The following is a 57,671-nucleotide window of genomic DNA, read 5'->3' as shown; positions in this document are numbered from 1 at the left end:
TGCCTGTTTCACCCGGTTGCAGTTCAATCACAACGTGACCGTACTGACCCTTACCACCACTTTGGCGGATAAATTTGCCTTCAGCTTTAACTGCCTTGCGTATAGTTTCACGGTAAGCGACTTGGGGAGCACCTACATTGGCTTCCACTTTAAATTCCCGTAGCATGCGATCTACAAGAATTTCTAAATGCAGCTCACCCATGCCTGCAATCACGGTTTGATTGGTTTCAGGGTCAATACTAACCCGGAAAGTTGGATCTTCTTCCGAAAGCGCTTTAAGGGCCTTGGAAAGCTTCTCCATGTCTTGCTTGGTTTTTGGCTCTACCGCAACCGAGATCACCGGCTCTGGGATGTAAAGAGATTCCAGGATTACAGGAGCATTTTCATCGCAAAGCGTGTCCCCAGTCAAGGTATCCGACAAGCCAGGAATAGCCCCTAAGTCACCAGCACGCAGTTCATCCACATCAATCCGGTCATCGGCTTTCAAGATGATGAGGCGGGAGACGCGCTCTTTCTTGTTTTTGGAGGCGTTTAGGATGTAGCTACCCTTCTTCAAGACACCTGAGTAGACTCTAACGAAGGTTAGCCGCCCGACGAACTTATCGGACATCACCTTAAAGGCTAGAGCTGAGAACGGCTCACTATCGCTTGGACCCCGCTCGACCGTTGAGCCATTGGGCAGTGTTCCCTGAACAGGAGGGATATCCACTGGAGCAGGCAGGTAATCAATTACTGCGTCCAGCATTTGCTGCACACCTTTGTTTTTAAAGGCAGAGCCACAGAGCATCGGAACAATCATTCCAGCAATCGTTCCTTTACGGAGCGCAGCTCGAATTTCCTCTTCCGTTAGCTCTTCACCATTTAGATACTTCTCGGTGAGGGTATCATCGGTTTCCGCAACAGACTCGATCAGCTTCAGACGGAACTCCTCAGCCTGCTCCCGAACTTCCGCAGGAATTTCAGTTTCCTCAATGTCAGTTCCTAAGTCATTTCTGTAAATATGAGCACGCATGCGTACCAAATCTACGAGACCCTTGAAGTTTTCTTCAGTACCAATGGGGATTTGTACTGGAACCGCATTGGCACGCAAACGATCGCGGATCTGACCGTAAACCTTGAAGAAATTAGCTCCAGTCCGGTCCATTTTGTTAACAAAGACCATTCGAGGGACTTTGTAACGATCGGCTTGACGCCATACAGTTTCAGATTGAGGCTGAACTCCGCCTACTGAACAAAAGACAGCAATAACACCGTCTAACACCCGCATGGAACGTTCCACTTCAATCGTGAAATCTACGTGTCCCGGAGTGTCAATGATGTTGATCTTATATTCAGGCTCGCCCGCCAAGGCTTTAGTCGGGTTTTTAGGGTCGCGACGGGCCCAAGCAGTACTGATTGCGGCAGCAGTGATGGTAATGCCCCGCTCCCGCTCTTGCTCCATCCAGTCAGTGATAGCAGTTCCGTCATGGACTTCGCCAATCTTGTGAACTACACCGGAGTAGAACAAAATTCGCTCTGTTGTTGTAGTTTTGCCCGCATCAATGTGGGCAGCAATACCAATGTTGCGTACTCGTTCAAGCGGGGTGGTGCGTGACACGGCTACCTCCTTTATCTTTGCCGCAAAAAATTTGCGCTTCTGTTTGAATTCTATACTTTTGTTGCGGAAACCAGGGTTCGGAGATCAGTACCGATAGTGGGCGAAAGCCTTATTCGCTTCAGCCATGCGGTGAGTTTCTTCACGCTTACGAATCGCGCTACCAGTCTCGTTAGCTGCATCCATCAATTCATTCGCTAGCTTGCCAGCCATAGTTCGGCCAGCGCGTTGACGAGCAAACTGACTTAACCAACGTAAAGCTAAAGCAGTTCCTCTATCAGAGCGAACTTCCATAGGGACTTGATATGTTGCTCCGCCTACTCGGCGAGCTTTGACTTCAACTAAAGGAGTTGCGTTTCGTACTGCTCTTTCAAATAGCTCTAAGGGATCTGAGCCTGTCCGTTCCTCAATAGTTTTGAAGGCATCATAAACAATGTGAGAAGCAACAGACTTCTTGCCACTCTTCATAATCCGCCGCATCATCATGCTGACTAGGCGACTGTTGTATACAGAATCAGGAGGAACAGGACGTTTTTGAATAACAGTACGACGAGACATATTGAGCCTTTAGAGAAAAGATTGCGGAACTACTATTTTGAATGCAATTCGAGATTTATTCAGTCAAAAACAAGCTGGGTAAAGCAAGAAGCAATACGACCATTGTATGGAATTGGCCAAGCTAAAAGACCGAGATACTTTCCAAGCTTCTCTAAGGCCGTATGCAATAGCCCAGTCTTTCAAGCAAGGCTTGCAACTTATACTTGCTTCTTCAGCGTTAACCGATAGAAATGACAAGCTTGGGCTTTACTTTTTAGCAGTAGCGCGCTTGGTACCGTACTTGGAGCGACCTTGACGGCGGTCTTTAACTCCAGCAGTATCCAAGGTGCCACGAATGATGTGGTATCTCACGCCGGGCAGATCTTTGACCCGACCGCCTCGAATCATTACTACAGAGTGCTCTTGCAGGTTATGACCGATACCTGGAATGTAGGCTGTAACCTCAAAACCAGAAGTGAGACGAACCCTGGCAACCTTACGCAGAGCGGAGTTGGGTTTCTTAGGAGTGGTCGTGTAAACTCTTGTGCAAACGCCACGACGCTGAGGGCAACTCTTCAGAGCCGGGGATTTGGTTTTCTTCTGAACTTTCTGACGTTCGCTACGAATGAGTTGCTGGATAGTGGGCATGAGTTATGGCGTGCGCGGCCTTTCGCTGCTTCAACAAACAACAAATTCTAATCTTACCGAGTTAATGGAGTCAATGTCAATTTTTTGGTGAACAATTTCAAATTCTTGGGGCTCAAGCGACGGTCGTGTGTTGCTGAGTTGCCTGCTACATGAGTACTTGAGTAGGTTTAAGAAAACAGTTCGACGATCAAGTCAAATTGTAACGCTTAGCTGACAGAGAAGGAGTTGCCACAGCCACAGCTTTGAGTAGCATTGGGATTGTGGAAGCGGAAGCCGCCGCCCATCAGGTCTTCGGAGTAATCTAAGTTTAAGCCGCTTAGAACGGTTAGGCTTGAGCGAGCGATCGCAACTTGAATGCCGTTGCAGTCATACAACGCGTCATTAGGCCCGACTTCTTCGTCAAATTCTAGAGTGTAGGACATACCCGAACAACCACTTGGCTGTACTCCCAAACGGAATACGGCATCTGGCTTGCGGCACTTCTGCTTGAGACGCAAGATTTCCTTGATTGCGGCTTGGCTGAGCTGGAGCATCATTCACCGAGTTTTTTAGTGACTTTTTGAGTGAGTTTTGAGTAAGTGCTTTAAAAAGAATTTACAGCGCTAATAGTATCCTACTAACGCTGCCAGCTTGCTTAAGTTAATTCAATTTAGAACTTAAAACGCTACTTGATTTACGAAGCTGTACGGGCGTAATCGTCTTGAAAACGCACGATGTCATCTTCGCCTAGATACTCACCGTTTTGCACCTCAATCAAAACCAAAGGAATTACCCCAGGGTTCTCCAGCCGATGACTAGTACATTGCGGTACATAGGTGGATTGATTGCTGCATAAAACTAGCTCTTGATCGCCACAATTAACCCTAGCAGTGCCAGAAACTACAATCCAATGCTCACTGCGATGATGATGCATTTGCAGACTGAGACGATGCCCTGGCTTTACCTCGATTCGCTTAATTTTGTAGCCTCGGCCCTCTTCTAAGATCGTGAAAGAACCCCAGGGACGCAATTCTGTTGCAGCAACTCCCTTGGAAGTAACAGGGGGGGCTGTAGGGAAGGTAGACGCTTGAGGAACTTCTTGAAGCTGGGCCACGATTTCTCTCCTTAAGAACTGCTGGAAAGGGATGTTTTAGTCAAGATTGAGAGGATAAATCTCCAAATCCTAGAAGCCACAAGGTTGGCCTGAAGGCAAACATAGCAAATGTGGCCTGGTTGATGTCACCCATGAGTTAGGTAAATCGGCAAATTTACATCAAGTCTTTACTCACTGCCAGGGAACTTCAAAGCAGCTTTAACTTTTTGCGAAAAAGTGTAGTTAGAAGTACTTATGGTCTGGGTTGGATAAATACTCCAATGCCGTTGTGAACCCGGGCGGCGGTTTGAGGAGGACGATTGAGAATTTGACCACCCAGATACAGGGTTGTAGAACTGCCACCATCTAGGTTGAGGGCGTCGATCGCTCCCATTTGTTGGGTCAGTTGAGCCACTTCAGCCAAAGTTGGACCCACCCCTCCGACTCGATTGTGAACCGCCGCTATCATTAGGGTGCCCTCCCCATTCGTGCCGATTACACTGCGCACTGCTCTTTCCTTAACAAAGGCATCGCTGAACTTTTCTGCTTTAGCATCGAGCACAATCTGCCGATTTTGTACTAGCAATGGACCTGCACCCATAATTTGGGTATAGCGATCGAAGGCAGCGGGTGTAGTTTCACCCTCTAGTCGTACGGCTGTATTAACGGGTAGAGCACTGGCAGCAGCGCGATTGGCTCGTAAGGTCAGCAAATAACCATCACTAGGGATTGGGAAGGCACCTTTATTTGCCCCTTCACCAGGTTGCTGAGCGGTTACTTGGTTGTTGCGAACCGTGACAATGATTTCGTTGTCAGTCAGGGGTGTGTAAGCGGCTCCCCAAAGCGAGGTATAGCGAGCAATGCCTGCCTGAACATAGCCACTGTTGACTGACAAAACGGGTAGGCGTTGCTGAGTGGAAGTGCTGAGCGTTTCTTGGAGGGTTAGGCGATCGATTTTTACATCTCCTGCCTCATTCCAAGCGATCGCCCCTCGGTTCAAAATTGGGCTGGATACCCAACGGCCATCTTGCCGAATGGCACCAAGTGGTAACTGGGTTTTGCGATTAAAAAAGCCCCCATTAATGGCGGCGGCGACTTGCCAACGCTGAGCGGTTTGCACGAGGGGAGCAATGCCGACGAGAGAACTGGGGTTGCTCCAGATTGGCCCTAGCTTCAATCCGGGCTGACGCAAGTTCACCGAGAGCCAAACCACAGGAAAACGAGAGCTACCCAGCGTCAGAAATTGCTGTTGCCAGCGTAGCCCTGGAGCCCACAATATATTGCGCTCTACCATAGCGTCGGGTCTAAGGTCGATGATGAGCCGATTCGGCTGGGATAAAGTTGAGAATTGTGGTTGCAAACCCGCCGGAATATCCAGGCGCAATGCTAGTTGGTTCTGAACAACTTCCAGTTTTAGCGGAATACCTGCCCGCGGTGGAGTTCCTGGGGGAGTAGCAATAGGGCGGGATGGGGTGTTGCTAGGTGTGGGGCGTATAGGTCTAGGCTGGAAACGCTGAATTAAATCTGGTTCAGCAGTTGCGTTGAGCGTTACAGTCAAGGCTTGGCCTTGCTGATCGACTTGCCAAGGTGTAGGACGGTCTAGATCTACAACAATGCGAGTGCCCCAAGGCTGACGGCCTTGCCGAATAGAGGTCAGTTGCGATGTGGGGGCATTGATGAGAAGCGTACTGCCCGATGTTCTTACTTGCCAACCAGTGCGAGTTGCTAGCTCGGTAATATCTAAATAGCGATATTGCTGACTGTGACGGACGGCTAAGTTGAGTGAGTTCGAAGTGGGGCTAGAGTACCACTGCACGGGCTGTTGTAGAGGGTCATTGGTGTTTAACAAATCCACCCCAGTTGTACGCAGTAAGCCTGTGTCACTGATTCCTGTACGAATTTGATTACTATTAGATTGCCACTGCCCCCAAGCAACGGGCCAAATGCGACCATTGAGAGAAATTTGGGTTCCCTGCTGTAACAGTTGGGCAGATAAAGAGGTTGGTGAGGTACTGGGCGATCGCGGAGTCACCGGAGTTGCTTGACTGAGTTGAGCGATCGCAGAGGGTACAGCTCCACTCTCTACTCTGTCCAAAAAGGCACCCATTAGGAGGTAGCACAACGCTAGCAGGGGTGAAAGTAAAAATCTTGAAGGAAGAAGGAGGGACCGAGGAGCAGGTTTGGCGAGCAACCGCTGAGCGAAGGTTTTAGCGTTAAGCACGATGATTTGAGGAATCCTGAGTTAAACGAGCACTGCCGAGACAAATTCTGACTTCAACGACTGAATTTTAGAGGGCGATCGCGAGGCTCACAGTTTTTTGATCCTTAAGTTTTTACTTCTTGATTTTCCGTAAGGATGACTGAGTTTTTACTTAAATCAGCAGACACCTAAGTCCCTCTATCAGGAAATAGTGACTTCGTTTTTGGTACCAAGTTTCATAATGAAGATATGGGACTATCAGTCGGCATGAGATTGTTGTGTTTAATACAAGCTCTGCTGTAGTCTTTAAAGTTGCTTGAAAAATAGGGGACCAGCCTGGGCAAGAAAAGGCATGTAGTCTGACAACCCGTAACGGATACGGTAGAGGTTAGGGATTGTCAGATTCAGATACCTTCTATAATATTTTTACTCCGGCTCCCTAGGAAAACCCTTAGCGACGGGGGTGTTAGGTATTGTTTCATGGCACCAGTAACTTGGATTCGCAAGAAGAATTTTACCTGTCACCAACACAACTTCAGTGGGGCCAAGGGGTTGAATTAAATAGCTTTTGAAGTTTGCCAGCCATGCTGATGGGAAGCGCAGGTTTGGAGCCAAACCCGTAAAGGTAGTGTCTTGATTTACCTCAAGCTCATGAACCGCCGGAGGGTTAAGTACGTTCTTAAATTTAATAGGGTACGGACTTTGCCTTTGATCGTGGCTTCGTAATTAATGTGCAGCTTCTTGCTGTAGCGATGACTGCGCCCAATCAAACTAATTTTTAACTCCAGAGGACTTTACCCAGCCTTAGCCAATGAACGAAGCGAGCCATCCCATGGATAACGTGAGTGTGAATTTGAACCAGCAATTAAATCAGGGATTAGAAGCAGGCTACTCCGGCCAACGTTGGTTGGTTGAGGAGCGAGATGCTTGTGGCGTTGGTTTCATTGCGGATCTCCAAGGTCGAGCTACCCACTCTTTAGTGGCTAAGGCGTTGTCAGCTCTAGAGTGTTTAGAACATCGGGGCGGCTGTAGTGCCGACCAAGATTCTGGAGATGGCGCAGGGTTGATGACTGCTATCCCTTGGGAATTGTTGCAGCAGTCTCTTGCTGAGATGGGAGTGCCAGCCGCTGCACCCGAGCGCACAGGGGTAGGCATGCTCTTTTTGCCTCAAGATGCCTCAGCTGCTGCTAAAGCTCGTCAGATTGTAGAAAAAGTTGTTCAGGAAGAATCTCTAACGCTGTTAGGGTGGCGTTTGGTTCCGGTTCAGCCTGACGTTTTGGGTGTGCAAGCGAAGGAAAACCAACCTCAAATTGAGCAAGTGTTGGTACAGGCTGAGAGCCTAACTGGGGATGAGTTGGAGCGCAAACTGTACTTAGTTCGTAAGCGGATTGAGCAAGCAGTTGCGATCGCCCTTCAAGAGTCTTCCGGGCCTAGCGAGTATGACTCGTTGAGAGATTTTTATGTTTGCTCTTTCTCTAGCCGCACCCTTATCTACAAAGGAATGGTGCGATCGGCGGTGTTGGGAGACTTCTACACCGACCTGAAGCAGCCTGCTTACCAAAGCGTATTTGCGGTGTACCACCGTCGCTTTAGCACTAACACCTTGCCTAAGTGGCCTCTGGCGCAACCGATGCGGCTGTTGGGGCATAACGGTGAGATCAATACTCTGCTCGGCAACATCAATTGGATGATGGCGCGGGAAGCGGATTTAGCTCATGGCAGCTGGGGCGATCGCCTACAAGACCTGAAGCCCGTGGTTAACCCAGACAACAGTGACTCCGCGACGCTGGACAACGTCATGGAACTGCTGGTGCAGTCAGGACGTAGCCCAGTAGAAGCCCTGATGATCATGGTGCCAGAGGCTTACAAGAATCAGCCAGACTTAGCGAACTATCCAGAAATTGTCGACTTCTACGAATACTACAGCGGCATTCAAGAATCTTGGGATGGCCCCGCGCTGCTGGTGTTTAGTGATGGCAAAAAAGTGGGCGCGACTCTAGACCGGAATGGTTTGCGACCTGCTCGCTATAGCATCACTAGAGATGGTTTCGTGGTGGTAGCTTCGGAAGCGGGTGTGGTTGACCTGCCGGAAGCAGAGATTGTGGAGAAGGGTCGTCTCGGTCCTGGACAAATGATTTCGGTGGATTTGGGCACCCATGAAGTCCTGAAAAACTGGGAGATCAAGCAACGGGTGGCTCAGGCGAATCCTTATAGCGAGTGGCTCCAGCAAAATCGTCAAAATTTGCAGGCTCAACCCTTTGCAGATACCGCCCAAATGGACGATCAGATGCTGTTGCGGCACCAAGTAGCCTTCGGCTACAGCTCTGAAGACGTGGAAATGATCATCGAATCGATGGCAGCCCAAGGGAAAGAACCCACTTTTTCGATGGGTGATGACATTCCTCTGGCAGTGCTATCTGAGAAGCCCCGTCTGCTCTACGACTACTTCAAGCAGCGCTTTGCCCAAGTCACCAACCCACCCATTGATCCCTTGCGAGAAAGTTTGGTCATGTCTTTGACCATGCAGTTGGGTGAGCGGGGCAACTTGCTGGAAGCCAAGCCAGAATCCGCCCGTCAGCTAAAGCTAGAATCTCCAGTGCTGAATGAGGTGGAGCTAGAGCAAATCAAGCAGTCTGGGTTTGAAACAGCGTCACTGTCTACTTTGTTTGCCATTTCCGCAGGGCCAGAAGGGTTGCAACGAGCAGTGAATGCCCTCTGTCAGCAAGCGGTAGAAGCAGTTCGTGCTGGTAAAAAGGTTCTGGTTTTGAGCGATCGCAACCAGGAAAATGGTCTTCAATTAACTGAAGATCACAGCTACATTCCACCTTTACTAGCAGTGGGTGCAGTTCACCACCACCTAATTCGTCAAGGCTTGCGGATGAAAGCTTCCTTGGTTGTGGATACAGCCCAGTGCTGGAGCACGCATCACTTCGCTTGCTTAATTGGCTATGGGGCCAGCGCAATTTGCCCTTACCTAGCCCTGGAAACCGTACGGCATTGGTGGGCTGACTCCAAGACTCAAGCCATGATGCAGCGTGGCAAGATTGAGGTTTCGACCCTAAATGGTGCTCAAGATAACTTCCGTAAAGCCGTAGAAGCGGGCTTGCTGAAGATTCTTTCCAAGATGGGAATTTCGCTGCTGGCCAGCTATCACGGTGCCCAAATCTTTGAAGCGATTGGGATTGGCTCCGATCTGTTGCATCTAGGTTTCTCTGGTACAACTTCTCGGTTGGGTGGTCTCAGTGTTGCGGAGCTAGCCAATGAAGTAATTTCCTTCCATTGCCGTGCCTTTCCTGAACTGACCGCCAAGAAACCGGAAAACTACGGCTTTGTGCAATACCGTCCGGGTGGTGAGTACCACATGAACAACCCGGAAATGGTCAAGACGCTGCATAAAGCAGTGGCTGACAAGAGCTATGACCATTACGACCTGTACCAGCAGCATCTCAGTAACCGTCCGATTACGGCTCTGCGGGATTTGCTCGACTTCAAGAGCGATCGCCCCTCAATTCCTTTAGAGGAAGTGGAGTCGGTCGCTGACATTATGCAACGCTTTTGCACCGGGGGCATGTCCTTGGGCGCACTCTCGCGGGAAGCTCATGAAACATTGGCGATCGCGATGAACCGCATCGGTGGCCGCTCCAATTCTGGTGAAGGCGGCGAAGATTCGGTGCGATACAACACTCTCAATGACGTAGATGAAAACGGCAACTCACCCACACTGCCTCACCTAAAAGGGCTGAGAAACGGCGACACTGCCAGCTCTGCCATTAAACAAGTTGCCTCTGGTCGCTTTGGCGTCACCCCAGAGTACCTTGCTAGCGCCAAGCAGATTGAGATCAAGATGGCTCAAGGGGCCAAGCCTGGGGAAGGTGGTCAGCTACCTGGAAAGAAAGTCAGCCCCTACATCGCCATGCTGCGACGCTCCAAGCCTGGAGTCACCCTGATTTCTCCGCCACCTCACCATGACATCTACTCAATCGAAGATTTAGCTCAGCTGATCTTTGATCTGCACCAAATCAGTCCCACTGCTCAAGTCTCGGTGAAACTGGTGGCTGAGATTGGCATTGGGACAGTTGCGGCGGGTGTAGCCAAAGCTAACGCTGACATTATTCAAATTTCGGGTCATGACGGCGGTACCGGAGCTTCTCCGCTCAGCTCGATTAAGCATGCGGGTGGGCCTTGGGAACTGGGCCTAACTGAAGTGCATCGTGTCTTGATGGAAAATCAACTGCGCGATCGCGTGATTTTGCGCGTAGACGGTGGCCTCAAAGCAGGTTGGGATGTCTTAATCGCAGCCTTGATGGGGGCCGAAGAGTTCGGCTTTGGCTCGATCGCGATGATTGCCGAAGGGTGCATCATGGCGCGGATCTGCCACACCAATAACTGCCCCGTGGGTGTTGCGACTCAGCGGGAAGAACTGCGGAAGCGCTTTACGGGCACGCCTGAGCATGTAGTCAATTTCTTCTGCTTCATCGCGGAAGAAGTGCGATCGCTGTTGGCAAGACTCGGCTATCGCTCCTTGGACGAAGTGATTGGTCGGGCAGATCTGCTAGCAGTCCGGGAAGGCGCGAAGTTGACCAAGACCCAATCGCTGAACCTGAACTGCTTAACTCAACTCCCCGACACCCGCGAAAATCGAGTTTGGTTGCAGCACGAGGCAGTACACAGCAATGGTCCAGTGCTTGACGATCAATTACTGGCTGATGCGGAGATTCAAGCAGCGATCGCGAATCAGGGTAGTGTGACGAAAGAGGTCATGGTTATCAATACTGACCGAACTGTCGGCACACGCTTGTCTGGGGCGATCGCCAAGAAGTATGGCGACTCTGGGTTTGAAGGTCAAATTACTCTGAACTTCAAAGGCAGTGCAGGCCAAAGCTTTGGTGCCTTTAACCTGCCGGGAATGACGCTAAACCTAGAAGGTGAAGCGAATGACTACGTGGGTAAGGGCATGCACGGTGGCGAAATCGTGATCAAACCACCTGCTGCTGCAACCTACGATCCTTCTCAGAATGTGATTGTAGGCAACACTTGCCTCTACGGAGCTACAGGTGGCACTCTCTTTGCCAACGGTCAGGCGGGTGAGCGCTTTGCAGTTCGCAACTCCAAAGGTCAAGCGGTGATCGAAGGGGCGGGTGACCACTGCTGCGAATACATGACGGGTGGCACTATTGTTGTCCTCGGTCGTGTGGGCCGCAACGTGGGTGCTGGCATGACGGGTGGCCTCGCTTACTTCTTGGATGAAGATGGCAGCTTCCCTACCAAGGTCAACCCCGAAATTGTGAAAGTGCAGCGGGTAATTGCTCCTGTTGGCGAACAACAACTACGCGACCTGATTGAGGCGCATGCAGAGCGGACAGGTAGCTCGAAAGCAAAAGCAATTTTGGCCAATTGGTCAGAATCTTTGGCTAAGTTTTGGCAAGTAGTACCACCTTCAGAAGCAGACAGCCCAGAAGCAAATCCTGATGCTGCGACTGAAAAAGTATTGAGCTCAGTGCAGTAAAAAGTAGAGCAATCTGGTTGGCGATCGCTCAGTAGATTGCTTTGTAACATATAAATAGGGGTTAGCTCTCAAGCTAGCTCCTATTTTTTATCACCTTTTACTAGAGTTATGGAACAGAAAATTCAAAAGTGGAATAGGTGGGTACAAATTCTTCGAGAGCAGATAACTAGACTTGTGCAGTCAAACTATATCTATGCAGAAACACGAAAAATTGTTGTTGAAAATTCAGCCATCAACAACTCTAATCTCTTTTATGATTGGCTCACAAGGAATTATGTAGACGCAACACTTATGGGAATTAGAAGGCAATTAGATGACCACTCAGATTGTATTTCTCTTATTAAGCTTTTGCGTGATTTGCAAATCAACAGTACATTATTGACTAGAGAAAAACATCTTGCTCTCTATTCGAAGGATATGCACGCTCTGGGGCATAACGCGTTCGACATTCTTGCGGGTAAAGATCTAAATGTATTTCCTGAAAAGACTTTAGAGATTGACTTGCAACAACTGGAAAAAATTAAAGCTCTCCATAAAGAGTTTATCGATCGAAGGATTGCACATTACGAAAAAGTATCTGAAGTTCAATCACTCGGTACTTTCCAGAATTTAGATGACGCTATTTCGATTCTTGAAAATATATTTCAAAAGTACTTTTTATTACTTACTGCTAGCAGCACTAAACTTTTGCCGATTCCTCAGTATGACTGGACCTCGATCTTTAAACAGTCTTGGCTCCCTAATATTACTAAGGAAATGGAGCAAGATGAATAATGCTGCATTAGCGGCCTATCCAAGTATGCAAAACTCATCCTACTCCCTTGTGTAAGGAGATATCGTGGCCCAGACCCTATCTAAATCCATAAACTTAGAGGAGTTTCTGAAGCTGCCAGAAACAAAACCTGCTAGTGAATATATTGATGGGAAAATCATTCAAAAACCAATGCCGCAGGGTAAGCACAGCACGATTCAAACCGAGTTTTCTACTACTGTTAATGCTATTTTGAAATCTCGACGAATTGCACGGGCATTCTCAGAGCTACGCCTCACTTTTGGCGATCGCTCAACTGTTCCAGATGTGTCTGTGTTTACTTGGGAAAGAATTCCGCGCGACGAGAATGGCGAGATTGCCAATACCTTTGCGATCGCTCCTGACTGGACAATTGAAATCCTCTCACCCGATCAAAGCCAAACCAAAGTCACTAAAAATATCCTGCATTGCCTCAATCATGGAACTCAAATGGGTTGGCTGATTGATCCAGATGAGCAGACTGTGTTTGTCTATTTGCCAAAGCAGCAACCAGAAGCCTTTGATGAATTAGAGCAAAAACTCCCAGTTCCATCTTTTGCAAGTGAGCTGAATTTAAGCGTGGGAACTGTGTTTGGTTGGCTATTGGAATAGAGGCAGTAAACACAACGCTGCAATAAACAAGAAAAGAGGAGTAGCAAACGTAAATGCCTCTCCCCCGATTAATGTTGAATTGCTTAAGCTAAATTTCCTTAACCAAGTTTAGGCAGTAGCAGCGGTGGAAACGCGTTCGTGATACAACGCCACAATCCGAGCGCGCACTTCAGCAATCGTGAGACCATCGGTATTAATTTCGATCGCGTCTGCTGCCTTTTGGAGTGGGGCTAAAGTGCGAGTACTGTCCTTACGATCGCGCTCGTAAATCAGCCGCTCTAGTTCATCCAGGCTGATGTCGCCCTTTCCCTGATTTTTCAGGTCTTGTTGGCGGCGGCGGGCGCGTTCTTGCACTGAAGCCGTCAAAAAGATTTTTAGTTCTGCATCGGGGAAAACGTGGGTGCCAATATCACGGCCTTCGATCGCAATGCCACCTTTGCGACCGTAGCGCTGTTGCTGCTTCACCAGTTCTTGGCGGACGGCAGGTTGAGCTGCGATCGCCGAGACATTAGAAGTCACTTCTAGGTCACGAATGGCCTCTGTCACTTCCTGCTGATCAATCCAAACTCTAACGGGTTCTTGTGGGGTTTCTCCCGGCACAAGTTGAATTTCGCACTTGCTCACCAGTTCTGCGATCGCGGGTTCATCGTGAATGTTAATCCCCGATTGCAGTACCAGCCAAGTCAAAGCGCGGTACATGGCTCCCGTATCCAAATAAAGCAGCCCTAAAGTCTGAGCAATTTGACGAGTTACCGTCGATTTACCAGCTCCAGCAGGACCATCGATCGCCACAATCGGCTGACGGTCTTGCAAAAGCACATTGTCAATCAAGCGAGTTGAGCCTAAGCGGGCCGCGATCGCCAGCAATCCTGCTTCGTCAACTTTATCTAAGGGAGCCATCGTCATGGGATGCACTAATTCAATGTATTCAGGTTTGATCGGCACAGTTGCCAATTCTACCTTGACCGCATCAATTAGTGCATTCGTGTCTTTCTCACCCGTTTGAAATTGCTGTTTTGCTCGCTGCAAACCTCGATATATTGCCGCCGCTTGCTCACGTTCCTGCTCGGAGAGGTACTGGTTGCGAGAGCTGAGAGCCAATCCACTTGCCTCCCGCACCGTCTCACAACCCACAACTTCAACGGGAATATTTAAGTCGCGCACGAGTCGCTGAATGATTGCCAATTGCTGAGCATCTTTACGGCCAAAATAGGCGCGATCGGGCTGAACGAGCTGTAGTAGCTTTGTGACTACCGTGGCCACTCCTTGAAAGTGTCCCAAGCGAGAGCGACCACATAAAGTAGCCGTCATAAACTGTGGGGGTAGGACTTGAGTCACTTGTTCTTGCTGACGGCAATAGGCTGAACCGTACAGCTCTTCAGCAGTAGGGGCAAAGATGGCATCGACTCCAGCTTGCTCGCATAAACGCCGATCCGTTTCTAGGGTGCGAGGATACTGCTGAAAATCTTCCGTAGGCCCAAACTGCAACGGATTGACGAAGATGCTCACAATGACGAGAGCATTTTCCTGACGCGCCCGCTGGATCAAGCTCAAATGACCTTGGTGCAAAGCTCCCATTGTCGGCACTAGCCCCACGGTTGCCGTAGGTGCCAAAGACGATGCATCGCTAATTGGCTGATCTAGCTTCAACCCGTCTTGTTGAGATCGATGTAGCTCCAGATAGCACCGCAATCCCGCTACCGTCGTAAACAGGCGCACCGATCCCCCTAGGTTGATTACCAAAGCTCCGCCTACTAGTTTAGGGATTCATCTCCGGTCTGTGTCGGTTTAATTGCTAGCTGTGACAGTTTTTTGCTGATCTAAAACATCAACACGCACCGGAGCCACACCGCTATGAATTAGACCTAACACCTGAGCCGCAGCAGCAGACAGGTCAATGACGCGATCGAAGGCATAGGGACCGCGATCGTTGATACGTACGACTACTGTTCGTCCATTGTCTAGATTGGTGACTCGCACCTTAGTACCAAAAGGTAGGTCACGATGAGCAGCTGTGAGAGCATTTTGGTTAAAAATTTCACCACTAGCACTACGATTGCCGTCAAAACCAGGGCCATACCAGGAGGCCCAACCTTTAATTTGAAATTGGACTGAACCGAAGGCAACGGTTTGCTGACGACGTACCACAGGGCGACCCGAAACTTCTCGCAAGGGAGCAGCGTTACCGAGCAAACGTCTCAGCCGATTGGTGGCTTGAAGCGCATCCTTAGCCAAATCGCGAGTGGTGTCAGGTAGTTTAGTGGTTGCGGTTGCATCCAGGGTGACTAGGACGTTGCCGTCTGCTTTGATCAAGTAGCGATCGCGGGGTTCGCCTGTCACGCTAGGTTCACCATCCCAACTGACGGTAATCTTGTCGGCATCTAAGCCATTCCAGCTCATTTGATTAATCTGGGCCGCCACGGCAGTCGCTCGCCACAGCGGGTCATCAGCACTGGGTGAGGTAGCACTATCTAGGGGTGAGTTCGTAGCGATCGCGCCTGTCTTGGTCAATGCAACTGGCTTGGATGCTTCAGCTTCTAGGGACACAGCTTGCCGAGCTGCTACTTTGACAGGTTGAGTGATGGTTAAACTTTGGCTGCCTGCAACTTCAGTTCCTGGTTCCGCTTCTGGGTTTGTAAGGAAAGTCAAAACCGGAATATCTCGGACATACAGAGTTGCAGCTTTACGGCCTGCCACTTCATGGGCTTGGATTTTGGCAACGAGGGTGTTTTCCTCGGTGGTGGAAGACTGACGTTCTCCAACTTTGACGACCTGGGCCGTTTGATTTGACTGTAACTGTGCCAGCTTTACTGGAGATTGCGGCGCTACCTGAGGGGGGCCTGAAGTGGGCTGGCTATTCGCTAGGTTGGTCTCAGTGCTGGGTTCGATGGCTTCTGCTAGCTCATTAGAACCTAACAGGGGGGTAGATAAAGCAGCCAACAACAGGGCAACAGTGGCACTACTCCGAAATCGTTGATTCATAAATCCATGTAAAGGGCGCTGGAAAATCGAGATTGATACGTTGCAAATGAGCTGTAAGAACGCTCTAAGAACAGGGTCTAATGGGTTAGTGCAACTCGTACTCGTTCCGTATTTACTTTCTGTCATAGAACTGCAACAGAGTAACACGAAGTTTTGGCCCTGGGGATCAGGGTGCTACGGAAGCCGTTTAGAGTTTTATTAAAACTTTATATTAAAAAAATCGACAAAATGCTTCTGTGGAAAGAGTTTTGGGGTTTATGCGGTTTCAGCATGCTTCATCAAAACTTTATATAAACTTCATACTAGATATGAATCATTTTTTACCTGATTTAGTCTCTAATTAGCGATCGCAGAGCTTTAGCTTGGAGCAATTTTGAAAGACTAAATTCTCAAGACCAATGGCGAGTAGAATACATCCTGCAACTAGCACGGGAAGTACGTCGTTTCATGGATTACAGAGAAGCTGGGGTTGATGTCGAAGCAGGCCGAGCCTTTGTGCAACAAATTCGCGGCATGGTCGAGAGCACTTATCGACCTGGCGTACTGGGAAAATTTGGTGGCTTCAGCGGTTTATTTCAAATTCCGGCAGGCTATCATGAGCCGATTTTGGTTTCTGGCACCGATGGCGTTGGCACTAAATTAAAGATTGCTCAGGTGGCAAATCGTCACGACACGGTCGGGATTGACTTGGTAGCGATGTGTGTCAATGATGTACTGACTTCTGGAGCTGAACCCTTATTTTTTCTGGATTATTTGGCGACAGGGCACTTGGAACCAGAGCAGTTGGCCCAGGTGGTGTCTGGGATTAGTGAAGGTTGCCGTCAGGCGGGCTGTGCGCTGCTGGGAGGTGAGACCGCAGAGATGCCTGGTTTTTACCAACCGGGTGAATATGATTTGGCAGGCTTTTGCGTCGGTGTGGTGGAGAAAAGCCAACTCCTAGACGGTTCTCAAGTGCAAATTGGGGATGTGGCGATCGGTTTGGCTAGCCAAGGAGTGCACAGCAACGGTTTTAGTTTGGTTCGCAAAATCATTAGCGATCGCGGCTTTAGCTGGGAAGAGAAACCGGAACTGTTTGGGGGGCAAACTTTAGCGGAGGCATTTCTTACCCCGACTCAGATCTATGTCAAACCTGTATTGGCCGCGCGTCAAGCAGGCCTGACAATTCATGGTTTGGCGCATATCACGGGCGGTGGCTTGCCAGAAAATCTTCCCCGCTGTCTGGGTGAAGGCCAAGCAGTCCGCTTCAACCCCAACTCTTGGCCTGTTTTACCCGTGTTTCAGTGGTTGGCAACGACCGGAGAAGTCAGCGAAGTTGCCATGTTTAATACGTTCAACATGGGCATTGGCTTGGTCGTGATTGTGCCACCTAACCAAGCTGAGCAAACGATGCAGTGGTTTACCTCGCAAAGTCTTGCGGCTTATGCGATCGGTGAAGTGGTTTCGGGTGCTGGGGAATTGATTGGGTTGCCAGAGTAACACAGCTCGTAGATTGCAGCACAATTGCAGCATATATAAAGACAAGGCGATCGCTCTCTGGTTTAATCACAGGCGATCGCATTTTTGTTGGTTTAGATATTTATGACATCTAGTAATCTTGAAGTCTTTATTCAGCAAGCTATGATTCCTAGTAAAGCTACGGTTGAAAGCTTGGTTGACCCTCGTAGATCTGAATATTGCAAGACCAAAATCGTCTGAAGGAACCCCGCTCAGCTTGGTTGGATTAAGAGACCGTGAATCTTGCAAAAGTCTACTTGTAGAGCCAGAGGCATTTGCTTAAACTGCCTTTAACTCTGCATCTCACACTTCCATGTCTCCATTGACGATTTCTGAAACTCTGATTCATTACTTCACCTTCGTTAGCCCTGATGGTTGTCTGAGACAGGGAATGCGAAGTGGAGGCCAGTTGTATAGCTATGTCGCGTCATTTCCAGCAGCTTGTCAAAACCAAGCTTATGCCTTGGCCTATGGGTTATCGGAGTACGGCCAGCAGGTTGTCATCACTGATTCTGACAACGGCTACAACGTTTGGAAAGAGCTGCGATCGCTACCTCAGCCAGCTTTAAACCAACCTGAAACGTCATCAATTTTTCCGACCGAGCACCGACGTTGCTAGAGGATGGTGGGTTGCCACTGATATTTCCGTAGATCGATCTTTGCTTCGGCATTAAATTCGATGCCTTCTGCTTCTAAAAGCGATCGCTGCACATAATCAGAACCAAGCCGCAGGGGTGATTCTGACACTTCGCCTTTGGCATTGATCACGCGATGCCAAGGAATATCTGAATTTTTATCAACTCGGTAAAGTGCGTATCCCACCAAACGAGCTTTGCCATATAACTCCGCTAACTCTGCTACCTGGCCGTAAGTAGCAACTTTTCCTATGGGAATTTGACGCACGATCGCATAAATACGGTTGTAGGTAGACACTTTTGATGATCTAGGCTGGAGAGAGAGACAGTCGGAAAGTCAGGAACCTATTACAAGGTTGGCTTTTTTGTCAATACCTGAGGTCGTAGGAATAATAAGATAGACTCCAGTCTCGTTGCTACGGGAATTTAGAGACTGAGAAGCGTTATTTAGCTGCAAGTTTGACCACAGTTTTCATCTTGTTTGCTCGTTAAAGTTTTTGCATCAACTCCTCATTCGAGCTTTGGCTTTATGGTTTCCTCAATTCGTTTTTTAATGTGTTCGCCGGATCACTATGAGGTGGACTATGTAATTAATCCTTGGATGGAAGGAAATGTTCATAAGTCTTCTCGCGATCGCGCTGCCGAACAGTGGGAGCACCTATTTCATCTAATCAAAGAGTACGCGATTGTTGATTTGATCCAACCTCAAGTCGGTGTCCCTGATATCGTATTTACGGCCAATGGGGGTTTGGTCTTAGGCGACACCGTAGTATTGAGTCGATTCTTCCATAAAGAACGGCAAGGCGAAGAACCCTTCTTCAAGCAGTGGTTTGTTGAGAAGGGCTACACTGTCCATGAACTGCCGAAAGAACTGCCGTTTGAGGGGGCGGGAGATGCCCTATTCGATCGCGAGGGTCGCTGGTTGTGGGCAGGATACGGCTTCCGCTCCGAACTAGATTCGCATCCTTATTTAGCCAAGTGGTTAGACATTGAAGTGCTGTCGCTGCGACTGATGGACGAGCGCTTCTATCACTTGGATACTTGCTTCTGCCCGCTCAGCCAAGGCTATTTGCTCTACTATCCTCCTGCTTTCGATGCCTACTCCAATCGCGTGATTGAAATGCGGGTGCCTGAGGAGAAGCGGATTGCGATCGCGGAAGCCGACGCAGTCAACTTTGCTTGCAATGCAGTGAATGTGGATCACAGAGTGATCTTGAACAAAGCCAGTGATGAGTTGAAGCAACGTCTGGCTGACAAAGGCTTTGAAGTCCTGGAAACGCCTCTAACTGAATTTCTCAAAGCGGGGGGTGCGGCCAAGTGCTTAACGCTGCGTGTCACCGAACCTGTCCAAGCTGAAGTTCATGCTAGGGCTACCGTGGAGAGCCGTGTGATCCGCCTAGACGGTCACTTACTCGACTCTGGCTTGATCAACCGTGCCTTAGATTTAGTTGTGGAAGCAGGTGGTAGCTTCCAAGTGCTCAACTTCAACCTGGGAGAACAGCGCCAGAGCACTTCTTCCGCAGAAGTGAAAGTGTCGGCTCCTTCCCATGAGGTCATGGAAACGATCATGACGCAGTTGATCGATCTGGGCGCTGTGCCACCTCCACAAGAAGCTTGCGATATCAGCTATGAAGTGGTGACTCAAGCGGGAGTGGCTCCAGATGATTTCTATGTCACCACGATTTACCCCACAGAAGTCCGAGTGGAGTGTCAGTGGGTGAAGGTGCAGAAACAGCGGATGGATGCGGCACTCGTGTTGCATGCAACTCCCACGGGTCCCATCGCGGAATGTAAGCTGCTACGAGATTTGGCGGTAGGCGATCGCGTCATTATTGGCGTGGAAGGAATTCGCACAGTCCGGAAAACGGAATCCCGTGAACAGCGGAATGTGCAAGAGTTTAGCTTTATGGGAGCAGGGGTTTCCAGTGAGCGCCGGGTTGAACTTGTAGTCGAGCAGATTGCTTGGGAGTTACGCAAAATCCGGGACCAGGGTGGCAAAGTAGTAGTCACGGCGGGGCCAGTGGTAATTCATACAGGTGGTGGTGAGCATCTAGCCCACCTGATTCGCCAAGGCTATGTGCAAGCGCTACTGGGCGGTAATGCGATCGCCGTTCATGACATTGAGCAATCGATGATGGGCACTTCCCTGGGCGTCGATATGAAGCGAGGCGTCTCGGTGCGGGGTGGTCATCGTCATCACCTCAAGGTGATCAATGCCATCCGGCGCTGTGGCAGCATTCCCCAGGCTGTAGAGCAAGGTGTAGTGACGAGTGGCGTATTGTACGAATGCGTCCGCCACGGTGTGCCTTTCTCCCTAGCTGGCTCAATTCGGGATGATGGGCCTTTACCCGACACGCAGATGGATTTGCTGCAAGCTCAGGCGGATTATGCTCGTTTAATTGAAGGCGCAGATCTAATCTTGATGCTGTCCTCCATGCTGCACTCGATCGGGGTGGGCAACATGACTCCCGCAGGCGTGAAGATGGTCTGCGTGGACATCAACCCCGCTGTGGTGACTAAATTGAGCGATCGCGGTTCTGTCGAATCCGTTGGAGTGGTCACAGATGTAGGCTTGTTCCTCAGCTTGTTGGTGCAGCAGCTCGATAAGCTCACAAGTCCCTATCACTTTGCTTCTGCTACTGCTTAGACTCTTAACGCATCGTTAATACCTTCTTTCCCTCTCGTTGAAGAAAACATTCTAAGGTAGTACCTCAGGCTGGCTTTTGTGGGGCTATCTACTTTTAGGGTCATCTATTTGGTGGGAGGGAAGGAACATGCGTCGAAGCCGTCGGTTCATTTGGGTTGCCTTGTTATCAATGCTGCTTGTAGGACTGGTCTCTTGGTTAGAAGCCCAGCCTTTTGGCAACGAAAGTGTAGCGGCTACAAAGTTTGACTTTGGCCTGATCGGCGACTTACCCTACAACCCTGAGCAGGAAGGCAAGTTCCAAAACCTGATTCAGGATATGAACAAGACACGGCTTGCCTTCATTGTTCATGATGGCGACTTTAAGAGCGGCTCGACTCTATGCACTGATGAAACGTTTTATCAGCGCTACAACTTGTTCAATACCTTTGTGCATCCGTTCATTTTTGTGCCGGGAGACAACGAATGGACCGATTGTCACCGAGCCAATAACGGCGGCTACGACCCCGTAGAACGGTTGGCTAAACTGCGCGAAATCTTCTTTCAAGGCAATCAGAGTCAAGGTAAACGCACGATCGCCCTGACTCGCCAAAGTAACGATCCGCAGTACAGCAAATTTCGCGAAAATGTCCGCTGGATCTCCAACAACATTGTGTTTGTGGGACTGAACATTCCAGGGAGCAACAATAACTTCGGTCGCACTCCAGAAGCTGATGCTGAATACCAAGAGCGCAATGCGGCAAATTTAGCTTGGTTAAGAGAAGGATTCGCGATCGCCCAGCGCAATGGCAGCAAAGGCATCATGCTGGTTATTCAAGCCAACCCTGGGTTTGAGTTAGCTCCTACCGATCCCAACCGTACCGGGTACAACGATTTTCTCGCGGCTTTAGAAGCTGAAACTGTCGCCTTCAAAAAGCCTGTGGTTTTGGTACATGGAGATAGTCACTATTTCCGCATTGACAAGCCTTTAGTTGGTTCGCGCAGCCAAAGCCGCATTGAGAACTTTACTCGGGTTGAAACCTTTGGCTCACCAGATGTCCACTGGCTGAGGGCAACTGTTGACTTCAAAGACCTCAATCTCTTCAGCTTTCAGCAAGAAATTGTTGAGCAGAACTTAGTCGCTCACTAAGTAGCTCCGTAAAGCAACTTGACAGCAGCAATCTTGCCAAAAGGTGTTAAGCAATACAGCAAAAAAATTGAAATCTGCAATTGCTTAACCCAAGATTAATCTATCCTTTGCCAGTTGATGAGATTCGTTGCTTAAGCTAATGACGCATCCTGAGAACTGAGAGAAGGACATGGCTTTATCGCGACGTAAATTCTTTGCGCTGGCAGGTGCTAGTGCTGCTGGTACGGTAATGATGTCTCCTTTGCAGGCGCTCTATGCTCGCAAAGCGAACGGTCAATCTGTATTTGGCGATGGCTATGGCCCGCTGATTCCCGACCCCAATGGTTTACTAGATTTACCTCGCGGCTTCCAGTACCGAGCTTTTTCCCGCACTGGGGATGTTATGAGCAATAACTCTCTGGTGCCCGGAGGACACGATGGCATGGGTGCTTTTGCAGGTCCCAGAGGTACTACCATCTTGGTCCGGAACCATGAACTCAGCCCCACTTCGGCTACCAAAGTTTCTGACCTAAATGCACCTGTGTATGACCCTCTGTGCAAAGGTGGCACCACTACACTGGTAATTGGTAACGATCGCAAACTCATCCGTCACTATCCTTCTATTCAAGGCACATACCGCAACTGTGCCGGGGGTGTGACTCCTTGGGGTTCTTGGATCACTTCGGAAGAAAATACTTCTACGCCTGAAGAAAATCCTGGCTTGGTTTCTAAGCGTCACGGCTACAACTTCGAGGTGCCTGCTAACGCAACAGGAGCCATTACTCCAATTCCTTTAAAGGCAATGGGTCGCTTTAACCACGAAGCCGTGGCGATCGATCCTCGCACTGGAATTGTTTACGAAACCGAAGATACCGGAGATAGCCTGTTCTATCGCTTTATCCCGAATCAACCTGGCGAACTACAACAAGGTGGTGTTCTACAGGCACTTAAGCTGAAGAATTTCCCAACAGGTGTGCTCACCCGAAATCGGCCTACCAGTGTGATTCCTGTAGGCCAACCTCTTGCGGCTGAGTGGGTCACTATTGACGAACCCGATCCAGTCAGCGACGCTGCTCCTACTGGTACTCGCTTCCAGGGGCGTGCAAAAGGCGCTGCTACCTTCAGCCGTGGCGAAGGCATTTGGTTTGGTAATAACGAGCTGTACTTTACCTGTACAGATGGTGGCCCTGCTAGATTGGGTCAAGTTTGGCGGTATGTGCCTGGTGCAACCGCTGAAGACGGTGGTACTTTAACCTTGTTTGTCGAGTCTACTCAGCAAGCTGAGTTACAAGCTCCAGACAATATTGTGGTCTCTCCCTTCGGCGATTTGTTCATCTGTGAAGATGGCTCTGGTGACAACTTTGTAGTTGGAGTCAATGCCAACGGTGAACTTTATCACTTTGCTCGTAACGCTCTCAATGACTCTGAGGTAGCGGGTGCTTGCTTCTCCCCCGATGGTCAAACCATGTTCCTAAATGTTCAAACTCCTGGTATTACCTATGCTATTTGGGGACCTTGGAGCCGAGCTTAATTTAGGCTTGTTAGTTGCTCTCTCTTAATGTTTTAGAATTGACATTTCTAGAGAGCGATCGCGTTTATCCTTCTCACCTGCGTTAATGTTTGGGCGAATCGTTGCCACTTGGAAACAGTAAAGGTTTTCAGGTGGCAATTTTTTAGCTAATTTTTAGATAAATTGGTTAAACAAAAGAGCTTTTTAGGGCCGCTAAATTATTCCTCAAGTATTGCTGCTAATCGGCAAGATCACGACAGTAATATTCAGTCGATAAATTCACTAAAATATCTCTATCAACTGAAGTTTTGTTTTTCCAAAAAGCGCTTTCGGTACCTGTCTTTAACGCATTGCATACGTCTGATGCGGCTTGAAGAATTTGGCGAGGATTGTTTTGAGCTACTTGCCTTAACTGTGGATTAAGTGTGGGGGAACTTGCTAAAAGACCTAAATACTCTTCAAGAAATTGCTGATCTCTAGTTTGAACTATTTCAACCGCTTTTTCTCCACAGAGGCGATCGAGATTGAGGGTTGAACCACTAGTCGTTCTCATATAACACACTGACGCATCAGTGCTTGGGACAGTAGAGTAGTCAAACTGCTGAGAGGCAAGAACGGAGTGATTATAGCTTCCTACTAAACTCGTTAATAGAGTATTTACTAATAGACTAGAGGTTGTCAGAAGTCTCAGGTTTTTCATTGAAATATTTCATATTGAACCTTTATAAGTACAGCAAGCATAAACATAAACGCAAGAGGCTTGTTGTAGGTAAGGTTCATTTTTAATCTAATCTTTTAGATTTTAACTTAATCTTTACAATTGTTAATAATAAGTTGGTGATTAGAAATTCATATATTTTCTAACTTAGTTTTTTGCTTTTTATAAGCTTTTCTTAGCCTCTAGTTAAACTAAGAATTTCTATCTTCACTAGATAATCAAACTGCCTATTGGTAACAACCTTTTCAGAATTTCAAAGAGGCTGTAGTGAATCTATCAAGACGTAAATTTTTTGCCCTGGCAGGGACATCGGCTGCGGGTGCTGTATTGTTATCTCCTTTGGAAGCTTTTTATGCTAAGCCCTCGATCGCTGCTGGGCCTTACGGTAATTTAGTCGCTGATCCAAATGGAGTCTTAGATTTACCAGCTGGGTTTACTTATCGCAGGCTTTCTGAAACTGGACAAACCATGACCGACGGTTACAGAGTGCCTGGTGGTCATGATGGTATGGGTGCCTTTGCAGATGCCAACGGCAATACAGTTCTCATCCGGAACCATGAACTCGCTCCTACCTCTAGTAATGGCTTGAGCGCTCCCAGCACCAGGAAGTACAACACCAATGCTAGGGGCGGCTGCACTAAGTTGGTGGTGAGCCCCACTCGGACTCTGGTATCGCATCGAGGTGTGTTGGCAGGAACGATTCGTAACTGTGCGGGCGGTCCAACCCCTTCAGGATCTTGGCTAACCTGCGAGGAAACCTTCGAAACCAACAATACCAAGAGGCACGGCTACGTGTTTGAGGTTCCCAGCAGCGCAACGGGGTTTGTGACACCTGTGCCGCTAACCGCGATGGGACGTTTTAATCATGAGGCTGCTGCTGTAGACCCCAACACAGGGTATGTCTACATGACAGAAGACCGAGGAGATGGGCTTTTCTATCGCTTCATTCCCAACCAAAGAACTAACTTGAGTGCTGGCGGCACTTTATCTGCTTTAAGGATCACGGGTTCCTCCGGAATCAATACCACCACTGGTTTCCCCAAAAATACTGCTAGAGCAGTGGACTGGGTGACGATCACCAACCCCGACCCCTCAACGGATACCGTTAGAACAGAGGGATTTAACAAAGGCGCAGCGAGATTCTCTGGTGGAGAGGGGATCTTTTACGGCGGTGGTTATGTTTACTTCACCTGTAAGAGCGGCGGTAGTTCTGGAGATGGGCAGATCTGGCGCTATTCACCTGCTAACAATACTGTCGAGCTTTATATTGAACCCAACAACTCCGGTGTCTTAGACAATCCTGACAATATTGTTGTTGTACCAAACCGAGATATCTTCCTCTGCGAAGACGGCGACGGAACAGACTTTATCCTGGGTGTCACCCCTAGTGGCAGTCTTTATAAGTTTGCTCGGAATGCTCTCAATACATCAGAGTTGGCTGGAGTTTGCTTCTCTCCCGATGGCCAAACGATGTTTGTGAACATGCAAACCCCTGGCATTACCTTTGCGATTTGGGGTCCGTGGTAGGCAATTGATGCTGCGATGATTGAGTAGCCTCGTTCAGCGATCGCCACCCTTCCTAGCCAAAGAGCGATCGCTGAATCCCAAATTATTTGCTCGACTGCACCCACTCGGTAATCCCAGCCGCGATCGCCTCAGCTAATTTCTGCTGCGCCTTGGGATCGACAATCCACTCAAATTCTTCTGGGTTAATCATGAAGCCCAATTCGAGCAAGACAGCAGGAGCGACGGTAGGACGAGTTAAAGCCAAGTTATTCCAATAGACTCCATAGGAAGGGCGATCGAGCTTTTCTACTAAATAGTCGTGCAGGAACACGGCGAGGCTATTGGCTTGGGAGTTGTACCAAAACGTAGAAACACCTTTGGTTTTGATCGCGTCGCCGTTGTCTGGGAGGGCGTTGTAGTGCAGGCTAAGGGCGATCGCGGGTTCTAGTTTGTTAATTTGGTTTACCCGATCTTGGGGATATAGGTCTTCATCGCCTTCGCGGGTCATATAGACGGTGGCACCTCGCTTGAGCAACTGCTCTCGTACCAGTTTAGAAATAACCAGCGTCACATCTTTTTCGGGATATCCGGTGGGGCCTTTTGACCCCAAATCGTTGGGGCTGCCATGGCCTGGGTCGAGCAGGATGGTGATGCCCTGTAGCGATCGGTTTTTAGATTTCTGAGATGTTTGGGGAGGATGGCGCAAGGACAAGACCAAGCTGGTGCCTTCGTACCGCAGTTTATAACCCCACTGTTGATCTGACTTCAGTTGCAAGGTGTACTGTACCTGCGTTGGAGCAACTTGTTGCCAATCCAGTCGAGAAATTAGGCGATCGGGGTTGACATAGGTAGTGTCCGTCTGGGCGGTGGTGTTGAAAAGATTGAGGGTAAAAGTGCGATCGCCCTGTTGCACGCTCACGGGTACAGGGGTTTGCAGAGGAAACACCACTTCTGTCCATCCAGGAACCTGCCGAGAACTAATGCTGCGAATCAACGATCGCGGTGGCACTGCGCTGGACGCCAGTCGCGTTTCCTTTTGGTTGATCCAAGCGCCATAATCTAGGCGCAACCAATCTCCTTCTCTGCCTGTCACAGCGGCTCGTGTTCCTTTCGGCAATGGCGTGAGGCGGGAATAGTCGGTGCTGGGGCCTGTGCGAGCGGTGCCTGCCTCGGCGGTCACCTCTGCTACTTCCAGCTGATTCGGGGCCAAGATGGTAACTTTGCCAGGAGCCGCTTGCGTGGTGCTCGCCCCTTTGGAACTGAGTTGAAATTGCGGTTGGCCTAAATTTCCTGGTGTACTTGCGATCGTGCAGCCTTGGTATTGCCCGATCGCGGAGCCAATGGTGGGTTGGTTTTGTTGAGTCAGCACCGCCGAGTTTTCTGGCAGATTCACCGCTTGGGTTTGACCCTGTAACGGAATCGTTTGGTTGCCGAGCTTGACGCTGACCTGAGCTTGTGGTGGCGCGATCGCCCCAAAACAAATCGATTCTCCGGGTAGCCGAGCAATATCCGCAGCAGGAGTTAGAGAATCTTTGGCGAAATTCAACCCAGTGGGCACTTCTGACTGAGCAGCTTGACGAGTCACCTTGAGTTGAATGGTTTGGTTTTGGTAGCGCAGGGTGAATAAATTCTCGCCAACTTGCAGCGGAAACGTAGGAGCGAAATGCCCTGCCGTACTGCGTTGAATTGGGCGATCGTTGACCAGCACTTCTCCAGAGGGGGGAGCCGTGCCAATTAAGAAAATGCGATCGCTAGTGGTCTCATGGTTATTCGGTGGGTAGGCCAGGTACAGCGGTTGTGCTGCTATTGTCACGGTTTGCCACAAGACGGCACTACAAGTTCCGACACCAATCGCTGTCCATCCCAAAATTCTGTTCATATCTTTTCTGTCCCTTGGCCTTGTTCATTGTGTCTCCCTAGAGTTTTGTGTTGCAAGTAAGAAGACTTCATCAAAAAAACAAAAAGATTGTTAAATCTAGCTGGTATGGTACTTTAACCAGCATTGATACTCTTGCAGAGTGATAAGGAATACTGTAAAGCAGTTTGCTTTGGTAATAAATTTAACTTTAATTTCCGTAGTTTGAATACCGTAGATTTCCGCCCAAAACCGTCCATGTCCTTTGAGTAGAGGAATTCTATGAGCCTAAACTTCGCTGAGCTGTTTGACGAAAGCTATTATCTGGGGACGAATCTTGATGTAGCGCAAGCCGTCGCTTCAGGCGCATTCACCAGTGGTCTCGATCACTTCACTCGGTTCGGTCGTTTAGAGGGTCGAGATCCTAGTGCTTTTTTTGACACCAAGTACTACCTCAGTACTAACCCGGATATTGGTGTAGCGATCGCTGCTGGAACTATCCCTAGTGCCATTGATCATTTCGTGCAGTTTGGGCAGACAGAGGGACGTGAGCCAATTTTTCTGTTTGATAGCAACTACTATTTGGCAAAAAATCCTGATGTGGCTCAGGCTGTGGCAGCGGGCATCTTTAGCAGCGCCTATGACCACTTTTTGGAGTTCGGGCAACGAGAAAGTCGGAGCTTCGGTCCGTTTTTCGATACCAACTATTACCTCAGCATCAACCCTGACGTAGCTCAGGCTGTGGCAGCAGGAACGATTACAAGTGCAGTGAGCCACTTTCTACAATTTGGCCAAGTGGAAAGGCGTGCCCCCATTCCCTTATTTGATAGCGACTACTATTTAGCCCAAAACCTCGATGTAGCTCAGGCAGTAGCAGTAGGCGCTTTCAACAGTGGTTATGAGCACTTTGCCTTGTTTGGACAGGGGGAAAATCGCAGTCCGAGCCCGGCTTTTGACGGGAGGGCTTACTTGGCGCGTTATGCCGATGTTGCCCAAGCGGTGGCAGCAGGAATCTTCAAAAGCGCTTTCGAGCATTTTGCCTTGTTTGGCCAAGCGGAAAACCGTCTGGGAGTCAATGCTGCTCCTGTGGTCGGCAATCAAGCAATCACGACCAACGAAGATGTGGCGATTACCGTCAATGGCTTGCTGAATACTAGTGATAGCAATGGTGATGCGATCGCGATCGCCAGTGTCGGTCCAGCAGCAAACGGCACTGTGACCCTCAATCAGGACGGCACCCTCAGCTACACACCCAACCTCAACTTCAACGGTAGTGATACCTTCACTTATACAGTGGCTGATGCCTTTGGTGGTACCGCGATCGCCACGATAAGTGTCTTAGTGAATCCATTGCCGGATGTTCCGATCGCGACTAACGACACGGTCTCCACCAGCGAAGATACCCGACTGACGATTAGCAGTAATCTTCTCTTTACTAATGACATTGAGCCTGACGGCCAAACCTTACTCATTACTGGCTTTACCCAACCTGCGAATGGCTCGGTAGTAGGGAATGGTGACGGTACTTACGTCTACACGCCCAACGCCAACTTCAATGGCACAGAGAGCTTTACCTACACTGTGACTGATGGCCTCGACGGTTCTGCTACGGCAACGGTGACGATCTTGGTTGGAGCTGTTAATGACACCCCAATCGCTGGATCTGATAGCTTGACCACGAATGAAGACACGTCCGTTAGCTTTACCCAAGCGAACTTACTCACGAACGATTCGGACGTTGAAGATGGACTGCTGACAATCACAAGCTTTACTCAACCTACAAGTGGCAGTTTAGCCAGAGATAACAACGGCAACTACCTCTACACCCCTGCCCTCAACTTCAACGGCAGCGCCAGCTTTACTTACACCGTTACAGATAGCAATGGTAGTTCGGCGATCGCTACAGCCAACCTAGTAGTGAACTCGGTCAATGACTTGCCTATTGTCGGCAGCAATACCGCGACCACAGTTGAAGATACGTCTTTAATTTTGAACGCAACAGACTTACTCGCCAACGACTCCGATACAGAGGTTGGAGAGTTGCTCATTACTAGCTTTACCCAACCTGGGAACGGCAGCTTAGTGGGTAACAATAACGGCACTTATCTGTATACACCCAACTCCAACTTCAACGGCAGCGATAGCTTTACTTACACCGTTACCGACAGCAATGGTGGCACCGCTAGTAGTACGGTGACTCTCAGCGTGACTTCAGTTAACGATTTGCCGATCGCGACTGGAGACAGCTTTAGTTTGGATGAGGATGGCACGCTGACTATTACTGCCAACAATCTGCTGCTCAACGATCGAGATGCAGATGGCACCCCGCTGCTGATTACCAATTTCACCGCTGCTTCCAAGGGGCAATTAGTCGATCGAGGTGGCAATACCTACCTTTACACCCCAGAGCCCGGGTTTAGTGGCAGCGATAGCTTTACTTACACCATTACAGATGGCACCAGCAATAATGCAACGGCAGTAGCTGTGGTCACGCTCACCGTTAATGCGGTCAACGACATCCCCATTGTTGGCAATGATGCGTTTACCACCAATGAAGACACAGTGCTCACGCTCAATGCCACCAACTTACTGACGAACGATTCTGATGTGGAAGGAGAACCACTGGCGATCGTTAGCTTCTCGCAACCGGCGAATGGCAGTGTCATGGGTTTTGGCAATGGCACGTATCTCTACATGCCCAAGGCAGACTTTAGTGGCAGCGATAGCTTTACTTACACTGTCCGAGATGGTGTAGGTGCGACAGCAGTAGCCAACGTCAATCTCACGGTGATTAAGGACACGAATGTCCCGCCCATCGCCCTAGATGACTTTGTGACAACCGATGAAGACACGGCGATCGCCAGCTTCAACGCCTTCGCGAACGATACTGATGTCGAAAATACTCCGCTTACCCTCGTCTCGTTTACCACGCCTGATCAAGGCACTGTCACCTTTAGCGAGGAAGGGGTCTTTACCTACCAGCCTAATTTTGGCTTCAACGGTAGCGATAGCTTCAACTACACCGTCAAGGATGGCAACAACGCTACGGCCTCTGCCACCGTTCGCATCGGGGTGAATGCAGTCAATGATGCGCCTGTGCTCAATCCTGAGGCTGCACCTCTATTAACGGCGATCGCTCCTACTGCCACCGACAGTCCCGGTAATATGGTGTTTGAGTTATTGGGTACCCAAGTCACGGACTCGGACGTAGGTGCCCTCTCAGGCATTGCCATCACAGAAGCGAATGATGCCAGCGGCACTTGGCAGTACTCCCTCGACAATGGCAACAACTGGACGGACATCTCTGGAGTTTCAGAAAAGTCAGCTCAGTTATTAGCTGGCGAAGAACTGATTCGCTTCCAGCCAGAACCTAATTTCCTGGGCCTTGCCACTTTTACATTCCACGCTTGGGATCTCACAGATGGCCAAAACGGCGAGACCATCGACTTAACCACGAGTGGCATAGGTGGTAGTAGTGCCTTTAGTAGTGGTACCGAAACTGCCATGCTTCCAGTTGTTATCGGCGGTATAGTTCTCGATCCGTTACCCGGAACCGGATCTGGAATTTAATTTCAACTATTTGAAGCATTGATTAATTAGCAGCGGGGGTGTGCAAAGGTATACCCTCGCTTTTGTTTATAAACACGAATGCGATCGCGTCCCTCCTAAAATTTGGCTACTATTTTGGATACAAGTAGCCATGCCCAGAGTCTTTGAGGCTTCATACTGAACAGCATGACCAGCAATCCCAACTCATCTCAGTCTCACTCGCCTATGTCTGCGCCGGAACCCGGCTCACCTGACTCTAACTCTGGCGCTAATAGCCTTAATGGTGCGGCGAGTAATCAGCTTTACCAAGAAAACTTAGCGGCTAACCAATCATTAGGGGCACTAACGAGTAATTCTTTACAAAAGTCGCGGCAGCCTGTCGTGCGGCATGCCCAGTCTCAGAAAGGGGTTCCGGGTAGCTCGCCAGCGACCACCGCTGCTACTTCTGTCATGATCTTGGCAGCGATCGCGATCATGCTGATTGGGTTTGGACTGGATAATGCTTGGTTTGGTTGGGCAGGGGCTTTGGTGGCTTTGCTGCTGTCTTTGCAGGTGGTGTGGCCTGTTTGGCAACCTGCGATCGCCGATTTATTCCCCCGACAAGAGCAATCGGTTTGGATCGGCACTGTAGGACTGATCGCAGCTCTGGTGGGTCTTTATCAACTTACTGGCTTCAATCAGCGCCTGAATAATTGGATCAATCAGTTAAATTGGGATGCGGTTGGAGCGTTAGGCGAAGTTTTTGGCGCGTTAGGGCAGATTTTAATTGCGGTTTTAGCGGTTTATATTGCTTGGCGACAGTATGTGATTTCCAAAGACCTGACAATCCAGCAGAACCTTATTACTCAACAGCAAACCATTGACACCTATTTCCAAGGTATTTCAGATCTGGTGTTGGATGACCAAGGGTTGCTAGAAGATTGGCCACAAGAACGGGCGATCGCGGAGGGCCGTACGGCTGCCATCTTTAGCAGTGTGGATGCGGGTGGAAAAGCCAAAATTATTCGGTTTCTCTCGCGGGCCAAGCTGCTAAGTCCCTTAAGGCGCGATCGTCGGTTGGGCCGAGCCATTTTGGATGGGGTTGGTGGCTACGAAGAAGACCGAATTCATGGGGTCCGAGTCATTGACTTAGGGGTGATGCTGGCTGGGGCAGATTTGTCTGGGACTGATCTTCGCTGGACTGACTTAAGCGAAGCCAATTTAGTCCGGGCGAATCTTAACAACTGCGACCTAGTAAAAGCCAACTTAGCCAGAGCAATTTTGTATGAAGCCAAGCTGCAAAAGGCTGACCTAGAAGGCACCCGTCTGTTCTATGGCAACCTTGATACTGCCACGCCTCGCAGCCGCACAGAGGCTCCTGACTACCGCGCTGGCCTGCATACAGGGGCAGTCGTAGAAAACGCCGATCTCACGGGGGTAAAACTGTCGGAAGATCAACGCTGCTACTGCTGTGCTTGGGGCGGCTCCAAAACTAGAAATACAATCATGGGCGGCTGTGAAGGCATTCCCAATCTACTAGGTCGTTAACTTAGAGTAATTCACGCCTTTAATCTGAAGTTTGAAGAGAATTGTATTCTTTACCATCCCAGTAGATCGTGCGGCTAGCTGATGCTGCTTTTGCCATCAAAATTCCTTCTCCTAGAGCCGAGATTGACTGATATTTAGCCATTTCTTCCTGAGGAACCACTGCCCAAATATCATCGGCACCCAACTTGTCGGGATCATCAATGATAGTTACCTGCTCTGTACCACCCTGAAAAGTTGCCATCACTAAAGGAGAACTCAAGCCATTTTGAACTGGTTTTTCTTGCAGCATTAAGGCAATATCAATTTTGCTGTCGCCGTTAAAGTCTCCTCGCAGATATAGAGGTCTGATGTCTCTAAAGACCATGACATAACGTTCATTCAACTTTTGCTTAAAAAAAGATTCTCTAACCCATAGAGGCACGTTGCTATATCTAATTTGGGCAATAAATGAGGATTGGTCTGACCCATCGCCATAGCCTTGCACTGTTTTCGGATCATACGTAGTGTCATAACTAGCAGTTTGCGGAGAGCGCTCAGACGGCCTACTAGGACTACTCTCTGCTCCAAGAGTTGAGGTTGGAGTTGGAACCTGATTTTGGAAGTTCTGTGCAGTCTCCACCGAACTATTTGAAGCACGATTTGTGGAACAAGCGATCGCAAACCATAACAGAAGACAAATTGTTGTCCAACGAGCGATTGAAGTTTTCTTCATAATATTTTCTCCTCTTTTGCCGAGGTAAAGATTTCTTTTTAGTTTTAATTTCTTTTGAAGAGAATACAAAGCGATCGCCTCAATAGAGTCACATGCGATCGCTATCTTTAAAGCATGATTAACCCTGAAGATATAAATACAGGCTGAATTAAAGGCTTTTCGCAAAACCTCATCTTTCTGTCTGTAGCAAGCAGGAGCCTGCACTACGAATAAATTCAAGAAATAGAGAAATTAAGGTTTGAATAATAATTTTTTAGAGAATTTTTCTCCGGTAGTGAGTAGTTACTTGCTCAATGAAAGCTTGCCATTGCGGCGCTGGAGTCCAAATTTGCTGTAAGTCTTGGAGTGCTGCTTCAGGAGCAACATTTTGGCAAAGGGTGCGGTACAAAAATATAAAAGCTGAAACCCGCATATTGGCAGCACAATGGACAAACACTTTTTTGTCGTGGTTAGCTGCCATCACCTCAAAGAAATTCAAAGCATCCTCAACCTGCGGTTTTTCCCAATCAACTGGAATGTGAATATATTCCATCCCGTAACTCGTAACGATCTCTGCTTCGTTTCGCAGCGCATTGGTTGAGGTGAGTAGCGCTAAATTCACCACAGTTGCGTAACCTGCGGCTTTAATGGCTACGAACTGCTCGACACTCGGTTGTCCGGCTGTGCCGATTTGGTCAGACAGGCTGAGGAAAGCTCGAATTTCTGCAAGTTTAGGAGTATTCATCTCAATCTCCTGATCTATTGCTGAGTCTATGGTTAATCAGCGCGGGGCGATCGCTCAGAGTAATAGCAACTAAGGGTATATTCATCACAAGGTCAGCGTGCAAGTACTGGCAGGCTAGAGACGGATCATGCGCCCTCATTATTCTTTTGTAGTTCCTATTTATAACGAAGAAGCTACCATCCCAGAGCTGTATCGCCGCATTAGCAGCATCATGGACCGCATGGATGGGCCAGTGGAGTTGATATTGATTAATGATGGCAGTCGCGATCGCTCTTGGGAACTATTGCGGGAGCTGCACCAACGGGATGCGCGGGTTTGCTACTTGAGCTTGGCTCGCAACTTTGGCCATCAAATCGCGGTGACGGCGGGGCTAAACTTTGCCCGTGGGCAAATTGTGGTGATTTTGGATGCGGATTTGCAAGACCCACCAGAACTGATCCCCGACATGGTGGAAAAATGGCGGCAAGGCTATCAAGTGGTTTATGCCCAACGTACGCAGCGCCAACGCGAAGGTTGGTTTAAGCGTTTCACGGCCTATGCTTTTTACCGCATCCTGAAGCAGTTAGCCGATGTCGAAATCCCTACCGATACAGGAGACTTTTGTTTGCTCGATCGCCAAGTGGTGGATGTACTGAATGCGATGCCAGAGCGCAATCGTTATATTCGAGGGTTGCGATCGTGGGTTGGATTTCGGCAAACCGCAATTTTGTTTGAACGGAACCCTCGCTTTGCAGGAGATGTGAAATATACGTTCCGCAAGTCCTTGGGGCTAGCTGTGAATGGCTTGGTTTCGTTTTCCAAAGTACCGCTGCGCATTTCGACTTATATTGGGCTATTTTCTGCGGCGATCGCGCTTTGTATGGCAATTTTGGTGCTTTACTGGCGATTTTTTGCCCCAGGTTCACCTTTGACTGGCTATGCGGCTATTATTGTGGCGGTCTTTTTTCTGGGTGCGGTGCAATTGGTCAGTATCGGCATCTTGGGCGAATACATTGGCCGCATCTATGAGGAAATCAAAGGTAGACCGCTCTACACCCTTGCAGAAGTGCAGGGATTCCACGAAACAGAGGTCCCCAGCCCCAAGGTAAGCTCTAACGGTCACGCAGAGCGTCGATAGCGTTAAACATGAGATCCGGAAACCAGCCAAGCATTTACTGCTAAGTGCTACCTGCTAACCCCCTACTGCCACTACCTGTCCCGTTTCTGCCGATCGCCGCGCGGCGTCTGCCACTTTCAAAGCGTACAAACTGGCCTCTGGTGACACATATAAAGGAGTGCCTTTATAGAGATGATCTAAAACATTGGCTGTGTCTTTCGCGAACAAACCCCGTCGTCCGCCCACCTCAACCACCTGCTCGCCAGCAGCTTGAATTAAAGTGCCGCGATCGCCATCAAAAACTAAAGCTCCTTGTGTTCCTTGCACTTCAAAGGTACGAGCCGATTGCCATAGAGTTTCTCCTTTGCCATAGGTGACTTCAGCTAGCACCCCATTGGCGAAATTCAAGTGGGCGGTGCACAAGCAAGCTTGATAGAAACCAGAGTCTTGATCGACTTCAGGTTGCCTCCAGTAACGCGCCTGACAACTCACAGTTGTAACTGTGCCAAACAAATCGGTTAAGCGATGAATCCGGGAAGTAGCACCCAAAAAGGGAAAGCCAAACAGTTCTGGCTGGTAAGTCCATTTTTGCGGCGCGGGATTTTGGGGATTGATTGTGGCGTAGCGGGCGTAAAAGACGGAGCCAATCTGCGGCAAAGATTTCCGTAGGGCCTGATGCAAGCCGCCCAAGAGTTCAATATGCTCGACATGTAGTAATTTGTTTTGGGTTTTAGCTAGGGCAATCAGCATTTCTGCCTCGGCTACATCCAAAGCCAAGGGATACTCAACTACGACATGCTTGCCTGCTTCTAGGGCCGCTCGGGCGATCGCTCCGTGATCCCGATTTACCGTACAGATCACCACCAAATCAATTTCCGGGCGATCGAGTAGGGCTGACCAATTGTCCAACGCCTCAGCTTGGTAAGTTTGGCTAAAGGCAACGGCTCTTTCTAGCTCATGGCCCACTACTGCTGCCAGTTGCGATCGCGAATCTGCTTGAAATGCCTCTGCTCGTAACTTTGCGGCATAGCCAGTCCCAACCAACCCCACATTGAGGGGAAATGGAGCCATATCTTTGAAGAAATGCGTGGTCACAACTACAAATCCAAGTCAGTACTAATGAACAAGATGGCAAATCTATAGATTACCGAATTGTTCTAATCCAGGTAGATAGTTTTAGCTCCAACCCGACTAACTAGCGTAGTTGATGAATTCTAATAAAACAGATAATTCTTACTAATTTATCGCTTGATTTTGGAACTAATAGAATTCCATTTGTCAACTGCTAAACCCTCATAGCATCTTACTTCTAAGCCATAAATCTAATAAATGGGCTGAGAAAGGAACCTGTAAAAGCCATTTAGTCAAGCCTTTACCCGTCCCATAAGTATAAGTAGATCAAATGACCAAATTTCATTACGAATCCCATTCAACCCAACACCTGATTTGGTGTTACAAGTTTTAATTTTTCCCGTAGTATCTAGAAGTGAAGCTGATGAAGGAAGCCATTACTCAGGAAGATGCCTGAAGTCGCCTTTCTACAGGCTTTACGTGCCGATTCATTGAACAGAGAGGACTACTGCATGCCAACTTTTAAGGTCACCTTGATCAACGAAGCTGAAGGGCTCAACACCACTATTGAAGTTCCTGATGACGAGTACATTCTTGACGCCGCAGAAGAGCAGGGAATTGACCTTCCTTACTCCTGTCGCGCTGGTGCTTGCTCTACCTGTGCTGGTAAGATCACCAGCGGCAGCATTGATCAAAGCGATCAGTCCTTCTTGGATGACGACCAAATCGAAGCTGGTTTCGTGCTAACTTGCGTGGCTTACCCCACCTCTGATTGCACCATCCTGACCCACCAAGAAGAAGAACTGTACTAAAAAATTCGTTTTGTCGGGCCAGAGAGAAATGCTGATTGGTTGAGTTCTCTCTGGCTCTCACCAAGCTTCTAAACCTTTTTGCTAAAAGAGGAACTTAGATGATATTGGTCGAGGGAGTAGGCAGGAGTGCGAGTTGCACTGCCTGCCTTATTTTTTAGCTTCTAGGAGCCGTTTGGCGAGACGGAGTGCGCCAAAAGGTCAGCGCTTGACTAATCGGTTGAATCTGAGTGCCCGGATAGTAGAAACTCAAAATTTTCTGATTAGTCCAGCCCAACTTGCCTAGACGGTAGGAGCCAGTTTGACTTAGCCCTACGCCGTGTCCCAGCCCTCCTCCCACAAAGGCGTAACCTTTGAGAACTTTGTTGGCTCCATAAATGGGGTCTAAGTAAAAGAGGGTACTGTTGGGTGGGTAGAAAGCGTTGAGAATGTCATCTTTTTCTAGTTCGATCGCGCCTCGATCCGTTTGTGCCACCATCTTCAACACGCGTCCCGCAGGCGATCGCTCGGTGACTTGGAGTTGTTGAATAGCTGTGAAGTCGGCTAAGGGATGTTTATTGCTCTGCAAATATTGCTTCAGATCTGTGGTCAGCCGAGCTAAACTGCCCTCCTCGCGCCAGCGGAACATATCCCATCCCTCCTCGTTGAAGCCTTTACGCTGAGTAATAAAGGCCCGGAAGTTTTGCTCATTGGCTAAGCTACGCTGCGACAAATCCCAAATATTAGCGGCTGAATCGATCACGGCTCGCAGGTAAGGCCGAGGGGCACCATTCCAGACATCGCTAAAGGGCGCGGTTACCCCACCTGTGGTCGAGGAGTATAAAGCGTCCACTAGTTCGTTTTGGTAAGTCAGCACCAAGCCCCGAGTTGCTGCGATCGCGCGATCGGCTTCAGGCACGGTTCCAGTTAATCCCCAATACACTTGGCATTGAGTATCGGCGCAAAGCTCATAACCATCGATCGCGAAGCGACGTAAATTGCGTAGGGCGTAAGTACGAGCCAAAATTGCTTGGGCTTCAACCGCAGGCTGGGGTGCTCCAGCCCCAATTTCGTGCGGCACAACGCCTCGCAAGTACGTTTCAATGGGCACTTGATTAACGAGGGTATAGGTGCCGTAGGAGTTGGGTTGCAGGCGTATTGTCCCAGCATAAAGCCGACTGGTTTGCTGCTCTTTGGCGATTTGTTCGGGACTTTTGTTTTTCTCTTTGCTGCCCGGCGTGACCTGAACCAAACTGCTACTACTAGTGACTTGCAACTGATCCCGGGTGTAGCGGTAGCCATCTACGATAAACGAGGCTTTCGGGACTTGGGAAAGAACTTGGGAATCAATATACGCAGTCGCATTACCTTGGTCTTGCAAGCTTTGCAGTAGTAAACGCCGCAGGAGCGGGGAACTGTATACATCCCGCTTAGCCCAAACTTGCCAGCGCTCCGGCTGAGCAACTTCAACTTCAATCCCTTGGGCCTGCCACTTGGCAGCGCTGTCTTCAGCACTCTCGAAGCTGCGGTGAGTACTCAGGACCACTCGTTCATTGACTTGAGGTTCTGGTAGTGGCTGCATCACCACATCCATCTTTACCTTGGTAGTGCTTAAGGTTTGGCGGATGGGGCCTGTCGTAAAAGTTAGGGTCAGGCGATCGCCCGCTGGGGCTTGCAAAGTTAGTTCATCGGTGGGTTTGGTGCCAAATCGTTGCACAACGCCAAGTTGTAGCTCTGGTTCTGGGGGCGCAGCAGAGACTCCTGCCTGGACTCCTAAGCCTGCTAAGCAGGAAGCAGCGATCGCCATACCAGATAACTCAAACCAAGGGAGACGCAGTGGGTTTCTCTGAACCTTGGGGTTTTTAGCTTTAGAGGAAGCAATGGGTTGAAGCGGTTGGCTCACAGGTCGCGGCATCGCAAGAAGACTTCTTTGACAGAATACGGCAGTTCGACGAAAAAAACAGGGAAAAAGATCCGTAATTTTCATCAGGCTTAACAATCTCTTTCCTGGCTTCTCAGCAAGTCGCTGCGACAAGAGAAATTATAAAAAATGTTGCAAATCGTAGTCGGAATGAGTATGATTTAGGACATAAGCAATTATCTCTCCGCCGTAGCCGATGGCCAGAATTGAAAATATTCCCATCCAAAAAATCCGTCGTCCTTTGTTCCGACAAAACGACCCTGCTAAAGTTGCCGCTTTGATGACTTCTATTGAGGCAGAAGGCTTAAGAGAACCCATTGATGTTTTAGAAGTTGAGGGCGAGTACTACGGGTTCTCGGGTTGCCACCGTTTTGAGGCTTGTAGTCGCTTGGGTCATGAAACAATCCGCTGCAATGTTCGTCGTGCGCCCCGCTCAGTTTTGCAGATGCACCTAGCCTAAAGCTGAAAGTAGCAACCGAGTAAACTGCCTTTTGTATTAACGCTGACATTTAGCGATGACTGTCTACCTGGCATAATCTAGTTGCAAGCTGGATGGTTAGCTAACAAAATCCTTGAGTTACCTACGGAGATATTATGCAAGCCCAATCTAAAGGTATCGCCATCAATATCGGTATTAGTGAAGCCGATCGCAAGGAGATTGTAGACGGACTTTCCCGTCTGCTGGCGGATACTTACACGCTTTACCTCAAAACTCATAACTTCCACTGGAACGTGACGGGTCCCATGTTCCAGACTCTTCACCTCATGTTTGAGACTCAGTACACCGAATTAGCTTTGGCTGTGGATCTAATTGCTGAGCGAATTCGTGCCCTCGGATTTCCTGCTCCTGGCACCTACAGCGATTTTGCCCGACTTAGCTCGATCGACGAAACTCCCGGTGTCCCCACCGCCGACGAAATGATTCGTCTCTTGGTAGAGGGTCAGGAAGCTGTGGTTCGCACTGCTCGCTCTGTTTTTCCAGCCACGGAGCGGGTTAATGATGAACCAACGGCTGACCTGCTAACGCAGCGGATGCAAATTCATGAAAAAACAGCTTGGATGTTGAGAAGCCTACTCGATCAGTAAAATCTCGAATCATTACTTGGGACGTCATCAACTTCAGACTCACGAACGGGTAGAACATGAGATGGTATTACTTCAGAGCTACCCGTTGAAGTGCAAGTAGGATGATCCCAACGAACTCTCCAGACTACACCCATCAGTTGCGATCGCTTATGCAACCGGTGGGTGTTTCCAGCTTTAAAACCCTAGCTCAAAAAGCCGACGTGTCAGAGTGGCAGGTGCGGCAACTGCGGCAAGGACAAGCTACTCAGATGCGAGCCGAAGCTTTGATTAAGCTCAGCCAAGCTCTAAAAATCTCCTTGCTTGAGCTGATTAGCACTTTTTCTCAGGTTGCCCTAGAGCCAGAGGTACGTCCTGTTTCGCCGACAGTTAGTGAAACGGGTTTGGAGGCTGAACTGGTAGCCGTGAAGTTGGAATATGAGCGAGCGCAAGCGCAATTGGCTCAACAACGAGAGGCGCTTTGGCAAGAGTTTCAACAATCTGTTTTGCAGGCGATCGAATCTTGGCTTCTGCAATGGCCGACAGCGGCTTATGCAGCTCAACAAAACCCTCAAGCACCAGCGGTCAGACTGCTACCATTACTGCGACCGATTGAAACTTTATTACAGCAGTGGGGAATCGAGGCGATCGCTGAAGTGGGAATGGAACTGCCCTACGATCCAACTCAGCATCAATTGATGGAAGGAACTGCTCAACCTGGCGATCGCGTCCGAGTCCGCTACACAGGTTATCGTCGAGAGGAGAAGCTGCTTTATCGCGCTAAGGTGAGTCCAGGGGTTGTAGCTAAGCCCTAAACACCTGCGTTTTAGCATCCTCCAAGATTCAGAACCTACGCCAGCTCAACAATCTCTCATTTGACTGATGCTGCAATTGTGTGGATTTGTTGCAGTAGAAAGAGAGCTGAAGCGTGGAGAAAAATAAAAATGCGTAAGTTAAATATTGGTTTGACCGAAGAACAGCGTCAAGGCGTGATTGGATTGTTGAATCGTGATCTGTCTAACGCTTATTTGCTTCTGATCAAAACTAAGAAATACCACTGGGATGTAGTTGGTCCTCAATTCCGCTCTCTACACCAAATGTGGGAAGAGCACTACCAAGCTCTGACCGAAAACATTGATTCACTGGCTGAGCGCGTCCGGATGTTGGGTGGCTACCCCGTTGGAACTGCTCAAGGCTTCTTGGAAAACGCATCCATTGAAGAGCATGGGGGTGACGTTCCTACAGCTGAGCAAATGGTTTCTAACTTGGTCGGTGACCACGAGCAGGTGATTCGTAATCTGCGTGACCATGTAGACCAGTGCTCCGAGAGTTTCCATGATGAAGGAACTGCTGACTTCCTCACAGGTTTGATGGAACAACACGAAGAAATGGCTTGGATGTTGCGCTCCTTTATTGAAGGGCAGTCAATCCAGCCTGATGGTCAGACTAGTGCAGAACCCAAGCTGACTGTAGCTGCGAACTAAATTAGTTTTGTAGATTAGAAGTTTTAGGGTCAGAGAGGCAAAGCTTAGGCTTTGCCTCTTTTGCTTATAAAGATTAATTGACTGTGAGTAGGCGATCGCTACTAAAAAGCCAAAAGTTTTTAGTAAGAATTTCCCTAGAGTCTTTTCTCAGAGTAATTAGCTAATTTCCTGTGGTTAGGCGCAATCGCTGATACAGGTTGAGTCATTTGGCTAGGGGAGTTTCGGGGTCTGCAAAGAGAGAATTGAGTTGTTAAGCGCAAACTTTTTCTTACTTGAAGAGATCTGACCCATATGACACCGGAAGAATTCAGAGAGGCTTATCTAGCAGCTCAAAATGGCCTTGGAAATGATCTGCAAACGCTAGTAAGTCTGTCTAAAAAATTCAGCGAATTGGCAACTAAATTCAGCGAGCTAGCAGATAAAATCCCAGTAAACTACTCAAAAATCAATGAGATTGTAGAAGATTTTATTGATCAACAAGAGCCGTAACCGTTAGTTAAATGATTGAGTAAGCGGTCTTCAGTTCAACTTCAATTGTTTTCACCAAATTCTCTAGAGCGATCGGTTTTGTGAGATACGCACATGCTCCCAAATCGATCGCTTTTTGCTTCTCGCTCTGGAAGGCGTAGGCAGAGGCAACGATGACGGGAATGGCAGACCAGACAGACGATTTTAGTTGCTGAAGCAAAGTCAATCCATCAATGCAAGGTAGCTTCAGGTCGAGAAGCAGTAGCTCAGGTTGGAACTCAGCTAAGGCTGAAAAGAAGTTGAGGCCATCCGGTAGGCTCAGAACCGTGTAACCTTCAGCTTCTAAACAGTCGTGAGTAATTAAGCGATGCAGCTCATTGTCTTCAACAATCAAGATTCGCTCTTTAATAGTGGTTGAATTGTGAAGTTCAGTGATTGTCATCGCTATCTCTATCAAGTTCCTGTAAAGCTTCGAACTTCCTATATTGTGCGTTCAATTTTTTCCGTTGTACTCACTGAACTGGCCGAACTATAGTTAGCAAAATCGCGTAAAAATTGCGCTCTTTGAGCAAATTTTATCCTTTCACTGTTTAATCAGTTAGGCAGCATGGTTTTTTCCGAAAGTAGGCATCGCTCTCCTATTACATTTATTGGCGCGATCGCTGCCTCGCTTCATCCCTGCGCTTTGCTTACCGTCTGTCACGCTCTAGTCGTTGAATAGGGGCTTTCCAATACCAGGCTTCAGGATGTCTGCTTGCTAAAACGCTCTTTTCGTAGAGCACCATTGAAAATATAGCCAAACGGCTTGATGCAATCTTGAGGGTATATTTCATTCATGTGGTTAATGCTGATCTCTTTAGCTGCCCTCACCGGAGGCATCTGTGGCTGGATCTTCCAGGGGAACCGTTCCGTTATTCTGGGAGGTGCAATTCCTTGGTTTGGGCTGCTGGCGTGGCTACTCTACAACGAGTATTTCGTCCCCTACCAAGGAGGTGGAGCATCCATGTGGCCGATCGCCCAACTTTTTGCTGGCTCTATAGTGGCTGTGGTGGGTGTGCTTGCAGCGGTTGCTGTTCGTGAAGTGAAAGCGAGACTGCGAGGAAACAAGCGACCATAAAACCGGGCGTTCACAAGTTGAACCCGTACGAATCGCTTTCCTACTACGTTTTACGTTTACTGACGCGATCGCTGCCTCGCTTCAGCCCTGTGATCGCCCCACCACATCAGTGCCAGAACAGGAATCCCTATCACTAGAGGCACCAGAAATCGGAAATCGGCTGCGGCCACCCCTACTCCGGAAATGGTGAGAGTAAGGAGTGCTGTAATGAAATATCGGGTGTTAATGCTTTTTCCCAGATGCTTGAGCAGTAGTAACACTGGCCAAAAAATGACAAAGAAGGCCAAGGCAAATAGGAATATACCCAACAACGAATAAAAGACGAAGGTCAAAGACATACAAAAAGCTTAAGACGAGAAATTCTGCCAAATACCCCTTCAGGATGCCCCACAAGCGATCGCGTTGTCATGCTGAAGCGATCTCTCTAGGTAGTGGAGTTGTAATTTGATTCTTACCGTTTGCAGCTTATGAATTGCATCGCTACTGAGTTCATGCGGTTGGTGAGAGCTGGCGCTTTCGTGCTTTTCTAGATGGTTGAGAGCAGGCTTTGTATGGGGAGGTTGACTGCGACTTGATCTTAAGAGCCTTTTTTCTCACCTCAATAGGGCGATCGCTTCCCTAGTGTCGATCGCGCCTCAATTTTTCAATCGCTGCTTTGCAATTTCCTCTCTCAAAACCAATTAGACGCTCGGCTAAGGCTTTGTCACCACCACACATTCTGATGAGTTGCCGCTTTAAGTCTGGGTTTTGCTTGGCTTCCAATCTGGGCAGTGCTATGGGTTTGCCTAACTCCTGCACAGCCCAAACTATAACGACTGCCGCTGAAGTGATTAAAAAGAACCAGACCCAGAAACTGAAAAAGCCATAGCTACGGAACAGGACTGAGCTAAATACACCTAGAGCGATGCCAGCATATGTGCTCTGATTGATGATCTGTTGCTGGTGATGGGTAAATTGCTGATTGTTTTTCACGAAAATACTGACGGGGAGAGTCAACGGCCTGCTCTGGATTTCTCTAGAGAAGGCTTTGTTCATGTTTCCCGTAATAGTGCGATCGCTCCCGCTAAACCATAAACTCAGCGAGTTCTGCTTAAAACAACAAAGCCCGCTCAATTTAATGAGCAGGCCTTATGCGATCGGAGCGGCGGGATTCGAACCCACGACCCCTACTACCCCAAAGTAGTGCGCTACCAAGCTGCGCTACGCCCCGTCGTGCTTTACGACTATACCATAACTTCCCAATTCGGCACAAAAAATTAGAAAACTTTCAGGACTTGAATAGCTTGCAGCAGAGCGGGCACTGCCGAATCAGGCCAACTGCCTTCTCCCCGGCGTCCAGTTTGTAAAATGAAACGCAAGCTGTAGGTATGGGGATAACCTTCGGCTTCTAGCCACAAGAGATCGCTTTCCGCTTCACAGCTAATCTTTTCTTCATCCATTAATTCTGTAGCCATGTGCTGCATGGTGCCAGCAAGCTGCTCAGTCAGACGGCAGAGGTCGTTTAATTCCGCTTCGGTTAACTCAATGGCCCAGTCTGTCCCACCGACTAGCCCTTGAAATTCCTTAGCATTAGGGTCCCAACCTAGTCGCCAACCAGGTCCACTTTTGACTAGTCGTTCCATTTAAATGCCGTGGTATCTGCCCAGAAACTAAGCCTAAAAAGTAAAGGTAGTTCAGCAGACGTACATCCACTCAACTACCCACTTAAATTAAATTGCATTAACTGCTAAGGCAAGAGCAACCGCGCATCTCCTGGCTTTGGTTGAGGGAGCCTTGGTGAAGTCGGAGTCCCCTGAGGCCGAGTCGAGCCTGATGGAACATTACTCGCTGGGTTCGGGTTGGGTTGAGCCGCTTGACTAGCCCGAGGACTAAACACATTAGTCAAAGCTTGAGCTAACGCATTCCGTTGGACTCGATTTAAACGACCAATCGCCATGCGATCGCCTTCTAGGGGATTAGTCTTTAAGGTGTCGTACCCTGGATACTGAGATTCCTGCATCAGGCTGTTGGCACCCAAGTAATCAGCCAAGGTTAGCTTCCAGTCCAAGCGATATCCAGGGGGTCGCCCCTTCACGTAGATGTGATAGCGAATTAAACGTCGAACCAACGTGTTGTTGGGGTCTACCTTACCTGTTTCTGTGCTGGTGTACTGGTTTTCACGGGGCAAGTTAGGGATCTGCTTGTAGACTTGCTGCCAAGCATCATCAACTCTAACGACGCTTTGGGAGAAACCAGGGCTTTGAGAGAAAGCAGGGGCTGGATTGAGCAAGCTATGGTTGCCCAAACTCATTACCGCTGCGATCGCAGTTAAGCCCGCAACACTTAGAACAGTGGCAATAAACTTTAGAACTCGATTTCGTCTTTTCACTCGCCAATAATTTCTGGTTGAGTTAACTCATCCGACATTTCCATGATCGCCCGTAACACGGGTTTCATCTTGGGGTCATCAATGCTGTCAAAATCTTCAAACCGACGACGCTTCGCCCGATTGGCAACTTGCACAGTGATCCGATAACGATTAGAAGCGGCCCCAATCAAATCTTCAGCCCGTCGCATGATTTGGGTGGTATCGAATACAGAACGCTTGTGCATAGAATTTCTAAGTTAGGAGAGCAATCTCTAGTCTATCAGGAGTCTCCCAGACGCTGTTTGATCCTTAAAAGTTGCGTTTATGTCTGCTTCTATAGATGCATCAAGATTTGCAAAGTTTTTGTTTGAATGATAAAGTCCGATTCAGCGTTCAGGCGATCGCATGCGAACCCTTGAATCTCCTATTTCTCAGCAACAACGCGGGCTTGTCTTTAAGCATCACCCTCAGAAGATTGTCGCCCTGGGTGACAGCATTGTGTATGGCTTTGGCGATCCAGCCGGGGGTGGTTGGGTAGAGCGCCTGCGTCGCAGTTGGATGCTCCCGGATAGCCCAGGTCATGTACTTTATAGCCTTGGCGTGCGAGGGGATGGAGTTCAGCAGGTAGCCCAACGGTTAGATGGGGAGTTTCGCCATCGCGGGGAGCTCCGAAACCGCGTGCCAGATTTAATTATTCTCTCCGTCGGAGTAAACGATTCTGCCCGCTTGGGGCGACCTACAGGACGTAACTTTACCGATTTTGAGTTATTTCAAACTGAGATTAGCAATTTGCTAGACCAAGCAAAGCAGTTGTGCCCAGTTTTATTTGTTGGCATGGTGCCAATCGATGAAGCCAAGATGCCATTCCTAGACTGCTTCTATTACAGCCAGAGTGAGCAAGCACGTTACAAAGAAGTGACTCGATTGGCCTGTGCAGAGCGTCATATCCCCTATCTGGACGTTTTTCAGCATTGGCTAGATCGGGGTGAAGACTGGTGGCGATCGCGTCTGTGCGAGGATGGTCTTCACCCTAATGTAGCGGGATATGAATCGCTGCTAGAGGATGTGTTGAGTTGGCCCGCAATGGCTCAGTGGGCTCAGGTACCGTTAGCGACAGCCTAGGCTATCGCGCGTCGCTACTCCCGTGACTGGGTTAACTCCTTCAGCTCGTTTGCAGAGCTGGGCAATCTCGTAGCGATCGAGCACAGCATCGGTGAAGTCTGCCCCAGTGATAGTCGCACCTTCAAAGCTGGTGCGGGTCATAATGGCTTCTTGAAAAATCGCATTGGAAAGATCTGCTCCTTGCAAAAAGACGCGATCGACCAAGGCTCCAGTGAAGTTAACGCCACTTAAGTTGGCATTGAGTAGCACACCTTTTGTCATGATGGCGTTAGTTAAATCGGCTCCCTGAAAATTAATCTCTCGCATTTCCGCAGCGACAAAAGTTCTGCCAACTAAGTTGGCATGGGAAAAGTCTTGGTTGTTTAAGTTGGCGTTGTTGTAGTTGACGGTATCAACCTGAGCCCAAGCGGGAGTCGCCCACAGGATGATCCATAGCCATGCCAAGCACAACAGCAGAATGATGCCTAGACAACGCTGCAAAATAGGTTGAATCGCTTTCACAAGGAAGAATTGCATCGGTACTTCATCAGGTTTCTCAATAGCATCTTAAACCCCTGCCTTGACTGTCTACCCCTTCGAGAGAATGACCTAGATCGCTAGACAGGAAGTTTGACTAGTTTTAGGGCGTTGGTTTTAGGGCACTGGTTCTAGAGCAACAGCTATAAAACTGGCAAACATGAAGCGGGCAAACTGATTTTATGTTTCACGCCTGAGGAGGCATCTGGCCTGAGGCTTGTAGGAGTTGCCAAGCTTGGTCTACTGCTTGAACTGAAAAGCCAGCTTCGACTAACAAGTGCCGAGCTTCATCCACGGTGACTGACTGAAGGCTCGGAAGCTGGGTTACATCATAGGTATCCGGTTGCGATCGCGCTATGTCTTCCGCCCAGGTTTTCAGCTCTACTAGGTTGGGCGATGCGATCGCCGTGTCTGGATCGGTCTCAGATCTGAGGGTTTCAGAACTGATTTGCTTGGTGGTGAGAAGCGCCAAGAGACAGTACAAAACTTCTGTTTGCAACGAGGTGAGAGCAGCAGGTGTTGCTAATGTAGCGGGTTCAGAAGTAATAGCGGGTACAACTGAGGCTCCCTCTGTGGCACTTTGAACTGGCTGATTGGATGGATGAATAATCAGCGTTGGGCTTGCTGGTACTTTGCGGGTTGCTAGCCCAGCCACAAAAGCTCCCAAAACTGCCCCAGTCCAAAGGCCTGTAAGACTACCCCGCCACATAGCTCCAGGAGCACCTGCCGCTTGACAAACAAGTTTAGGTCCCCAAAATTGAGTTTCACAGGTTCGGTTCTGTGTAGCCAGACTAAGCTGTCCTCCCATATACGCACCAAAAATGCCGGACGTTAGCGCCGTAAACGTGCAAATTAGGGTACGTCTAGGAGACATCAGCGCGTCTTACAAGACTACTGGGTGGGCTGATTAAGCTGACTTAGGTTTTATTCTAAGCCAGCTTGCTAGTTCAACCTATATCAGCCTGTGTTTCGCATGCCCGCAGCAATGCCGTTGATAGTCAGTAGAGCACCGCGTAGCAGTTCTCCTTTGCTGTAGCGGGAGCGGATGATGGCAGTGGTGGAGCTAGTACGGTGCTGACGCAGACGCTTGAGCAAGGACACTTGCAAGAAGCCAAGGGGAACAATCGTGCCGTTGCGGAGCTGCACCGATCGCTGTAGCTCTGGATCACCATCGAGTAAGCGCTTATGGCCTGTGATAGTCAGGACCAAATCTCGCGTTAGGTGGTATTCCTTGGCGATCTGTTCGTACAAAGTTTCGAATCGGGCTCGATCCTCTGGTTCTGACAACTCTCCTACATAGTGATGAGCAATTTGTAGGTCTACTTTGGCCAAGGTCATTTCCACCTTAGAAATCACCATCTTAAAGAAAGGCCACTTGTAGTAGAAGTAGCGCAACAGCTTGAGATGTTCTTCTGGCTCTTCTTGTAAAAACTGCTCTAAAGCAGTGCCAACTCCATACCAAGATGGAACTAGGAAACGGCTTTGGGTCCAGCTAAATACCCAAGGGATGGCCCGCAAACTGCCCAAATCTTTTTTGCCGCCCCGTCGCGCCGGACGAGAGCTGATTTGGAGTTGACTAATTTCTTCAATGGGAGTGACTTGGTGGAAGAAGTCAACAAAGTCAGCCTGCTCGTAAATCAAGGCGCGATAGTGAATCCGCGATCGCCGAGACAACTCCTCCATAATCTCGTTCCAGGGTTCAATGTCATCAAACCCATTACGGAGCAGACTAGTTTGAATCACCGCAGTAGTGACGGTTTCCAAGTTGAAGAGCGCCAGTTCTGGCAAAGAATACTTAGAAGCTAAGACTTCTCCTTGTTCAGTAATCTTGATTCGACCATTCACGCTGCGACCAGGCTGCGCCAGGATTGCTTCGTAAGCAGGGCCACCCCCCCGACCGACCGAGCCACCCCGACCGTGGAAAATCCGCAGATGAATTCCGTAGGTTTCAGCGATCTGCTGCAACGCTTGCTGAGCTTTATGAATTTCCCAGTTGCTGCTGAGGAAGCCAGAGTCTTTGTTGCTGTCGGAGTAGCCCAGCATGACTTCTTGCAGCATCGGGTGCATCTCTTCTGGGTTAGTCGCTGCTGCGTGGCCCCCTGCTAGAAAAGCCCGATACAGAGGCAGTTCAAATAAATCCAACATCACCGAGGGAGCTTGCTTCAAGTCTTCTACGGTTTCAAACAAAGGAACTACTTGAAGGGTGCCAACACCAGTCGCTGGATCATAAAGTCCTGCTTCTTTAGCCAATAGCAGCACTGCCAGCAGGTCACTAACGTTGTGACTCATGCTAATGACGTAGGTTTGACAAATTTCCGGGCCAAACTCCTGCTGCAATTTCCGCACCACGCGGAAGGTTTCAATAATCTCGCAGGTTTTTTCGGAGAAGGGCAACTCGGCGGGAATCAGCGGTCGTCTAGTCTGCAACTCAGTCGCGAGCCAAAGCGATCGCTGAGCTTCCGACATCTCGTTGTAAGACTTGGGCAGAATTTGCAAATATTCTGCGACTTCATTAAACACATCCGAGTGGCGGGAGCTTTCTTGGCGGATATCCAGGTGGGCTAAGTTAAAGCCGTAAATTTCCACCTGACAAATCAAATTCTCTAGCTCGCGGCAGCTCAGACCAGTCGCAGTCAAGTTGCGATGAATTAATTGCAGTTCTGCTAAAAACTCGGCTCCAGAGCGATAGGTATTTGCAGGTTGGCTCTCTAAGATTTCGTTTTGCAGGTAATCCCCTGTCTGCAAGCGGGAGTTCCGGGCCTGAGTATTTTCCAAGCGCTGAAGTACATAAGCCAGCTTGAGCCGATATGGTTCTTGCCGATAGCGGATCGCCAATCGGTCATAGACATCCGGCAGTTGCATCTGGTCCTGCTCTAGGGATTCCAGCAGGTCGGGTAAAACATCGCACCAATGCAGCGAGAGGCTGAGTAAGTTGGTCAGCCGCCGCACCGACTGGAGGTACTTCTCCAAAACTAGGTTGCGCTGATAACAAGCAGTTTGCCAAGTGATCTGAGGTGTAACGGATGGGTTGCCATCGCGGTCTGATCCAACCCAAGAGCCAAATTTGCAAAAACTGTGTTGGGGTGGACGCAGGTGGGGGAATGAAGTATCAAGGGCGCGTTTGAAGCGTTGATAGAGCTGAGGGATGACATCAAACAACACTTCTTGGAAGTAGTGCAACGTATAGTCCACTTCATCCAAAACTGTGGGTTTAAACTGGTGCAACTCGTCGGTACGCCACCAGAGGCGAATTTCCTCAGTGAGTTGTTCTCGTAGGGCTTCTAGTTCCCAAGAAGACACTAAGTTGGATGCATTACCCGCTTCTTCAATCCGATCGAGCTGCCGCAGAATTTTGGCGATCCGTCGCTGTTTATCCCGAATGGTATGGCGAACAATCTCTGTGGGGTGTGCGGTGAAGACAAGGCGCACATCTAGCTGGTCAATTAATCTTTGAATATGCTGTGGTGGCACATTCAGTTCTCGCAGCTTGGGAAATAGCCCGTGAAATGTCCCCATCTCCCGGCGAGGTGGATTTGCTTCCTGCAGGCTCTTTTCTAAAAGATTGGCTTGTAAATCTAGTTGTGGCTCGGTAGCAGGCTGATCAAGGGGTTCGCCCATGAGTGAAGCGATTAAATCTTGGGAGCGATCGCCATTCTGCGCTCCACCGCCTTCGTAAGCGGCTCGATACTGTTGCTGCTGTCCTCGCTGCTCGTAGTGCTGCTCAACAATGTTGATTAATTGAAAGTACAGCGCGAAAGCCCGAGCGGCTCGAATCGCTTCGTTGAGATCGAGCTTTTCGATTACTTTTAAGACTTCTGGCTCTAAGGCATTGGCGGCTTGTCCTTCTGGTGAGCACATGGCTCGCAGTTGATTTAACAAGTCCACCAGCTCTTGGCCGCATTCTTGCTGCAACACTGATTCCCACAAGTCTTCCACGACCTTTAGGCGTTCGCGGAGGGGAAATGCCGTTTTTTGATGCGGAAACAGCTCTGAGGTAGCGCTCACAGCCATTGTTTGTGATGCCTCTGGTGCTGACATGGCTACAGAGCTGTAGGCATCATCTGACGAATGGAAGGTTGAACTCATAGAGTCTGTTCCAGCCCAGTGAAAATACTCAACAATTTTATGGGTTAAGCTCTAATTTTGGGGGGTTTTAGCGTCAATAAAGCCTGACTCTGTCCCAATTCGTCGCTTAGTTAGGTCAATTCTGAAATCTACACCTCGTAACTTCTGAGGCAGTTCGCAAAAACAACGTCAGAAATTAACTAAGACCCGGTTCACAAGTATTTGAGATTTAGTCTCAAGTGATAATTGAGACCAGCCTCAGGCAGTACAACTGGGGCAAATTAGATTCAGAGCTAAAAAATAGTAGCAAATTCGAGTGACTTAAAGTTACTCGGAAATTTCGGAGTTAGAAGCATGAGTGACCGGAAAGTCTATATTGGGTAGGCGATCGCCCCTAAATAGTTCTTCACTCATCTGCCCCAACTCTTGCACACACTCTGCTAAGGCTTTACCGCTTAACAAGAATGCAAGTAAAGGAACAGTAGCTAGACTAAGCCAAGGGCTGGATTTGGATTGATCCGGGTTAGGTCGCTTCGAAGTGGATGGCATAGCAAGGCCTACAGACTGCTAATCAAGCGTTTAGTTGGAAAATTGTCAGGTTGAGGCGGCTTAATAGTCTTCTTACTCGTCTTAGCTAGCATGTGCTACGCTGCGTCAAAGCTCACCCTGTTGTAATCAGGCTAGACAAACTAGTTGTAAATCTTTCTACCGATCCTCAGTCATTTGGGGAGCTTAATATTGCTTGGTAATCGCAGATTAAGCTGTGTTTGCACAGCGTCTCAGGATGAGATAGTCTTCGTCAGTATAGCGTTTCTGGGAGCGATCGCATCTGTCTGAAGGGTGTAAAGCAGCCAGGGTGTGCTATTCGTAAAGGGCGAGCTTGCTCAGTTGAATCAATCCAACGGGTTGGGGCTTTGATGTTGAATGTAAATGAACGGGCTTCAGGTCGTCAGGCCGTCATAACACAGTGGGTTGTCCGAGCGATTAATCTGCAAGGAGTGCAGGTTCAAGTTAGGTTTCGGGGCAATCTCGTACATATTTTATGTGAAGGGCACCAAGCTCCTGACTCAGCAGTGGTAATGAGTCGCGTGGTGGAGGCACTTTCACAAGCAGATTTAGCGGCCTTGCTACCCCCCGACCCGCATCCGATTTACCAGATTTTTCTCTATGGTCGTGGCTTTAGTAGCGATCGCCCCAGTTGGTCAGAGCCAATTTACCTCAATCAGCTTGATCGGCATTTAGAACAGCTTAAGCATCTACAACCCCCACCTCCTGACCTCTCTAGTTTTACCTTACGACAACCCCCTATTCGCTCCCGCTCCAATTCAACTACGTCTGACTCAACTACGACGGCAGTTAAAGCGGGTCCAACTACTCAAAAATCTAATAGACCTCCAGGCTCGCCAGCCACAGCAACTCAACCCAAAGCTCCAGTCCCCTCCGTGCCTCCTCAGTCCACCTCGGCAGCGGGCACAGCCCTCCTAGTTCCCAATCGTACTTTAGCTAAGCAAGGTCGCCCTGACGCGATCGCTCGCTATTTGAGTGAAACCTTGGGGGCAATGGGAGTTGCCGTTGAAGTGACAGCTAAGGCCATTCCCTGTACGCCTGATGCGGCTACTGACAGCCAGCACCGCAACCAGCGACTTTGGATTATTTGTGAAGCACCTTATAGCCCTGATCCAGCGTCTTTGGCAGAGCCGATCGCGCAGAAGCTTCGAGGCTTGGAGCTGGATAGTTTTCGCGATGCTTTAGTTTTTAGCCAAGTCAGTGGCGAACCGCGGCCAGATTGGCGATTGCAGGTTGACTTGACTCCGCCTGACGAAATGCTGAAAGAGTGGGCGCGTTGGGGGGATGTACAAGCGATCGCCCGCTTGCTGAATCCTCCCCTGGCTGCCGATCAAGTTGAAGTGGTGGCCGAGTTAAAAGAATCTACGCTGCATTTACTCTGTAGTGTCAAAAGTGCCAAATCTTCCTCTTCATCTAATTCATTGGCAGCGCCAGCGAGTGGAGCACCGAGCCAAGCAACGGTTGTCCCCACCATTTCAACGTTACTAGAAGCCCTAGCCCCACAGGGTATTCACGCTGCCACTCTCTACGGTCAGGTGGCGGGTCAGGAAGCGCCTGCTTGGGTAGACTGGCTCAACTTGCCTGCGGCTCAACATGGCGCTTTGGCGGAGTCAGCACTGGGATTGGCGCAACAAGGCGATCGCCCCGCCCTACAATTCTTGCTGAGTCGCCTGCTGAACCCTAACCTCGATTGGCGCTTAGCAACTGGAGGGGTACGCATTCAAGTCCTAGATCGAGAGGATTTGTTGCACATCATGAGCGATGCGCCCGTTTGCCCCAAGCAAAAGCAGGTGGGGCCAGCCGTCGCCAAATTTGTGCGGCAACTCCAAATTCCGAATGTGTCGGGGATTCGAGTTTATGGTCGTCGAGCGGGGCAAAAGCGTCCTTTGTGGAGTTATGGTGCTGACTTTGCCACCCGCGATCGCCTCGTGCCAGAGGCAACCCCAGAGTTTGCCGCTTCTGATGCCTATGTCAATGAGTTATTAACCCAACCGAATGAAATTGGTCTCCGCCCAGAGCTAACGTCCGAAGCTTTACAAGCAGCCCTGAGCCAAACGACCCAGCGGGTGACTCACAGGCTACAACAACTTTTGCTGCAGTCGCAGTTGTTCTTGCCTAGTGACCAACCTTTAGGGCAACAAGCAGGCTACAAAGGCGCGGCAGTCGCTGTCGTTTGGGGCACCTTAGGGCTGCTGTTAACCCTGCAAGCAGACTGGGTTTTGGGTCAAATTCTCCAAGTCAGAACGAATGTGGCTTCGGTAGATGCTCGGCCCAAAACTGCGTCAACGAAAGCATCTACAGCCGCAAAGTCTGTTGCTAGTAAATCCCGTCCACCCTTGGCTGTGCCTAAACCCCCAGCATCATTAAAGAAATCTCCGGGGGAGGATAAAACAGCTTTTAATGCGTCTGGTTTTACCGAGTCGATTCCACCAGCAGCATCCTTGGCAGATGAGACTGGTATTTCCGCCAAGCCTTTACCTGCCGAACCACTGAAAGCGACTGCCACCTCGGTTGCCATTTTGGCCGCAGCGCGATCGCCTTATCCAACCTTCAACAGTCGGCAATTAGATGAAAAGTTGGCGCTCTACTACCAGCGTCTTGCGGAATCTGGCCCCCCCGATATCCTGATCATCGGGAGTTCTAGAGCCTTGCGAGGCGTTGATCCTGCTGCCTTACAGAAAGCTTTGGCGGCTCAAGGCTATGCTGGCTTGAGTGTGTTTAACTTTGGCGTGAACGGGGCCACGGCCCAAGTGGTAGATGTGATTTTGCGCCAAGTGCTCACGCCTGCCCAGATGCCGAAGTTGATTGTGTGGGCAGATGGTGCCCGAGCCTTTAATAGTGGCCGAGTTGATATTACCTACAATGCGATCGCGGCTTCTGAAGGGTATCGGCAAGTTTTAGCGGGTACAGTTCCTGATACACCCAGTGGTACTGCATCGTCCGCTGCAACTACAGTCGCAACGAGCAACCTGAGTACTGCAACTCCAGCGGGAACTCCCGCCGATACCAACAAAACGGTGGGCACTTCTTTAGCGGCTAGTTATCAAGCCTTGAACCAATGGATGAACGAATCCTTAGGCGCTTTTTCTGCGACCTATGCTCAGCGCGACCAGTTGAAACAGTTGTTGCAGCAACAGTGGGCGGGTGTATTAAAGCCGGAGCCAACTTTAGAGCAATTGCTAGCGACTCAAGGGCAGTTTGGGGCAAAATCAGCATCACCGAATGCCGAGGGAGTTGAGACAGATTCACTCCTCTACGCGATCGACTTTGATGGTTTCTTGCCGCTGTCTCTGCGGTTTAATCCTGCTACCTACTACCAGAAATACGCCAAAGTTTCGGGTGACTATGATAGCGACTATGACTCCTTTGAGCTGAAAGGCAAACAGACACAGGCGCTCGCGTCTTTAGTGCAGTTTACGCAAGCGAAGCAAATTCCTTTAGTCTTCGTGAACTTACCTCTGACCAAAGACTACTTGGATGCGGTGCGGATGGAACATGAAGAACAGTTTCGGCAGCAGATGCTCCGACTCGCCACTGAGAACGGATTTGTCTTTCGAGATTTGAGCCAACTGTGGCCGGCTGAAAATGACTATTTTTCTGACCCAAGCCACCTAAATCGCTATGGTGCCTACGAAGTCTCGAACCGTTTGGCTCAAGACCCTCTGGTTCCTTGGCCGCGATCGCAAACTTCAGCCTCTAACACCCCCTAAACTTGACCGATCTCGGATGGCAATCCCCAACGAGATGATTCTGTCTATTCTCGGCCCAGCTAGTTCTGCTCCTACCCATGACGTTTCTCTCGCTGACTTACGGACTTTTTCTGATACTCGTTCTCGGCATTTATTGGTCGGTGCGAGAACCGTGGTGGCGATTATGGACCCTGCTGATTGCCAGCCTGGTGTTCTATGCTTCCTTGCAGGTAGTTTATATTCCCCTACTGTTTGCAAGTTTGTGGCTTAATTTCCGCATTGGGCAGGCGATCGGTGAGCCACCAGATTGGCGGATTGAAGATTGGCAGTTTGCCCAACAGGATTGGAATCGTCGCCGAGTTCAGCTGTTGTGGTTCGGGATTGCCGCCAACGTCTTATTGCTAGTGGGCTTTAAGTATGTGCCCTTCTTGCTCTCTAGTGTGGGGGGTGGTCTAAATTGGGCCGCCGCGCAGCAAAATGCTAGCTGGCTAGACGAAAACTTAGTCGTACCGTTAGGGCTAAGCTTTTTTACTTTTGAATGTATTGCTTATTTGGTCGATGTCTATCGTGGCGCTCCTGCGACCCAGCAATTTCTCAAGTTCTCAGCTTATAAGCTGTTTTTTCCCAAGTTAATTTCCGGGCCGATTACTCGGTTTCACCTATTTGCTACCCAGTTGAAGGCGCAGCAGTTTCCTAAGCCTGATCAGATTGTGGAAGGGATCTGGCTGATTGCTTGTGGCGCAGTGAAGAAAGGGCTTTTGAGCGATAACATTGGCACTTTTGTTGATCTTTGCTTCGGTAATATCCAGCGGGCAGGTAGCGGCGACTTGTGGTTAGCGACCTTTGCTTATGGTCTACAACTTTATTTAGATTTCAGCGGCTACGTGGATATTGTCCGAGGCAGCGCCATGTTGCTCGGCTTCAACTTGCCGCAGAATTTTGACTTTCCCTACTTCTCCACCAGCATTGCTGACTTTTGGCGACGGTGGCACATGACGCTGGGCGATTGGCTGCGAAACTACCTTTACTTTCCGCTGGGTGGCTCCCGGCAAGGGTTACAGCGCACCTGCCTCAATTTGACGATTGTGATGCTGATTGCGGGAATTTGGCATGGAGCCGCTTGGGGTTTCGTGGTTTGGGGCGCTATCCACGGCCTCGCTTTGGTCGTACATCGGCTAACCCAGGTTTATAGCGATCGCACCCCTAGCCTCAAAGCTTTTTGGCTCAGTATTCCGGGGGCAGTTATTGCTTGGCTAATCACGCAACTGATGGTGTTTATAGCCTGGATCTTCTTCCGCTTACCTAACCTGAAGGACTCCACTTGGGTCGTGCAACATCTCTGGGGCCATGCAGCAGATGCTCAATTTACCCAAAAGATTTATCTGGAAGGCTTAAAAATGGAGCGACTGCAGATAGCTTTACTGCTGTGGTTAATTGTGGCTTTAATGGGCGTTGCCTATGCCTTCAATCGCGGTCTGAAATTACAAATTAATTGGCCACTGAAGCTTCTGCTGGTGCCGTTGTTCTTTTTCCTGGTCTGGATGTTAGCGCCTCAAGGCAGTCTGCCTTATATCTACTTTGATTTCTAGAGCGCTCTCTAGGAAGTTCTATTAAAACAAGGAAGCCCCGATCAACTTGATCAGGGCTTCTATTTATTAAATGCTAGCTAATTTATACAAGTCGCTAGCGGTTTTTATTTGTTTTTATCTCTAAACGTATCTTCGCTAACTTCTGGCTCTGAGGCTAGGGTTAACCTACCCATTCGTTACCCAAAGCTTATAGGTATCCGCTTCAGAATATTTTTATGATTGCCTCTAAAAAGAGCGATCGCCACCCTAGACTGTTGATTAAATGTTGAAACTATTAGTACAGAAACAACCCAAGCCGCGAGGCTAAAATCTCTTTACAGAAGTTCATTTCCCTACGATTGATCGCTCTCAAATAGTAAATATTATTTAACGGTATTAAGGAAAGAAGTTAGGTTAAACCTATATATTAGGCAGTCAAATTTTGGCTCCCTTAACTGCTTAATCACAATACATTCAAGCAAGTTAATTCGGCACTTATCCAACTATGACAACTACTCTACAAAGACGCGAAAGCGGTAATCTATGGGAGCGATTTTGTGGATGGGTCACCAGTACCGACAACCGCCTCTATGTAGGCTGGTTCGGCGTCTTGATGATCCCCACCCTGCTCTCCGCCACCATCTGCTTCATCATCGCTTTCATCGCGGCTCCTCCCGTTGATATCGATGGCATCCGTGAGCCCGTCGCTGGCTCCCTCATCTACGGCAACAACATCATCTCTGGTGCTGTCGTCCCTTCCTCCAACGCAATCGGCCTCCACTTCTACCCCATCTGGGAAGCGGCTTCCCTCGATGAGTGGCTCTACAACGGTGGCCCTTACCAGTTGGTGATTTTCCACTTCCTCAT

At 49.2% G+C, this 57,671-nt stretch carries 47 protein-coding genes, 1 tRNA gene and 1 pseudogene (1 of these 49 running past the window's edge); 23 read left to right on the top strand and 26 right to left on the bottom strand.

What is annotated here, in order from left to right; translation table 11 throughout:
* From fusA to H6F68_RS04825, 6 genes are all read right to left on the bottom strand, one after another.
* Positions 1-1,597: the 5' portion of an elongation factor G gene (gene fusA / locus H6F68_RS04850; protein ID WP_190437055.1), read on the bottom strand. It extends 527 nt beyond the left edge of the window; the window shows 1,597 of its 2,124 coding nt (coding positions 1-1,597); its start codon is at positions 1,595-1,597; the stop codon falls past the left edge of the window.
* 84 nt (positions 1,598-1,681) lie between these two features.
* On the bottom strand, positions 1,682-2,152 hold the full coding sequence (rpsG, locus tag H6F68_RS04845) for a 30S ribosomal protein S7 (RefSeq protein ID WP_190437058.1): 471 nt from the start codon (positions 2,150-2,152) through the stop codon (positions 1,682-1,684).
* A gap of 246 nt (positions 2,153-2,398) precedes the next feature.
* Positions 2,399-2,779 carry a 30S ribosomal protein S12 gene (rpsL, locus tag H6F68_RS04840; RefSeq protein ID WP_190437061.1) on the bottom strand — a complete coding sequence of 127 codons (381 nt, stop codon included), beginning with the start codon at positions 2,777-2,779 and terminating at the stop codon, positions 2,399-2,401.
* A gap of 206 nt (positions 2,780-2,985) precedes the next feature.
* Positions 2,986-3,315, bottom strand: a complete 330-nt coding sequence (locus tag H6F68_RS04835) for a HesB/IscA family protein (RefSeq protein WP_399312876.1) — start codon at positions 3,313-3,315, stop codon at positions 2,986-2,988.
* Between the two features lie 137 nt (positions 3,316-3,452).
* Positions 3,453-3,872 carry a cupin domain-containing protein gene (locus H6F68_RS04830; protein WP_190556929.1) on the bottom strand — a complete coding sequence of 140 codons (420 nt, stop codon included), beginning with the start codon at positions 3,870-3,872 and terminating at the stop codon, positions 3,453-3,455.
* A gap of 232 nt (positions 3,873-4,104) precedes the next feature.
* Positions 4,105-5,958 carry a phosphodiester glycosidase family protein gene (locus H6F68_RS04825; protein WP_190556927.1) on the bottom strand — a complete coding sequence of 618 codons (1,854 nt, stop codon included), beginning with the start codon at positions 5,956-5,958 and terminating at the stop codon, positions 4,105-4,107.
* A gap of 904 nt (positions 5,959-6,862) precedes the next feature.
* Here H6F68_RS04825 and gltB point away from each other — a divergent pair.
* The 3 genes from gltB to H6F68_RS04810 all read left to right on the top strand — a co-directional run bounded on the left by gltB (position 6,863) and on the right by H6F68_RS04810 (position 12,959).
* Positions 6,863-11,557, top strand: a complete 4,695-nt coding sequence (gltB, locus tag H6F68_RS04820; protein ID WP_199299907.1) for a glutamate synthase large subunit — start codon at positions 6,863-6,865, stop codon at positions 11,555-11,557.
* 108 nt (positions 11,558-11,665) lie between these two features.
* Positions 11,666-12,331 (top strand): hypothetical protein, encoded by a 666-nt coding sequence (locus tag H6F68_RS04815; RefSeq protein WP_190556923.1) that lies wholly within the window; start codon positions 11,666-11,668, stop codon positions 12,329-12,331.
* A gap of 64 nt (positions 12,332-12,395) precedes the next feature.
* Positions 12,396-12,959 (top strand): Uma2 family endonuclease, encoded by a 564-nt coding sequence (locus tag H6F68_RS04810; RefSeq protein WP_190556921.1) that lies wholly within the window; start codon positions 12,396-12,398, stop codon positions 12,957-12,959.
* A gap of 108 nt (positions 12,960-13,067) precedes the next feature.
* Here H6F68_RS04810 and H6F68_RS04805 read toward each other — a convergent pair whose 3' ends face one another.
* Both H6F68_RS04805 and H6F68_RS04800 read right to left on the bottom strand, forming a co-directional pair.
* A complete protein-coding gene (locus H6F68_RS04805; protein WP_199299906.1) occupies positions 13,068-14,702 on the bottom strand; it encodes a bifunctional pantoate--beta-alanine ligase/(d)CMP kinase in 1,635 nt (544 codons plus the stop codon).
* 45 nt (positions 14,703-14,747) lie between these two features.
* Entirely contained in the window at positions 14,748-15,941 is a 1,194-nt protein-coding gene (locus H6F68_RS04800; RefSeq protein WP_190556920.1) for a septal ring lytic transglycosylase RlpA family protein, read from the bottom strand.
* Between the two features lie 447 nt (positions 15,942-16,388).
* On the opposite strand from H6F68_RS04800, the gene purM reads away from it, so the two are divergent.
* Entirely contained in the window at positions 16,389-17,417 is a 1,029-nt protein-coding gene (gene purM / locus H6F68_RS04795) for a phosphoribosylformylglycinamidine cyclo-ligase (protein ID WP_190437080.1), read from the top strand.
* A gap of 331 nt (positions 17,418-17,748) precedes the next feature.
* Entirely contained in the window at positions 17,749-18,054 is a 306-nt protein-coding gene (locus H6F68_RS04790; RefSeq protein ID WP_190437083.1) for a hypothetical protein, read from the top strand.
* On the opposite strand, the gene H6F68_RS04785 is transcribed toward H6F68_RS04790, so the two are convergent.
* Positions 18,051-18,368 (bottom strand): MGMT family protein, encoded by a 318-nt coding sequence (locus tag H6F68_RS04785; RefSeq protein ID WP_190437086.1) that lies wholly within the window; start codon positions 18,366-18,368, stop codon positions 18,051-18,053. The genes H6F68_RS04790 and H6F68_RS04785 overlap by 4 nt on opposite strands.
* 231 nt (positions 18,369-18,599) lie before the next feature.
* On the opposite strand from H6F68_RS04785, the gene H6F68_RS04780 reads away from it, so the two are divergent.
* The 3 genes from H6F68_RS04780 (at position 18,600) to H6F68_RS04770 (ending at position 23,353) form a co-directional block, all read left to right on the top strand.
* Positions 18,600-20,717, top strand: coding sequence for a TIGR00300 family protein (locus tag H6F68_RS04780; RefSeq protein WP_190556918.1), 2,118 nt, complete (start codon positions 18,600-18,602; stop codon positions 20,715-20,717).
* A gap of 127 nt (positions 20,718-20,844) precedes the next feature.
* On the top strand, positions 20,845-21,843 hold the full coding sequence (locus tag H6F68_RS04775; protein WP_190556916.1) for a hypothetical protein: 999 nt from the start codon (positions 20,845-20,847) through the stop codon (positions 21,841-21,843).
* A 169-nt stretch (positions 21,844-22,012) separates the two neighbouring features.
* The gene (locus H6F68_RS04770; RefSeq protein ID WP_190556914.1) at positions 22,013-23,353 is read left to right on the top strand and encodes an alkaline phosphatase PhoX; all 1,341 of its coding nucleotides are present in this window, start codon (positions 22,013-22,015) and stop codon (positions 23,351-23,353) included.
* Between the two features lie 217 nt (positions 23,354-23,570).
* Here H6F68_RS04770 and H6F68_RS04765 read toward each other — a convergent pair whose 3' ends face one another.
* Positions 23,571-23,885, bottom strand: a complete 315-nt coding sequence (locus tag H6F68_RS04765; RefSeq protein WP_190556912.1) for a hypothetical protein — start codon at positions 23,883-23,885, stop codon at positions 23,571-23,573.
* Between the two features lie 432 nt (positions 23,886-24,317).
* Between H6F68_RS04765 and H6F68_RS04760 the strand changes: the two genes are divergently transcribed.
* Complete coding sequence (locus H6F68_RS04760) at positions 24,318-25,577, top strand: alkaline phosphatase PhoX (protein WP_190556910.1); 1,260 nt, start codon at positions 24,318-24,320, stop codon at positions 25,575-25,577.
* A gap of 82 nt (positions 25,578-25,659) precedes the next feature.
* Here the strand turns inward: H6F68_RS04760 and H6F68_RS04755 are convergent, their stop codons facing one another.
* The gene (locus tag H6F68_RS04755) at positions 25,660-27,435 is read right to left on the bottom strand and encodes an N-acetylmuramoyl-L-alanine amidase (RefSeq protein ID WP_190556908.1); all 1,776 of its coding nucleotides are present in this window, start codon (positions 27,433-27,435) and stop codon (positions 25,660-25,662) included.
* A gap of 258 nt (positions 27,436-27,693) precedes the next feature.
* Here H6F68_RS04755 and H6F68_RS04750 point away from each other — a divergent pair, with 258 nt between their 5' ends.
* Together H6F68_RS04750 and H6F68_RS04745 are read left to right on the top strand one after the other, a co-directional pair.
* Complete coding sequence (locus H6F68_RS04750) at positions 27,694-30,981, top strand: cadherin-like domain-containing protein (RefSeq protein ID WP_190556906.1); 3,288 nt, start codon at positions 27,694-27,696, stop codon at positions 30,979-30,981.
* A 165-nt stretch (positions 30,982-31,146) separates the two neighbouring features.
* Entirely contained in the window at positions 31,147-32,487 is a 1,341-nt protein-coding gene (locus H6F68_RS04745) for a pentapeptide repeat-containing protein (RefSeq protein ID WP_190556904.1), read from the top strand.
* Positions 32,488-32,506: 19 nt separating this feature from the next.
* On the opposite strand, the gene H6F68_RS04740 is transcribed toward H6F68_RS04745, so the two are convergent.
* The gene (locus tag H6F68_RS04740) at positions 32,507-33,403 is read right to left on the bottom strand and encodes a hypothetical protein (protein ID WP_190556902.1); all 897 of its coding nucleotides are present in this window, start codon (positions 33,401-33,403) and stop codon (positions 32,507-32,509) included.
* Between the two features lie 49 nt (positions 33,404-33,452).
* Positions 33,453-33,923 carry a protein tyrosine phosphatase family protein gene (locus H6F68_RS04735; RefSeq protein ID WP_190556900.1) on the bottom strand — a complete coding sequence of 157 codons (471 nt, stop codon included), beginning with the start codon at positions 33,921-33,923 and terminating at the stop codon, positions 33,453-33,455.
* 127 nt (positions 33,924-34,050) lie between these two features.
* Here H6F68_RS04735 and H6F68_RS04730 point away from each other — a divergent pair, with 127 nt between their 5' ends.
* Positions 34,051-35,040, top strand: a complete 990-nt coding sequence (locus H6F68_RS04730) for a glycosyltransferase family 2 protein (protein WP_190556898.1) — start codon at positions 34,051-34,053, stop codon at positions 35,038-35,040.
* Positions 35,041-35,094: 54 nt separating this feature from the next.
* On the opposite strand, the gene H6F68_RS04725 is transcribed toward H6F68_RS04730, so the two are convergent.
* On the bottom strand, positions 35,095-36,090 hold the full coding sequence (locus tag H6F68_RS04725) for a Gfo/Idh/MocA family protein (RefSeq protein WP_190556896.1): 996 nt from the start codon (positions 36,088-36,090) through the stop codon (positions 35,095-35,097).
* A gap of 512 nt (positions 36,091-36,602) precedes the next feature.
* Here H6F68_RS04725 and H6F68_RS04720 point away from each other — a divergent pair.
* Positions 36,603-36,902, top strand: coding sequence for a ferredoxin (locus H6F68_RS04720; RefSeq protein ID WP_190437124.1), 300 nt, complete (start codon positions 36,603-36,605; stop codon positions 36,900-36,902).
* A 154-nt stretch (positions 36,903-37,056) separates the two neighbouring features.
* On the opposite strand, the gene H6F68_RS04715 is transcribed toward H6F68_RS04720, so the two are convergent.
* A complete protein-coding gene (locus tag H6F68_RS04715; RefSeq protein WP_242065349.1) occupies positions 37,057-38,793 on the bottom strand; it encodes a SpoIID/LytB domain-containing protein in 1,737 nt (578 codons plus the stop codon).
* A 202-nt stretch (positions 38,794-38,995) separates the two neighbouring features.
* On the opposite strand from H6F68_RS04715, the gene H6F68_RS04710 reads away from it, so the two are divergent.
* The 5 genes from H6F68_RS04710 to H6F68_RS04690 all read left to right on the top strand — a co-directional run bounded on the left by H6F68_RS04710 (position 38,996) and on the right by H6F68_RS04690 (position 41,834).
* Positions 38,996-39,259 (top strand): ParB N-terminal domain-containing protein, encoded by a 264-nt coding sequence (locus H6F68_RS04710; RefSeq protein WP_190551111.1) that lies wholly within the window; start codon positions 38,996-38,998, stop codon positions 39,257-39,259.
* Positions 39,260-39,414: 155 nt separating this feature from the next.
* Positions 39,415-39,885, top strand: coding sequence for a Dps family protein (locus H6F68_RS04705; RefSeq protein ID WP_370587959.1), 471 nt, complete (start codon positions 39,415-39,417; stop codon positions 39,883-39,885).
* A gap of 101 nt (positions 39,886-39,986) precedes the next feature.
* Positions 39,987-40,676 carry a helix-turn-helix domain-containing protein gene (locus H6F68_RS04700; RefSeq protein WP_190556894.1) on the top strand — a complete coding sequence of 230 codons (690 nt, stop codon included), beginning with the start codon at positions 39,987-39,989 and terminating at the stop codon, positions 40,674-40,676.
* 129 nt (positions 40,677-40,805) lie between these two features.
* Positions 40,806-41,345: a Dps family protein gene (locus tag H6F68_RS04695; RefSeq protein ID WP_190437130.1), complete on the top strand. Its 540-nt coding sequence runs from the start codon at positions 40,806-40,808 to the stop codon at positions 41,343-41,345.
* A 291-nt stretch (positions 41,346-41,636) separates the two neighbouring features.
* Entirely contained in the window at positions 41,637-41,834 is a 198-nt protein-coding gene (locus tag H6F68_RS04690; protein WP_190437134.1) for a hypothetical protein, read from the top strand.
* Between the two features lie 7 nt (positions 41,835-41,841).
* Here H6F68_RS04690 and H6F68_RS04685 read toward each other — a convergent pair whose 3' ends face one another.
* The gene (locus H6F68_RS04685) at positions 41,842-42,255 is read right to left on the bottom strand and encodes a response regulator (protein WP_190556892.1); all 414 of its coding nucleotides are present in this window, start codon (positions 42,253-42,255) and stop codon (positions 41,842-41,844) included.
* Between the two features lie 402 nt (positions 42,256-42,657).
* On the opposite strand from H6F68_RS04685, the gene H6F68_RS04680 reads away from it, so the two are divergent.
* Positions 42,658-42,930, top strand: coding sequence for a hypothetical protein (locus H6F68_RS04680; RefSeq protein ID WP_199299905.1), 273 nt, complete (start codon positions 42,658-42,660; stop codon positions 42,928-42,930).
* A 56-nt stretch (positions 42,931-42,986) separates the two neighbouring features.
* Here H6F68_RS04680 and H6F68_RS04675 read toward each other — a convergent pair whose 3' ends face one another.
* From H6F68_RS04675 to H6F68_RS04650, 6 genes are all read right to left on the bottom strand, one after another.
* Positions 42,987-43,268: a hypothetical protein gene (locus H6F68_RS04675; RefSeq protein WP_190556888.1), complete on the bottom strand. Its 282-nt coding sequence runs from the start codon at positions 43,266-43,268 to the stop codon at positions 42,987-42,989.
* A 280-nt stretch (positions 43,269-43,548) separates the two neighbouring features.
* A complete protein-coding gene (locus H6F68_RS04670) occupies positions 43,549-43,965 on the bottom strand; it encodes a hypothetical protein (protein ID WP_206755497.1) in 417 nt (138 codons plus the stop codon).
* 101 nt (positions 43,966-44,066) lie between these two features.
* Positions 44,067-44,140 (bottom strand) — tRNA-Pro (locus H6F68_RS04665).
* 46 nt (positions 44,141-44,186) lie between these two features.
* Positions 44,187-44,552: a DUF1818 family protein gene (locus H6F68_RS04660; protein ID WP_190556884.1), complete on the bottom strand. Its 366-nt coding sequence runs from the start codon at positions 44,550-44,552 to the stop codon at positions 44,187-44,189.
* Between the two features lie 104 nt (positions 44,553-44,656).
* Positions 44,657-45,298: a hypothetical protein gene (locus tag H6F68_RS04655; RefSeq protein ID WP_190556882.1), complete on the bottom strand. Its 642-nt coding sequence runs from the start codon at positions 45,296-45,298 to the stop codon at positions 44,657-44,659.
* Positions 45,295-45,522 (bottom strand): DNA-directed RNA polymerase subunit omega, encoded by a 228-nt coding sequence (locus H6F68_RS04650; protein WP_190437156.1) that lies wholly within the window; start codon positions 45,520-45,522, stop codon positions 45,295-45,297. The genes H6F68_RS04655 and H6F68_RS04650 overlap by 4 nt, the downstream gene beginning before the upstream one ends.
* 160 nt (positions 45,523-45,682) lie before the next feature.
* On the opposite strand from H6F68_RS04650, the gene H6F68_RS04645 reads away from it, so the two are divergent.
* The gene (locus H6F68_RS04645; RefSeq protein ID WP_190556880.1) at positions 45,683-46,399 is read left to right on the top strand and encodes a GDSL-type esterase/lipase family protein; all 717 of its coding nucleotides are present in this window, start codon (positions 45,683-45,685) and stop codon (positions 46,397-46,399) included.
* Here H6F68_RS04645 and H6F68_RS04640 read toward each other — a convergent pair.
* The 4 genes from H6F68_RS04640 to H6F68_RS04625 form a co-directional block, all read right to left on the bottom strand.
* Complete coding sequence (locus H6F68_RS04640; protein ID WP_190556878.1) at positions 46,385-46,915, bottom strand: pentapeptide repeat-containing protein; 531 nt, start codon at positions 46,913-46,915, stop codon at positions 46,385-46,387. The two genes, H6F68_RS04645 and H6F68_RS04640, sit on opposite strands and share 15 nt — an antisense overlap.
* A 187-nt stretch (positions 46,916-47,102) precedes the next feature.
* Entirely contained in the window at positions 47,103-47,789 is a 687-nt protein-coding gene (locus tag H6F68_RS28390; protein ID WP_199299904.1) for a hypothetical protein, read from the bottom strand.
* A gap of 83 nt (positions 47,790-47,872) precedes the next feature.
* Positions 47,873-51,001, bottom strand: coding sequence for a phosphoenolpyruvate carboxylase (gene ppc / locus H6F68_RS04630; RefSeq protein ID WP_190556876.1), 3,129 nt, complete (start codon positions 50,999-51,001; stop codon positions 47,873-47,875).
* A gap of 306 nt (positions 51,002-51,307) precedes the next feature.
* Positions 51,308-51,529, bottom strand: coding sequence for a hypothetical protein (locus H6F68_RS04625; RefSeq protein ID WP_190556874.1), 222 nt, complete (start codon positions 51,527-51,529; stop codon positions 51,308-51,310).
* Between the two features lie 368 nt (positions 51,530-51,897).
* Here H6F68_RS04625 and H6F68_RS04620 point away from each other — a divergent pair, with 368 nt between their 5' ends.
* From H6F68_RS04620 to H6F68_RS04610, 3 genes and pseudogenes are all read left to right on the top strand, one after another.
* Entirely contained in the window at positions 51,898-55,257 is a 3,360-nt protein-coding gene (locus H6F68_RS04620; RefSeq protein WP_190556872.1) for a DUF1574 domain-containing protein, read from the top strand.
* 77 nt (positions 55,258-55,334) lie between these two features.
* Positions 55,335-56,825, top strand: a complete 1,491-nt coding sequence (locus H6F68_RS04615; RefSeq protein WP_190556870.1) for an MBOAT family protein — start codon at positions 55,335-55,337, stop codon at positions 56,823-56,825.
* Between the two features lie 484 nt (positions 56,826-57,309).
* A pseudogene (locus H6F68_RS04610) lies at positions 57,310-57,671 on the top strand (photosystem II q(b) protein); the annotation flags it as partial.

It is taken from the genome of Trichocoleus sp. FACHB-262, from assembly GCF_014696035.1.
Lineage (GTDB): Bacteria > Cyanobacteriota > Cyanobacteriia > FACHB-46 > FACHB-46 > Trichocoleus.
Note: the sequence above shows the minus strand (reverse complement) of the source record. Positions and strands in the feature narration are given on the sequence as shown.

Coding starts and splice junctions, on each gene's coding strand:
- rpsG (WP_190437058.1), bottom strand. CDS start 2,152: ATGTCTCGTCGTACTGTTATTCAAAAACGTCCTGTTCCTCCTGATTCT.
- rpsL (WP_190437061.1), bottom strand. CDS start 2,779: ATGCCCACTATCCAGCAACTCATTCGTAGCGAACGTCAGAAAGTTCAG.
- H6F68_RS04835 (WP_399312876.1), bottom strand. CDS start 3,315: ATGATGCTCCAGCTCAGCCAAGCCGCAATCAAGGAAATCTTGCGTCTC.
- H6F68_RS04825 (WP_190556927.1), bottom strand. CDS start 5,958: ATGGGTGCCTTTTTGGACAGAGTAGAGAGTGGAGCTGTACCCTCTGCG.
- gltB (WP_199299907.1), top strand. CDS start 6,863: ATGAACGAAGCGAGCCATCCCATGGATAACGTGAGTGTGAATTTGAAC.
- H6F68_RS04815 (WP_190556923.1), top strand. CDS start 11,666: ATGGAACAGAAAATTCAAAAGTGGAATAGGTGGGTACAAATTCTTCGA.
- H6F68_RS04800 (WP_190556920.1), bottom strand. CDS start 15,941: ATGAATCAACGATTTCGGAGTAGTGCCACTGTTGCCCTGTTGTTGGCT.
- purM (WP_190437080.1), top strand. CDS start 16,389: ATGGATTACAGAGAAGCTGGGGTTGATGTCGAAGCAGGCCGAGCCTTT.
- H6F68_RS04790 (WP_190437083.1), top strand. CDS start 17,749: ATGTCTCCATTGACGATTTCTGAAACTCTGATTCATTACTTCACCTTC.
- H6F68_RS04780 (WP_190556918.1), top strand. CDS start 18,600: ATGGTTTCCTCAATTCGTTTTTTAATGTGTTCGCCGGATCACTATGAG.
- H6F68_RS04775 (WP_190556916.1), top strand. CDS start 20,845: ATGCGTCGAAGCCGTCGGTTCATTTGGGTTGCCTTGTTATCAATGCTG.
- H6F68_RS04770 (WP_190556914.1), top strand. CDS start 22,013: ATGGCTTTATCGCGACGTAAATTCTTTGCGCTGGCAGGTGCTAGTGCT.
- H6F68_RS04765 (WP_190556912.1), bottom strand. CDS start 23,885: ATGAGAACGACTAGTGGTTCAACCCTCAATCTCGATCGCCTCTGTGGA.
- H6F68_RS04755 (WP_190556908.1), bottom strand. CDS start 27,435: ATGAACAGAATTTTGGGATGGACAGCGATTGGTGTCGGAACTTGTAGT.
- H6F68_RS04750 (WP_190556906.1), top strand. CDS start 27,694: ATGAGCCTAAACTTCGCTGAGCTGTTTGACGAAAGCTATTATCTGGGG.
- H6F68_RS04745 (WP_190556904.1), top strand. CDS start 31,147: ATGACCAGCAATCCCAACTCATCTCAGTCTCACTCGCCTATGTCTGCG.
- H6F68_RS04735 (WP_190556900.1), bottom strand. CDS start 33,923: ATGAATACTCCTAAACTTGCAGAAATTCGAGCTTTCCTCAGCCTGTCT.
- H6F68_RS04730 (WP_190556898.1), top strand. CDS start 34,051: ATGCGCCCTCATTATTCTTTTGTAGTTCCTATTTATAACGAAGAAGCT.
- H6F68_RS04725 (WP_190556896.1), bottom strand. CDS start 36,090: ATGGCTCCATTTCCCCTCAATGTGGGGTTGGTTGGGACTGGCTATGCC.
- H6F68_RS04720 (WP_190437124.1), top strand. CDS start 36,603: ATGCCAACTTTTAAGGTCACCTTGATCAACGAAGCTGAAGGGCTCAAC.
- H6F68_RS04715 (WP_242065349.1), bottom strand. CDS start 38,793: ATGCCGCGACCTGTGAGCCAACCGCTTCAACCCATTGCTTCCTCTAAA.
- H6F68_RS04710 (WP_190551111.1), top strand. CDS start 38,996: ATGGCCAGAATTGAAAATATTCCCATCCAAAAAATCCGTCGTCCTTTG.
- H6F68_RS04700 (WP_190556894.1), top strand. CDS start 39,987: ATGATCCCAACGAACTCTCCAGACTACACCCATCAGTTGCGATCGCTT.
- H6F68_RS04695 (WP_190437130.1), top strand. CDS start 40,806: ATGCGTAAGTTAAATATTGGTTTGACCGAAGAACAGCGTCAAGGCGTG.
- H6F68_RS04690 (WP_190437134.1), top strand. CDS start 41,637: ATGACACCGGAAGAATTCAGAGAGGCTTATCTAGCAGCTCAAAATGGC.
- H6F68_RS04685 (WP_190556892.1), bottom strand. CDS start 42,255: ATGACAATCACTGAACTTCACAATTCAACCACTATTAAAGAGCGAATC.
- H6F68_RS04680 (WP_199299905.1), top strand. CDS start 42,658: ATGCTGATCTCTTTAGCTGCCCTCACCGGAGGCATCTGTGGCTGGATC.
- H6F68_RS04675 (WP_190556888.1), bottom strand. CDS start 43,268: ATGTCTTTGACCTTCGTCTTTTATTCGTTGTTGGGTATATTCCTATTT.
- H6F68_RS04670 (WP_206755497.1), bottom strand. CDS start 43,965: ATGAACAAAGCCTTCTCTAGAGAAATCCAGAGCAGGCCGTTGACTCTC.
- H6F68_RS04660 (WP_190556884.1), bottom strand. CDS start 44,552: ATGGAACGACTAGTCAAAAGTGGACCTGGTTGGCGACTAGGTTGGGAC.
- H6F68_RS04650 (WP_190437156.1), bottom strand. CDS start 45,522: ATGCACAAGCGTTCTGTATTCGATACCACCCAAATCATGCGACGGGCT.
- H6F68_RS04645 (WP_190556880.1), top strand. CDS start 45,683: ATGCGAACCCTTGAATCTCCTATTTCTCAGCAACAACGCGGGCTTGTC.
- H6F68_RS04640 (WP_190556878.1), bottom strand. CDS start 46,915: ATGCAATTCTTCCTTGTGAAAGCGATTCAACCTATTTTGCAGCGTTGT.
- H6F68_RS28390 (WP_199299904.1), bottom strand. CDS start 47,789: ATGTCTCCTAGACGTACCCTAATTTGCACGTTTACGGCGCTAACGTCC.
- ppc (WP_190556876.1), bottom strand. CDS start 51,001: ATGAGTTCAACCTTCCATTCGTCAGATGATGCCTACAGCTCTGTAGCC.
- H6F68_RS04625 (WP_190556874.1), bottom strand. CDS start 51,529: ATGCCATCCACTTCGAAGCGACCTAACCCGGATCAATCCAAATCCAGC.
- H6F68_RS04620 (WP_190556872.1), top strand. CDS start 51,898: ATGTTGAATGTAAATGAACGGGCTTCAGGTCGTCAGGCCGTCATAACA.
- H6F68_RS04615 (WP_190556870.1), top strand. CDS start 55,335: ATGACGTTTCTCTCGCTGACTTACGGACTTTTTCTGATACTCGTTCTC.